The 54,902-nt window shown below is 71.7% G+C and carries 57 protein-coding genes (1 of these 57 running past the window's edge); 20 read left to right on the top strand and 37 right to left on the bottom strand.

Annotation, left to right across the window (positions count from 1 at the left end; genetic code table 11):
• The 3 genes from ACL00U_RS01640 to ACL00U_RS01630 all read right to left on the bottom strand — a co-directional run.
• A protein-coding gene (locus tag ACL00U_RS01640) for an SMP-30/gluconolactonase/LRE family protein (RefSeq protein ID WP_263137064.1) crosses the window boundary here: on the bottom strand, nt 1–875 show its 5' portion. Its footprint begins 1 nt before the window's first position; 875 of the gene's 876 nt are visible here — the first part of the coding sequence; it begins with the start codon at nt 873–875; its stop codon straddles the left edge of the window (only 2 of its three bases are visible, at nt 1–2).
• Between the two features lie 52 nt (nt 876–927).
• Nucleotides 928–1,761: a DUF1206 domain-containing protein gene (locus ACL00U_RS01635; protein WP_159555949.1), complete on the bottom strand. Its 834-nt coding sequence runs from the start codon at nt 1,759–1,761 to the stop codon at nt 928–930.
• Between the two features lie 127 nt (nt 1,762–1,888).
• A complete protein-coding gene (locus tag ACL00U_RS01630) occupies nt 1,889–3,055 on the bottom strand; it encodes an RtcB family protein (RefSeq protein ID WP_042538341.1) in 1,167 nt (388 codons plus the stop codon).
• A gap of 471 nt (nt 3,056–3,526) precedes the next feature.
• On the opposite strand from ACL00U_RS01630, the gene ACL00U_RS01625 reads away from it, so the two are divergent.
• A complete protein-coding gene (locus ACL00U_RS01625; protein ID WP_159555948.1) occupies nt 3,527–5,347 on the top strand; it encodes a glycoside hydrolase family 15 protein in 1,821 nt (606 codons plus the stop codon).
• A gap of 46 nt (nt 5,348–5,393) precedes the next feature.
• Nucleotides 5,394–5,996, top strand: coding sequence for a DUF1992 domain-containing protein (locus tag ACL00U_RS01620; RefSeq protein WP_412873740.1), 603 nt, complete (start codon nt 5,394–5,396; stop codon nt 5,994–5,996).
• A 230-nt stretch (nt 5,997–6,226) separates the two neighbouring features.
• On the opposite strand, the gene ACL00U_RS01615 is transcribed toward ACL00U_RS01620, so the two are convergent.
• Complete coding sequence (locus tag ACL00U_RS01615; RefSeq protein WP_042537774.1) at nt 6,227–6,907, bottom strand: hypothetical protein; 681 nt, start codon at nt 6,905–6,907, stop codon at nt 6,227–6,229.
• Nucleotides 6,908–7,101: 194 nt separating this feature from the next.
• Here ACL00U_RS01615 and ACL00U_RS01610 point away from each other — a divergent pair, with 194 nt between their 5' ends.
• The 6 genes from ACL00U_RS01610 to ACL00U_RS01585 all read left to right on the top strand — a co-directional run bounded on the left by ACL00U_RS01610 (nt 7,102) and on the right by ACL00U_RS01585 (nt 12,209).
• The gene (locus tag ACL00U_RS01610; protein ID WP_259551543.1) at nt 7,102–9,558 is read left to right on the top strand and encodes a phosphoketolase; all 2,457 of its coding nucleotides are present in this window, start codon (nt 7,102–7,104) and stop codon (nt 9,556–9,558) included.
• A gap of 93 nt (nt 9,559–9,651) precedes the next feature.
• Nucleotides 9,652–9,981, top strand: a complete 330-nt coding sequence (locus ACL00U_RS01605) for a hypothetical protein (RefSeq protein WP_017887492.1) — start codon at nt 9,652–9,654, stop codon at nt 9,979–9,981.
• On the top strand, nt 9,962–10,177 hold the full coding sequence (locus ACL00U_RS01600; RefSeq protein ID WP_017887493.1) for a hypothetical protein: 216 nt from the start codon (nt 9,962–9,964) through the stop codon (nt 10,175–10,177). The genes ACL00U_RS01605 and ACL00U_RS01600 overlap by 20 nt, the downstream gene beginning before the upstream one ends.
• A 33-nt stretch (nt 10,178–10,210) precedes the next feature.
• Nucleotides 10,211–10,894 (top strand): fumarylacetoacetate hydrolase family protein, encoded by a 684-nt coding sequence (locus tag ACL00U_RS01595; protein WP_017887494.1) that lies wholly within the window; start codon nt 10,211–10,213, stop codon nt 10,892–10,894.
• A 153-nt stretch (nt 10,895–11,047) separates the two neighbouring features.
• Nucleotides 11,048–12,022, top strand: a complete 975-nt coding sequence (locus ACL00U_RS01590) for a sugar phosphate isomerase/epimerase family protein (protein WP_017887495.1) — start codon at nt 11,048–11,050, stop codon at nt 12,020–12,022.
• A 10-nt stretch (nt 12,023–12,032) separates the two neighbouring features.
• Nucleotides 12,033–12,209 (top strand): hypothetical protein, encoded by a 177-nt coding sequence (locus ACL00U_RS01585; RefSeq protein WP_017887496.1) that lies wholly within the window; start codon nt 12,033–12,035, stop codon nt 12,207–12,209.
• Nucleotides 12,210–12,530: 321 nt separating this feature from the next.
• On the opposite strand, the gene ACL00U_RS01580 is transcribed toward ACL00U_RS01585, so the two are convergent.
• From ACL00U_RS01580 to ACL00U_RS01570, 3 genes are all read right to left on the bottom strand, one after another.
• Nucleotides 12,531–12,686 (bottom strand): hypothetical protein, encoded by a 156-nt coding sequence (locus tag ACL00U_RS01580; RefSeq protein WP_017887497.1) that lies wholly within the window; start codon nt 12,684–12,686, stop codon nt 12,531–12,533.
• Between the two features lie 158 nt (nt 12,687–12,844).
• Nucleotides 12,845–15,355 (bottom strand): ATP-dependent DNA ligase, encoded by a 2,511-nt coding sequence (locus tag ACL00U_RS01575; protein ID WP_259551541.1) that lies wholly within the window; start codon nt 15,353–15,355, stop codon nt 12,845–12,847.
• A complete protein-coding gene (locus ACL00U_RS01570) occupies nt 15,352–16,242 on the bottom strand; it encodes an SDR family oxidoreductase (RefSeq protein WP_259551539.1) in 891 nt (296 codons plus the stop codon). Before ACL00U_RS01570 ends, ACL00U_RS01575 begins: the two co-directional genes overlap by 4 nt.
• Nucleotides 16,243–16,377: 135 nt before the next feature.
• Here ACL00U_RS01570 and ACL00U_RS01565 point away from each other — a divergent pair, with 135 nt between their 5' ends.
• Nucleotides 16,378–17,400: a Ku protein gene (locus ACL00U_RS01565; protein WP_259551537.1), complete on the top strand. Its 1,023-nt coding sequence runs from the start codon at nt 16,378–16,380 to the stop codon at nt 17,398–17,400.
• 4 nt (nt 17,401–17,404) lie between these two features.
• On the opposite strand, the gene ACL00U_RS01560 is transcribed toward ACL00U_RS01565, so the two are convergent.
• On the bottom strand, nt 17,405–18,217 hold the full coding sequence (locus tag ACL00U_RS01560; protein WP_017887501.1) for a cupin domain-containing protein: 813 nt from the start codon (nt 18,215–18,217) through the stop codon (nt 17,405–17,407).
• A gap of 142 nt (nt 18,218–18,359) precedes the next feature.
• Between ACL00U_RS01560 and ACL00U_RS01555 the strand changes: the two genes are divergently transcribed.
• Nucleotides 18,360–19,004 (top strand): antibiotic biosynthesis monooxygenase, encoded by a 645-nt coding sequence (locus ACL00U_RS01555; RefSeq protein WP_042538329.1) that lies wholly within the window; start codon nt 18,360–18,362, stop codon nt 19,002–19,004.
• A 12-nt stretch (nt 19,005–19,016) separates the two neighbouring features.
• On the opposite strand, the gene ACL00U_RS01550 is transcribed toward ACL00U_RS01555, so the two are convergent.
• Genes ACL00U_RS01550 through ACL00U_RS01535 form a run of 4 tightly spaced genes read right to left on the bottom strand, consistent with a single transcriptional unit; the run spans nt 19,017 to nt 23,334 of the window.
• Nucleotides 19,017–19,958 carry a Ppx/GppA phosphatase family protein gene (locus ACL00U_RS01550; RefSeq protein ID WP_042538327.1) on the bottom strand — a complete coding sequence of 314 codons (942 nt, stop codon included), beginning with the start codon at nt 19,956–19,958 and terminating at the stop codon, nt 19,017–19,019.
• Between the two features lie 51 nt (nt 19,959–20,009).
• On the bottom strand, nt 20,010–20,870 hold the full coding sequence (locus ACL00U_RS01545; RefSeq protein WP_056073158.1) for a ribokinase: 861 nt from the start codon (nt 20,868–20,870) through the stop codon (nt 20,010–20,012).
• Complete coding sequence (locus ACL00U_RS01540) at nt 20,867–22,297, bottom strand: MFS transporter (protein WP_412873739.1); 1,431 nt, start codon at nt 22,295–22,297, stop codon at nt 20,867–20,869. Before ACL00U_RS01540 ends, ACL00U_RS01545 begins: the two co-directional genes overlap by 4 nt.
• 5 nt (nt 22,298–22,302) lie before the next feature.
• Nucleotides 22,303–23,334 (bottom strand): nucleoside hydrolase, encoded by a 1,032-nt coding sequence (locus tag ACL00U_RS01535; protein WP_071251777.1) that lies wholly within the window; start codon nt 23,332–23,334, stop codon nt 22,303–22,305.
• 162 nt (nt 23,335–23,496) lie between these two features.
• Here ACL00U_RS01535 and ACL00U_RS01530 point away from each other — a divergent pair, with 162 nt between their 5' ends.
• Nucleotides 23,497–24,495, top strand: a complete 999-nt coding sequence (locus tag ACL00U_RS01530; RefSeq protein ID WP_040419828.1) for a LacI family DNA-binding transcriptional regulator — start codon at nt 23,497–23,499, stop codon at nt 24,493–24,495.
• A 220-nt stretch (nt 24,496–24,715) separates the two neighbouring features.
• Here the strand turns inward: ACL00U_RS01530 and ACL00U_RS01525 are convergent, their stop codons facing one another.
• The 6 genes from ACL00U_RS01525 to ACL00U_RS01500 form a co-directional block, all read right to left on the bottom strand.
• A complete protein-coding gene (locus ACL00U_RS01525; protein WP_017887508.1) occupies nt 24,716–26,413 on the bottom strand; it encodes an MDR family MFS transporter in 1,698 nt (565 codons plus the stop codon).
• Nucleotides 26,410–27,030, bottom strand: a complete 621-nt coding sequence (locus tag ACL00U_RS01520; RefSeq protein ID WP_017887509.1) for a TetR/AcrR family transcriptional regulator — start codon at nt 27,028–27,030, stop codon at nt 26,410–26,412. Before ACL00U_RS01520 ends, ACL00U_RS01525 begins: the two co-directional genes overlap by 4 nt.
• A gap of 51 nt (nt 27,031–27,081) precedes the next feature.
• The gene (locus tag ACL00U_RS01515) at nt 27,082–27,564 is read right to left on the bottom strand and encodes a GNAT family N-acetyltransferase (protein WP_231564055.1); all 483 of its coding nucleotides are present in this window, start codon (nt 27,562–27,564) and stop codon (nt 27,082–27,084) included.
• A gap of 91 nt (nt 27,565–27,655) precedes the next feature.
• A complete protein-coding gene (locus tag ACL00U_RS01510; RefSeq protein WP_071251776.1) occupies nt 27,656–28,345 on the bottom strand; it encodes an HAD family hydrolase in 690 nt (229 codons plus the stop codon).
• A gap of 54 nt (nt 28,346–28,399) precedes the next feature.
• Nucleotides 28,400–29,041: an MBL fold metallo-hydrolase gene (locus tag ACL00U_RS01505; protein ID WP_042538315.1), complete on the bottom strand. Its 642-nt coding sequence runs from the start codon at nt 29,039–29,041 to the stop codon at nt 28,400–28,402.
• Nucleotides 29,042–29,099: 58 nt separating this feature from the next.
• Nucleotides 29,100–29,525, bottom strand: coding sequence for a MarR family winged helix-turn-helix transcriptional regulator (locus tag ACL00U_RS01500; RefSeq protein WP_042538313.1), 426 nt, complete (start codon nt 29,523–29,525; stop codon nt 29,100–29,102).
• Nucleotides 29,526–29,618: 93 nt separating this feature from the next.
• Here ACL00U_RS01500 and ACL00U_RS01495 point away from each other — a divergent pair, with 93 nt between their 5' ends.
• On the top strand, nt 29,619–30,374 hold the full coding sequence (locus tag ACL00U_RS01495) for a glycosyltransferase (protein WP_042538311.1): 756 nt from the start codon (nt 29,619–29,621) through the stop codon (nt 30,372–30,374).
• A 111-nt stretch (nt 30,375–30,485) separates the two neighbouring features.
• Complete coding sequence (locus ACL00U_RS01490; RefSeq protein ID WP_412873738.1) at nt 30,486–31,121, top strand: hypothetical protein; 636 nt, start codon at nt 30,486–30,488, stop codon at nt 31,119–31,121.
• 9 nt (nt 31,122–31,130) lie between these two features.
• Here the strand turns inward: ACL00U_RS01490 and ACL00U_RS01485 are convergent, their stop codons facing one another.
• Complete coding sequence (locus ACL00U_RS01485; protein ID WP_138802393.1) at nt 31,131–31,739, bottom strand: helix-turn-helix domain-containing protein; 609 nt, start codon at nt 31,737–31,739, stop codon at nt 31,131–31,133.
• 67 nt (nt 31,740–31,806) lie between these two features.
• On the opposite strand from ACL00U_RS01485, the gene ACL00U_RS01480 reads away from it, so the two are divergent.
• Nucleotides 31,807–32,814, top strand: a complete 1,008-nt coding sequence (locus ACL00U_RS01480; protein ID WP_412873737.1) for an NAD(P)/FAD-dependent oxidoreductase — start codon at nt 31,807–31,809, stop codon at nt 32,812–32,814.
• Between the two features lie 60 nt (nt 32,815–32,874).
• Here ACL00U_RS01480 and ACL00U_RS01475 read toward each other — a convergent pair whose 3' ends face one another.
• The 9 genes from ACL00U_RS01475 to ACL00U_RS01435 form a co-directional block, all read right to left on the bottom strand.
• A complete protein-coding gene (locus ACL00U_RS01475; RefSeq protein WP_017887518.1) occupies nt 32,875–33,540 on the bottom strand; it encodes a pentapeptide repeat-containing protein in 666 nt (221 codons plus the stop codon).
• A 47-nt stretch (nt 33,541–33,587) separates the two neighbouring features.
• Complete coding sequence (locus ACL00U_RS01470) at nt 33,588–33,998, bottom strand: DUF6314 family protein (protein ID WP_412873736.1); 411 nt, start codon at nt 33,996–33,998, stop codon at nt 33,588–33,590.
• 9 nt (nt 33,999–34,007) lie between these two features.
• Nucleotides 34,008–34,262: a hypothetical protein gene (locus ACL00U_RS01465; protein ID WP_214519622.1), complete on the bottom strand. Its 255-nt coding sequence runs from the start codon at nt 34,260–34,262 to the stop codon at nt 34,008–34,010.
• The gene (locus tag ACL00U_RS01460; RefSeq protein ID WP_214519621.1) at nt 34,259–34,615 is read right to left on the bottom strand and encodes an SHOCT domain-containing protein; all 357 of its coding nucleotides are present in this window, start codon (nt 34,613–34,615) and stop codon (nt 34,259–34,261) included. The genes ACL00U_RS01465 and ACL00U_RS01460 overlap by 4 nt, the downstream gene beginning before the upstream one ends.
• A gap of 220 nt (nt 34,616–34,835) precedes the next feature.
• Nucleotides 34,836–35,960 (bottom strand): NAD-dependent epimerase/dehydratase family protein, encoded by a 1,125-nt coding sequence (locus ACL00U_RS01455; RefSeq protein WP_412873735.1) that lies wholly within the window; start codon nt 35,958–35,960, stop codon nt 34,836–34,838.
• Nucleotides 35,960–37,153, bottom strand: coding sequence for a zinc-dependent alcohol dehydrogenase (locus ACL00U_RS01450; RefSeq protein WP_140449197.1), 1,194 nt, complete (start codon nt 37,151–37,153; stop codon nt 35,960–35,962). Before ACL00U_RS01450 ends, ACL00U_RS01455 begins: the two co-directional genes overlap by 1 nt.
• A 154-nt stretch (nt 37,154–37,307) precedes the next feature.
• A complete protein-coding gene (locus tag ACL00U_RS01445; protein ID WP_262160675.1) occupies nt 37,308–37,943 on the bottom strand; it encodes a DNA alkylation repair protein in 636 nt (211 codons plus the stop codon).
• Nucleotides 37,940–38,743 carry a sulfite exporter TauE/SafE family protein gene (locus tag ACL00U_RS01440; protein ID WP_262160677.1) on the bottom strand — a complete coding sequence of 268 codons (804 nt, stop codon included), beginning with the start codon at nt 38,741–38,743 and terminating at the stop codon, nt 37,940–37,942. The genes ACL00U_RS01445 and ACL00U_RS01440 overlap by 4 nt, the downstream gene beginning before the upstream one ends.
• 326 nt (nt 38,744–39,069) lie before the next feature.
• Nucleotides 39,070–40,266, bottom strand: coding sequence for a peptidoglycan DD-metalloendopeptidase family protein (locus tag ACL00U_RS01435; RefSeq protein WP_274007500.1), 1,197 nt, complete (start codon nt 40,264–40,266; stop codon nt 39,070–39,072).
• 158 nt (nt 40,267–40,424) lie between these two features.
• On the opposite strand from ACL00U_RS01435, the gene ACL00U_RS01430 reads away from it, so the two are divergent.
• The gene (locus ACL00U_RS01430) at nt 40,425–42,299 is read left to right on the top strand and encodes a gamma-glutamyltransferase family protein (RefSeq protein ID WP_396125801.1); all 1,875 of its coding nucleotides are present in this window, start codon (nt 40,425–40,427) and stop codon (nt 42,297–42,299) included.
• Between the two features lie 111 nt (nt 42,300–42,410).
• Here the strand turns inward: ACL00U_RS01430 and ACL00U_RS01425 are convergent, their stop codons facing one another.
• Nucleotides 42,411–43,454: an NAD(P)-dependent alcohol dehydrogenase gene (locus ACL00U_RS01425; protein WP_042541023.1), complete on the bottom strand. Its 1,044-nt coding sequence runs from the start codon at nt 43,452–43,454 to the stop codon at nt 42,411–42,413.
• Between the two features lie 22 nt (nt 43,455–43,476).
• Complete coding sequence (locus ACL00U_RS01420; RefSeq protein WP_042541025.1) at nt 43,477–44,091, bottom strand: DUF805 domain-containing protein; 615 nt, start codon at nt 44,089–44,091, stop codon at nt 43,477–43,479.
• Between the two features lie 123 nt (nt 44,092–44,214).
• Here ACL00U_RS01420 and ACL00U_RS01415 point away from each other — a divergent pair, with 123 nt between their 5' ends.
• The 3 genes from ACL00U_RS01415 to ACL00U_RS01405 all read left to right on the top strand — a co-directional run bounded on the left by ACL00U_RS01415 (nt 44,215) and on the right by ACL00U_RS01405 (nt 46,591).
• Nucleotides 44,215–44,655 (top strand): OsmC family peroxiredoxin, encoded by a 441-nt coding sequence (locus ACL00U_RS01415; RefSeq protein ID WP_042541027.1) that lies wholly within the window; start codon nt 44,215–44,217, stop codon nt 44,653–44,655.
• A 96-nt stretch (nt 44,656–44,751) separates the two neighbouring features.
• A complete protein-coding gene (locus tag ACL00U_RS01410) occupies nt 44,752–45,006 on the top strand; it encodes a hypothetical protein (RefSeq protein WP_042540548.1) in 255 nt (84 codons plus the stop codon).
• A 58-nt stretch (nt 45,007–45,064) separates the two neighbouring features.
• Nucleotides 45,065–46,591 (top strand): threonine/serine ThrE exporter family protein, encoded by a 1,527-nt coding sequence (locus ACL00U_RS01405; protein WP_262160680.1) that lies wholly within the window; start codon nt 45,065–45,067, stop codon nt 46,589–46,591.
• 89 nt (nt 46,592–46,680) lie between these two features.
• Here the strand turns inward: ACL00U_RS01405 and ACL00U_RS01400 are convergent, their stop codons facing one another.
• Together ACL00U_RS01400 and ACL00U_RS01395 are read right to left on the bottom strand one after the other, a co-directional pair.
• A complete protein-coding gene (locus tag ACL00U_RS01400; protein ID WP_027467172.1) occupies nt 46,681–46,875 on the bottom strand; it encodes a DUF2795 domain-containing protein in 195 nt (64 codons plus the stop codon).
• Between the two features lie 91 nt (nt 46,876–46,966).
• A complete protein-coding gene (locus ACL00U_RS01395; RefSeq protein ID WP_194590973.1) occupies nt 46,967–47,185 on the bottom strand; it encodes a hypothetical protein in 219 nt (72 codons plus the stop codon).
• An 85-nt stretch (nt 47,186–47,270) separates the two neighbouring features.
• Here ACL00U_RS01395 and ACL00U_RS01390 point away from each other — a divergent pair, with 85 nt between their 5' ends.
• Nucleotides 47,271–47,588 carry a hypothetical protein gene (locus ACL00U_RS01390; protein ID WP_017887536.1) on the top strand — a complete coding sequence of 106 codons (318 nt, stop codon included), beginning with the start codon at nt 47,271–47,273 and terminating at the stop codon, nt 47,586–47,588.
• A gap of 97 nt (nt 47,589–47,685) precedes the next feature.
• On the opposite strand, the gene ACL00U_RS01385 is transcribed toward ACL00U_RS01390, so the two are convergent.
• Nucleotides 47,686–48,612 carry an SDR family oxidoreductase gene (locus ACL00U_RS01385; protein WP_042540542.1) on the bottom strand — a complete coding sequence of 309 codons (927 nt, stop codon included), beginning with the start codon at nt 48,610–48,612 and terminating at the stop codon, nt 47,686–47,688.
• A gap of 198 nt (nt 48,613–48,810) precedes the next feature.
• Here ACL00U_RS01385 and ACL00U_RS01380 point away from each other — a divergent pair, with 198 nt between their 5' ends.
• Complete coding sequence (locus tag ACL00U_RS01380; RefSeq protein WP_262160683.1) at nt 48,811–49,560, top strand: hypothetical protein; 750 nt, start codon at nt 48,811–48,813, stop codon at nt 49,558–49,560.
• A gap of 30 nt (nt 49,561–49,590) precedes the next feature.
• On the opposite strand, the gene ACL00U_RS01375 is transcribed toward ACL00U_RS01380, so the two are convergent.
• From ACL00U_RS01375 to ACL00U_RS01360, 4 genes are all read right to left on the bottom strand, one after another.
• On the bottom strand, nt 49,591–50,373 hold the full coding sequence (locus ACL00U_RS01375; RefSeq protein ID WP_262160685.1) for an endonuclease/exonuclease/phosphatase family protein: 783 nt from the start codon (nt 50,371–50,373) through the stop codon (nt 49,591–49,593).
• 38 nt (nt 50,374–50,411) lie between these two features.
• On the bottom strand, nt 50,412–51,908 hold the full coding sequence (locus tag ACL00U_RS01370) for an LCP family protein (RefSeq protein ID WP_017887540.1): 1,497 nt from the start codon (nt 51,906–51,908) through the stop codon (nt 50,412–50,414).
• Between the two features lie 145 nt (nt 51,909–52,053).
• Nucleotides 52,054–52,704 carry a GntR family transcriptional regulator gene (locus ACL00U_RS01365; RefSeq protein ID WP_017887541.1) on the bottom strand — a complete coding sequence of 217 codons (651 nt, stop codon included), beginning with the start codon at nt 52,702–52,704 and terminating at the stop codon, nt 52,054–52,056.
• Between the two features lie 12 nt (nt 52,705–52,716).
• Complete coding sequence (locus ACL00U_RS01360; protein WP_412873734.1) at nt 52,717–54,831, bottom strand: MMPL family transporter; 2,115 nt, start codon at nt 54,829–54,831, stop codon at nt 52,717–52,719.
• Nucleotides 54,832–54,902 lie beyond the last annotated feature (71 nt).

Here is a 54,902-nt window from a genome sequence, read left to right as displayed (position 1 = left end):
CAGCCGCTGAAGGTGTTCGCGGGGAAGCCGTGCACCGTGGTCGGCACCGCGAAGACGGCGCCGGAGGGCGGCGCCTGCTCCAGGTCCTGCTCGGTGAGGTTCTCGCGGGCCGTGCCGACGAACATCGTCGACATGTCCGGGCCGCCGAACGCCACCGACGTCGGGTTGGCGACGGGGAGCTCCACCGTCTCCAGGTGCGAGCCGTCGGGACCGTAGCGCTCGACGCGGGAACCGCCGTAGATCGCGCTCCAGAAGCAGCCCTCGTCGTCACGGACCAGGCCGTCGTGCGCGTGGCCGACGATGAACGGCTCGAGTTCGCCGAGCTCGCCGTCCGGGCCGTACGACCCCCGGAAGACCGTCGAGGCGCTGGTGTCGGTGACGTACATGGTGCTGCCGTCCTCCGACCACTCCATGCCGTTCGTCACGCCGAAGCCGCCGCGGAGCAGCCGGACGGTGCCGTCGGCCTCGACCGAGTAGAGCGCGGCGTCGGGTTCGCCGGTGGTCACGTTCATGCTGCCGACCAGGAACCGGCCGAACGGGTCGCACTTGCCCTCGTTGAACCGGTTGCCCGAGGTGCTGTGCGTGACGCGGGCGATCTCACGCTCCACGGCCCCCTGCTCGTCCGTCACGACGACGGCGTCGCCCAGGGCCGCGACGAACCCGCCGGAGGCGCGGGGCTGGAAGCTCGCCAGCGGGGGCGGCAGCGGCACGCTCGACCGGACGGTGCCGTCGGCGCCAGCGGTGTTGAGGGTGCCGAGGGTGATGTCGGTCCACCGGAGGAGCTGCGCGGACGGGTCCCAGACGATGCTCTCGGCGAGGACCGCTCGGGCGTCGACGAAGACGGTCGCGGGGCCGGTGGTGACGTTCGTGCTCATCGACCCCGTCTACCGCTGGGCGGGTCCGCGCCCGCTCAGGCGCGGAAGCGGGTCAGAGGCGGGCGAAGCGCGCGCGGAAGAAGCTGTAGACGCCGAACGCCAGGAACCCGATGCCGATCGCGACGAGGACGAACACCCCGCCGGGCATGCTCCGGACGGCGTCGAACGCGGCGTCGAGGCCGGTGGCCTGGTCGGGGTCGCTCTGCAGCCCCGCGACGGCGATGAGCACGCCCACGATCACCACGGCGATGCCCTTGCCGACGTACCCGACGACGCCGAGGACGGTGACCACGCGGTCGAGTTGGCCCGACGGTCGCGTGATCTGCTTCCGGAACGACCGACGGCAGCCGATCACCACGAGGCCGATGCCGACCGCGACCGCGACCGCCCCGGCCAGCACCAGCACGAACACCCCGCCCGGCGTCGCGAGGGTCTTCGCCGCGGCGCTCTGCGACGAGCTGCTCGAGCTCGACCCGGCGCCGAGCGCGTACGAGGCCGACGAGTACGCGATCACGCCGTAGACCACGGCCTTCGCGACGTCCTTCAGCCGGGCGAGCCAGCCGCGGGTGGTGTCGGACCGTCCGCCGACGATCGCCTCGACGACCAGACGCACGGTGAGTGCGGCGGTGCCGACGGCGATCAGCCAGAGCAGGAACACCCCACCGGGCACGGCGGCGATCTGCTGCAGCGCACCGGACTGGTCGGTCTCACCGCCCGAGGACGCGTTCCCGATGCCGAGCAGGATCGCCAGGTACCCGATCAGCAGGTGGACGATGCCACTGCCGACGAACCCGGCGCGTGCCGTGACCTCGAACCAACGGCTGTCGGCCGCTCGCCGGACCTGTCGTCCGGTCTCCTTCGCTGCGTGCTCCGCCGTGTCGCTCATCACGGACAAGCGTGCCCGACGCGCGCCGTCCTGTCCGGGGCGCGCCGGGCCGTGCGGTCCGCCACGTGGCGGACGGGAGGCCCGTGGCGGTGCCGCCACGGGCCTCCCGTCCGTCGGTGGGCGCGTCTCAGTCGCCCTTCACGTTGACGACCTGGCGCAGGGTGTGCCGGATCGACACGAGGTCCTCGGCGTCCGCCATCACCTGGTCGATCGGCTTGTACGCGGCCGGGATCTCGTCGAGGAACGCGTCGGTGTCCCGGTACTCGATGCCGACCATCGCCTCGCGCAGCTGCTCGTGGGTGAAGGTCCGCCGGGCAGCGCTCCGCGAGAACAGCCGCCCGGCGCCGTGCGGCGACGACTCGAGCGACGGCTTGTTGCCGAGCCCCTCGACCACGTACGACGCCGTGCCCATCGACCCGGGGATCAGGCCCGGCTGACCGGCCTTCGCCTGGATCGCACCCTTGCGCGAGACCCACACGGACTTGCCCCAGTGCGTCTCACGCTGCGTGAAGTTGTGGTGGCAGTTGATCCGCTCGCGCTCGTCGACGGGCGTGCCGACGGCCTCGGACAGCTGCCGGACGACGCGGTCCATCATCTCCTCACGGTTGAGCAGGGCGAAGTGCTGGGCCCACCGCAGCTCGGCGATGTACCGGTCGAACTCCGGCGTGCCCTCGACCAGGTAGGCCAGGTCGGGGTCCGCCAGCTGGATCCACCAGCGCTCCATGGCCTTCTTGGCGACCCTGATGTGGCGCTGCGCGATCTTGTTGCCGACACCCCGCGACCCGGAGTGCAGGAAGAGCCAGACCCGGTCCTGCTCGTCGAGGGAGACCTCGATGAAGTGGTTGCCGGAGCCGAGCGTGCCGAGCTGGTTGCGCCAGCCGCCGTGCACGCCGTCGGGGTCGAACCCGGCGGTCTCGGCCATCGCCTCGAGCTCCGCGATCCGGGGTGCGGCGGTCGCCACGATCTTCCGGTTCGACGCACCGGCCGACAGCGGGATCGCGCGCTCGATCTGCTCGCGCAGACCCTGCAGGTCGGCCGGCAGGTCGCTCGCGGTGAACTGCGTGCGGACCGCGATCATGCCGCAGCCGATGTCCACGCCGACGGCCGCCGGCATGATCGCGCCGAGGGTCGGGATGACGGACCCGACGGTGGCCCCGAGGCCCAGGTGTGCGTCGGGCATGAGGGCCAGGTGCGGGAACACGAACGGCATGCGCGCGGTCGTGCGGGCCTGCTGCTCGGTGTTGTCCTCGAGCATCGAGGCCCAGCTGAGCAACCGGTCGTTGATCTTCTTCATGGTGTCGTCTCGCTTTCGTGACGGTCGAGGTGACGGTCCGAGACGGTCGCACGCCGGGCCTCCTGGTCGTCGCCGGACGTGGCGGACGGAAGGAAGCGGTGCTGACGAACGCCCCGGGCCGGGTGGGCACGAGGCGTCGTGGGACGTCGCGTGCCTACGCGGGATAGCGGAGGGACCGCTGCTGCTCGGGCAGCACGGCGGCCGCGGCGAGCTGGAGCTCGACGCGTTCCTCGTTGTGCTGCACGGCGCGCATGCGCGGTCCTTCCGGTGTGCCCGGGGCGGGCGGTCTGCCTGATCGGCAGGAGGACGACGGTAGTGCGACACGCCCGGGGTGCGCAAGTCATGTGGGCGTGTCGGCTGCGCGCCGGTGGTGCTCCGGCGGTTCTCCACAGGCGGGAGGCGCGTCGCGCGTTCTCCACGAGGGGTACGTCCGCCTGATGGTCGCCGCCGGGGCCGGGGCAGGCTGGACGCATGACCGAGCGCACGCGAGACACCCCCGACGCGACCGAGAACGAGGAACGGACGAACGGGTACGTGCCGCTCCGCTCCTACGGCGCGATCGGTGACGGGCGGACCGTCGCCCTCATCGCGCTCGACGGCCGGATCGACTGGCTGCCGATCCCGTCGATGGACTCGCCGCCGGTGTTCGCGAGCATCGTCGACGCCGAGCACGGCGGACACGTCGCCCTGCGACCCGTCGACGACCAGGCGGAGGTGTCCCGGGCCTACCTGCCGGGGACGAACGTGCTCGTGACGACGTGGACCACCCCGTCCGGCACCGCCACCGTGACCGACGCCATGGTCACCGGTGTCGCCGGACGTCTGCCGTGGGCCGAGATCGGCCGCTGCGTCCAGGGGGTCCAGGGCTCCGTCGAGATGGAGTGGGCCGTCGTGCCCGGCACGATCCTGAACACCGCGGAACCCCGACGCCTCGACACCGCGAACGGCACCGTCATCGGGATCGACGGCGTCACCATCGCGATCGTCGAGCAGGGCTTCGAACCTGTCCACGACGACGGACCCCGGTTCTCCGGCCGGTTCTCGACGGCCGAGGGCTCGAAGTCGATCCTGACGATCGTCGGCACGTACGACGAACCGATCTTCCTGCCCGAGCCGGAGCGCACGCTCGAGGGGGTCGACCGCACGATCGAGAACTGGGCGACCTGGTCGAAGGAGTTCAGCTACGACGGGCCGTGGTCGGATGCCGTCCAGCGCAGCGCCCTCGCCCTGAAGCTCCTGATCTTCTCCCCCACCGGTGCGATCGCCGCGGCACCGACGACGAGCCTGCCCGAGGACCGCACCGGCGGGAAGAACTGGGACTACCGGTTCGCCTGGGTGCGCGACCTGGCGTACACGGTGCACGCACTCACCCGCTTCGGGCTGCGCGAGGAGACCCACGCGGCCGTCTCGTGGGTGATGCGCACGATCGCCGAGCACGACGAGACGATGCCGATCTTCTACGCACTCGACGGGTCCAAGAGCGACTCGGTCGAGGAACGCGACGTCCCCGGCTGGAACGGCATCGGGCCGGTCACGATCGGCAACCGGGCGGGCGACCAGCTGCAGCTCGGCGTCTGGGGCGACGTGTTCGAGATCATGCGCCAGTACGTCCGCGCCGGCAACGTGCTCGACCGCAAGACCGCGTCGGTGCTGCAGGGGCTGGCCGACGACGCCTGCCACCGGTGGCCGGAAGCAGACTCGGGCATGTGGGAGCTGCAGGAGACGCAGCACTACACGACGAGCAAGATCGGCTGCTGGCAGGCGCTCGACGCCGCGGTCGAGCTGCACGACGCGGGGATGATCGACGGCCCCCGTGACAAGTGGATCGAGAACCGCGAGCTCATCGAGGACTGGGTCGCCGAGAACGGGTGGAACGAGGAGCTCGGCCACTACGTCATGTACCCGGGTAGCGATGCACTCGACTGCTCGATCCTGCTGCACGCGATGTCGGCGTTCGACCGCGGGCCCCGCATGGAGTCCACGATCCGGGCCATCGAGGAACAGCTGCAGCACGGCCCGCTCGTGTACCGGTACTCCGGCATCCAGGACGAGGAATCGCCCTTCGTGGCGTGCTCGTTCTGGCTCGCTGCGGCGATGGCCTGCGTCGGACGCGTCGACGACGCGAAGCACCTGATGGACGACATGGTGGCGCAGGCGAACGACGTCGGTCTGTTCAGCGAGATGCTCAGTGCCGTCGACGGGGACTTCATGGGGAACATCCCGCAGGGCCTGTCGCACCTGGCGCTCATCCAGGCGGCGCTGACCATCGAAGAAGTCTCAGAGAAGTCCTGACGGGGCTGGACGAACCGTCGGGGGCGCGGGGCATCATGGTCTGACGATGAACGACGTCGATGCACGCATGGACCGCCTCCGCCGGGCCGCGCGCTACCGGTACCAGCAGCTCGTCGACCAGGAGATCGAGCGGGGGTCGCTCGACCCCGACGAGGTGCGGTCGGAGCGCGAGGAACGCCGGCTGCTCAAGGCCGCCGACGTCGCGGCCCACGCGCGGGCGCAGATCGCCGAAGCCGAACGCCGAGGAGTCTTCGAGGGCAACCCCTACCACGGCAAACCGCTGCCCGGGATCGACGGCCAACACGATCCCGACTGGTGGATCAAGTCGAAGATCGAGCGCGAGGACATCCGGGGCATCGCGCCACCGGCCCTGGCGCTCCGGACGGAGGACGCCGAACTCGACGACGCCCTCGACGCCCTGTCGCTCGAGACCGATGTGCGCGACGTCCTGGTGGACTTCAACGCACGGGTGAAGGAGGCCCGGCGACAGCTGCTCGGCGGGCCGCCGGTGATCACGCCGATGCGCGACGTCGAAGCCGAGGTGCTCGCCTGGCGGGAGCGCCGCGAGCTGCGCATGGCGGCGGCAGCTCGAGCTGCGGAGCAGGCGCTGGCCGACGCGAAGCCGCGGCGGTGGTGGCGCCGCCGCTGAGCGGTGCCGTGGCGCGGCGGCGCGGGCCGTCGCCGGGCTTTCGCGCTGAGCGACAGTTCTCGCGAGCGTGAGCGCGTGAGGTGTCGCCCAGCCCGTGGCGAGGGCGACGACGGCCGCCGGGTACGACTGGTTCTGCCAGGCGCGGGCCCGCGGCGCGGTGCGGTTCGCGCAACGCGAATCGGCCCGGACCGCGCTGCTGCGTGGTCCGGGCCGATCGTGGTGCGGGGGTGTTACTTGATCTGTGCGGTGATGGTGGCGGTGCCGACGAGGAGGCCGCGCTTGACGGCGTCGGTGCCGAAGGTCTTGTTCAGCAGGCCGGCGGCGTCTTCGCTGATGTGGACGGTGGTGCCGGTCAGGATGGCGTTGTCGCCCTCGAGCTGGAGGGGCTTGAGGGAGCCGCCGTGCAGCTCGAACAGGAACGCGTTGTTGACAGCGACCTTGCCGTTGACCAGGACGTCGCCGTAGAGCTTGGACGAGCCGGGGTTGACGACGAAGTTCTCGAGGGTGACGGTGGTGTCGCCGCCCTTGAGGGTCAGGCCGGAGTCGTCGTGGTTGAGCAGGCCCTGGACGTAGGGGCGGTAGTTGCCGTCGGGGGACCAGTAGGTGACCGATCCGGCGGTGATCGGGAACGACACGGATCCGTCGGCGAGCTTGGCGGTGCCGGAGACGCCGGGGGTGAGCTTGAGGGAGGTGAGGGCGTCGGTGAAGCCGGAGTCGAGCTTCACGGCGGTGGAGCCACCGAGGACCTCGGGCACCGAGGCGACCGGTGCGGGGATCTTCGACGACGACGAGGACACCGTGTGGATGGCGGGGGTCGCGGCCTGGGCGGAGGAGATGCCGAACGCGGCACCGCCCAGCACGAGGGCACCGGTGGTGGCGAGGGTGATGGAGGTCTTGAGGCTCTTACGCATCGTGATCAGTCCTTTGCTCTGGAGGCGCTCCGGCCGGTGGCCGAACGTGCACTGTGCACGCGCTGAGTACCGGCCAACTGCGACCGGAGAGCGCCCTGGGCTTTTGCCCTGTGCAAGTCATTCGGCGCCGCTGCCCGAACGGTTTGGACGAGTTTCCTGAGGTGCAGCAACCCGGTGTTTCGTACCGTGTACCCATGGCTCCAGCACACATCTCCACGACCGATCGGCTCCGGGCGGTCGACGCCTGGTGGCGCGCCGCCAACTACCTGACGGTCGGGCAGATCTACCTGCTGGACAACCCGCTGCTCACCCGGCCGATCGAACCCGACGACGTCAAGCCGCGGCTGCTCGGGCACTGGGGGACCTCGCCCGCACTGAACCTCGTCTACGCGCACTGCAACGCGCTGATCGCGGAGACCGGTCGCGAGTTCCTGTACATCTGCGGCCCGGGACACGGCGGCCCTGCGATGAACGCGAACGCCTGGCTGGACGGCACGTGGAACGAGCTGTACCAGGACGTCGACCTGCAGCGGTTCTTCCGTCAGTTCTCGTTCCCCGGCGGCATCCCCTCGCACGCCGCCCCGGAGACCCCCGGGTCCATCAACGAGGGCGGCGAGCTCGGCTACTCGCTCTCCCACGCGTACGGTGCGGCACTCGACAACCCCGACCTCGTCGTCGCGTGCGTGGTCGGTGACGGTGAGGCCGAGACCGGTCCGCTCGCCGGGTCGTGGCAGGCGCACACGTTCCTCGACCCGGTCTCCGACGGAGCGGTGCTGCCGATCCTCAACCTCAACGGCTGGAAGATCGCGAACCCGACGGTCCTGGCCCGCATCCCCGACGAGGACCTCACCGCGTACTTCCGCGGGCTCGGGTACGACCCGATCGTGGTCGACTCCAGCCGCGTCGACGACGACCCGTACGCGGTCCACGCCCTGTTCGACGGCGCCCTGCGACGCGCCCTCGCCGGCATCGACGACATCCAGGCCGCCGCACGTGCCCAGGCCGCTCGTGCCGCCGCCGGCCAGCCCGCCGGCGCCGCGGCCCTGCGTCCACGGTGGCCGATGATCGTGCTGCGCACCCCGAAGGGCTGGACCGGCCCGAAGGTGGTCGACGGTGAACCGGTCGAGGGGACCTTCCGTGCACACCAGGTGCCACTGCCGGCCGTGCGCGAGGACGACGGTCACCGCGCCCAGCTCGAGGAGTGGATGCGCTCGTACCGCCCGGAGGAGCTCTTCGACCAGGACGGCCACCCGGTCGGCATCATGACGACGATCCGCCCGACCGGCGACGAGCGGATGAGCGCCACCCCGCACGGCAACGGCGGCCGGCTGCGGACCGCGCTCGACCGCCCACCCCTCGAGCCGTACGCGGTCGAGGCCGGCACCGAAGCGTCCGCCACGGGCACGCTCGGCCCCTGGCTCGCCGCCCTGATCGAGAAGAACGCCTCGACCTTCCGGCTGTTCGGTCCGGACGAGACCATCTCGAACAAGCTCGACGCCGTGTTCGACGTCACCACCCGCGTCTGGCGTGCCCAGCGTGCGCCGGGCGACGAGCACCTCTCCCCCCGCGGCAGGGTCACCGAGGTCCTGTCCGAGCACCTGCTCGAGGGCATGCTCGAGGGGTACGTGCTGTCCGGTCGGCACGGGATGCTCAACACCTACGAGGCGTTCGCCCACATCATCGACTCGATGGTCGGGCAGTACGCCAAGTGGTTGGAGTCCTCGACGGACATCGACTGGCGGGCACCGGTGTCGAACCTGTCGCTCCTGCTGTCGTCGCACGTCTGGCGGCAGGACCACAACGGCTTCTCCCACCAGGACCCCGGGTTCCTGGACGTCGTCGCGTCGAAGCAGCAGGACCTCGTGCGGATCAAGCTGCCGGCCGACGCCAACACCCTGCTCGCCGTCGCCGCCCACGCCATGGAGACCACGGACCGCATCGAGGTGATCGTCGCGGGCAAGCACCCGGAGCCGGTCTTCCTGTCCCTCGAGGACGCCGTCGCGCACGCCGACGCAGGACTCGGGGTCTGGGACTTCGCCGGCACCGAGCAGGCCGTCGGCAGGGTCGACGTCGTCCTCGCGTGCGCCGGTGACGTCCCCACCGTCGAGGCGGTCGCCGCCACGGACATCATCCGGAAGCACGCACCCGGGGTCGGTGTCCGCGTCCTCAACGTCGTCGACCTGCTGGCGATCGGCGACCCGCGCAAGCACGAGCACCCGATCCCGGACGAGCAGTACGACGCGCTCTTCCTGCCCGGCACGCCCACGGTCTTCGCGTTCCACGGGTACCCGACGCTCGTGCACCAGCTGACGTACCGCCGGAACGGGCACGACGACCTGCACGTGCACGGGTTCCTCGAGCAGGGCACGACGACCTCGCCGTTCGACATGCTCATGCGCAACGAGATGGACCGCTTCGCCCTGGCCCACGACGCCCTGACACGGGTGGACGCCGAGGCGCACGCCGACCTGCTCACGAAGCTGTCCGAGGCGCGTGACGCTGCACGGGCGTTCGCGTACACGAAGGGCGAGGACCACCCGTCGCTCGCGGGCTGGGAGTTCGCGGGATGGCCGCAGGACGAACCCGCCAGCGGTGGGACCGGCGGCGACCCGGGTGCGGGCGAGACCGAGGCGGCCGCGCCCGGCAACTGACGCACTCCTCCACAGGCCTGGAGGCCCGGAGCACCCTCCACAGGACCGGTCACGCCCGCCGCGTGGCCGGTTCCGTGCTGTCAGGGTTCCGGCATGGACATCGGCTGGATCAGCGCGCTCGTGTCGGTCACCAGCGCGTCCGTTGCACTGGGGGCGCTCGTCGCCTCGGTGCTCGACGGGCGCGCGGGACGGCGAAATGCAGAGTTCTCGGTGCACCGCGACCTGTGGTGGCAGCGTTGGTCGTGGGTCGCCGACCGGGCGACCTCGGACGACGAAGGAACGCGCGCGGCCGCCGGTGTGATGGCAGCTGCGCTGGTGAGCCGCAGTTGGACGACCGCGGACGACCGCTGGGTCGGCCGGGCGCTCGACGACCTGACCGCAGCGACGATCGAAGGAGCGAACGATGATCTCGAAGCTGAGTGACAAGGACTTCAAGCGCTGGCTCGACGGACGTGAACTGACGACGCCCGCACTGCTGGCAGACCCGCACTACGGGCCCATGATGCGGGCGAAGGGCGCCGAGGAAGAGCTCCGTCAGGCGCGGATCGAATGGCGCGAACGCCAGGAGCGCGCACGAGCGCGGAAGCTCAAGGACGAGGCGTCCTTCGGTGAGGGCTGAACCGACGCCATGCGAGCCTGCCACGCTGGGACCGTGACCGAACTCGTCATCCCGGCCCCGAGCCTCCCGACCGTGCCCACGACGACGGGCGCGCGGTTCCCCGTCCGCCGTGTGTTCTGCGTCGGCCGGAACTACGCGGCGCACGCCCGCGAGATGGGCCACGACCCGGATCGCGAGCCGCCGTTCTTCTTCACCAAGCCGGCCGACGCCGTCGTGGTCGACGACGCCGACACCCCGTACCCGCCCCTGACCCAGCAACTGGAGCACGAGGTCGAGCTCGTCGTCGCGATCGGCACCGGCGGCGCGGACATCGCCGTCGCCGGTGCCCTCGCCCACGTGTGGGGCTACGCCGTCGGCATCGACCTGACCCGCCGTGACCTGCAGGCCGAGGCGAAGCGACTCGGGCGCCCGTGGGACACCGCGAAGGGCTTCGATGCATCGGCACCGATCGGCGCGATCACCCCGGCGGACGCGGTCGATCCGACCAGCGGCGCGATCGAGCTGACGGTGGACGGGGAACTCCGGCAGGCGGGCGACCTGGCCGACCAGATCTGGTCGGTCGCCGAGACGATCGCGGCGGTCTCGCGGTCGGTGTCGCTCGCGCCCGGCGACCTGCTGATGACCGGCACCCCCGACGGCGTCGGCGTGCTCGAACGCGGCTCGGTGCTCATCGGCACGATCGCCGGTGTCGGCGAGGTCCGGACCCGGATCGTCTGAGCCACGTGTCGCCGATGTGTCGACGGGCTGGGAGCCTTCGCAGGCAGCACGGGTAATCCTTGGGCATCGTCGCGGGTGGGGCCCGCGGCGGACACGGGGCGGCGCATCGCGACGGGGCGACGCGGACACCCCGGGACTGCCGGAGGTACGACCGTGCTGGAACACGACCTGCTCGCCACGTCCTGGACGTGGGCGGGCGACGAGAGCGTCCGCGACCGCGTGCACGCGGTGGGGTCCGCCGGGTTCGCCGGCCTGTCACTGTCCCTCGACGACCTGCACGAGGTCCGTGCCACGACGGGCTTCGCCGAACTCCGCCGCATGCTCGACGGGGCCGGCATCGTCTGGGTCCAGCTCGGACCGCTCGACCGGTGGTGGACCTGCGCGAGCCGCACCCAGGACGAAGACGCCGATCGCGGGGTGGTGCTCGAGGCCGCCGCGACCCTGAGCGCCTGGCAGGTGGTGGTCCGTGCCGACACTTCGTTGCCCGGAGCCTCGCCTGCGACGATGGCCGACGACTGGGTCGCGCTCGCCGACCAGGCCGAGGCCGTCGGGGCGCAGATCGTGCTCGAGCCGGAGCCGTGGTCCAACCTGCCCACGATCGAACGGGCCGCACGCTTCGTCGCCGCTGCCGGACACCCGAACGGCGGGCTGCTCCTCGACGCCATGCACGCGCTCCGCGGCGGTTCGACCCTCGCGTCGATCCGGCAGGGCGTCGCACCGGGGGTCCTCGCAGCCGTCGAGCTGAGCGACGGACTGCTGCACACCCCGAGCGGGATGACCCTGGCCGAGGAGTCCCGGACCGCGCGGTACCTGCCCGGTGCCGGGGCGTGGGACCTGCCCGGCCTCGTCCGGACGGTGCGTGAACTCGGGTTCGACGAGCCGTGGGGCGTCGAGGTCCGGACCCCGGCGCACCGTGCAATGCCCGTCCGTGACGCGCTCCGCACCGCCGTCGCCGCCACCCGTGCGGTGCTCGACGCCGCTGACGCCTTCGGTGCCCCGGCTGCCCCGGCGATGCCCTCGACGCCCGCACCGACGTCCGCCGTCGACTTCGAGCCGCCGCAGACCGGCCGCCACGACCCGACGAACGGTGCGCGACGTCGGGACGCCGACACAGGGACGCCCGCGTAGGTTGCTGGGCATGACCGATCAGGCAGCACACGACGACGACCTGCTCCGCCGTTCTCAGGAGTCCATCGACGAGGCCAAGGCCGCCGCGGCCGAGGTCGTGGAGCCGGACGAGGACGCGCTCATCGACGAGGACGCCCCCGTGGCCGACCACGCGGAGCCCGCCGACGGACCCGCCCCCGCGGCGTGACCCGGTACTGACCCGGTACTGTCCCGAAAGCACTCCCCACACCGACGGAATCGCCGGGCGACCATCCAGGTCGCCCGGCGATTCGTTCGTCTTCGCGTGTGACGATCCGCTCACTCGGTGCGTCCCACCAGTGGACCCACCGGTTGCGCTGCTGCGCGCCCGGTGCGGGGCCGTGCGGCCGGTCTCCCTGAACCGGCTGGCCGCGTGCCCCGGCGGCGGTCCGTGCGCTCCCTGATCCAGCGTGCGGGCCGTCGGGTCCGCCGACCCGTTCCGCCACCACGGAGCCGCCGGGCCGCCGCGCGGGTCAGGCCACCGTGCTCGTCAGTCGTCGTCCTCGTCGGCGAGGAAGTCCGCGTACCGGACCTCGGTCTCCGTGGTGCTGCTGCGCGGTTCGACGATCCGCTGCGACAGGTCGTCCCCGGTGATCGCGACGCGTTCTGCGGCCGTGAACGGCGGCAGGTACTTGCTCGAGTTCATCCCCTGAGCCCCCTTCGTCTCGGCGAACGTAACAGCCCGTGGCCGGACCCCGGCGTCGTTGCCGGAATCGTCCCCCGCCCGAGCGTCGCACGGGGGACGGAATTTCGCCAGGGGCGGACCCATGCGGATGCATGCGCCGGCCGCGGCCGGCCAGCGCGTCAGGACTCCCGCACGACGTCGTCCGGGTCCTTGTCGACCCGCCATCCCCGCCACGACGGTTGCCGGAGCCGCCCGTCACCCGTCCACTCGGCGAACTCGACCTCGCCGACGCGCTCCGGCGTGACCCAGTGGGCGTCCCGCGCGTCGGGCCGTGGGACGTCGACGAACGGTGAGGTCTTCCGTGCCAGTGGTGCGAGGACATCGCCGATCTCGTCGAGGTCGCGGTCGCGGAACCCGGTGCCGACCTTGCCGATGTACTCCAGTCCGTCCGGGCCGGGTACCCCGAGCAACAGCGATCCGATCCCGCCGGCACGCCGACCGCTGCCCGGCTTCCAGCCGCCGACGACGACTTCCTGGGTGGCGTGGTGCTTGCGCTTCAGCCAGGCTTCGGACCGACGGCCCTCGGCGTACTTCGACGACCGCTTCTTCGCGACGACGCCCTCGAGGCCCTGCTCGCGCGAGGCGGCCAGCACCGCGTCGAGTTCACCCTGCACCGCCGGCGGCACGTCGATCGCACCACCCGGTTGCACGACGGTCTCGAGCGCCTGGCGCCGGGCGTCGTACCCGAGCCGAGTCAGCTCGTGCCCGTCCGCCTCGAGCACGTCGAAGAGCAGGAACCGGACCGGGGTGGTCTCCTGCGCGCTCCGGACCTCACGCGCCTTCGTCAGCCCCATCCGGTTCTGGAGCAGCTGGAACGACGGTCGGCCGCGGTCGTCGACGGCCACGATCTCACCGTCGAAGACCCCGTCCACCCCGGCCCGCTCCCCCAGTTCCTGCAGTTCCGGGTACTGCGCCGTCAGGTCGTTGTCGTTGCGGCTGCGCACGGTGACCGATCCGTCGCGGACGGTTGCGAGCGCCCGCACCCCGTCCCACTTCATCTCGAACGCCCAGTCCGCCGGGTCCAGCCGGGTCTCGCCCTTGTCCAGGGTCGCCTGCATCGTCCGGCGCTCCGACGGCGGGGTCTCGGCGTCCGCCGCCCGGGTGATCCGTCGCCGCCCGTCGGACCCGCCGGGTGCGGTGCGCGCCACCGCCGGCCCGGCACCGCTGCCGCCGTCCGCCAGCCGTTCGGGTTGTTCCTTCGTGCGGTGGATGAGCCAGTTCTTCTCGTCGCCCCCGCCCCGGCCGCGGGTGTGCAGCAGCGCGAGGCGGCGAGCGCCGCCGGTCCGACCGTGCAGGGTGACGATGACCTCCTGCCCCTCGCGCCACTTCTCGAGCTCGTAGGTGCCGTCGTCCCAGATCGTGACCGTGCCGCCGCCGTACTCGTACTTCGGGATCGTGCCCTCGAACGAGCCGTACTCGAGCGGGTGGTCCTCGGTCTGCACGGCCAGGTGGTTCTTGCCGGGATCGGTCGGTTCGCCCTTCGGCAGTGCCCAGCTCACCAGCACGCCGTCGTGCTCGAGCCGGAAGTCGTAGTGGTCACGGGTGGCGTGGTGCTCCTGGACGACGAAGGTCGGTGTGCCGTCCTTCCGCACCGTCGGGGCACCTTCCGGCACGGGTTCCGGCGTCTTCGAGGCGTCCCGCTTGGCCCGGTAGGCGGCGAGCCGGTCGCGGGCGGGCTGCTCGGCGTCGTTCGCCCGCTCGGTGCGGTCGCTGTCCCAGTGACCGTGGTCGTCGCGCCCGACGGCCAGCGAGGCGGAGGCGACCGGGTGCAGGAAGTCCCCACGGGCCTCCAGGCGTTCGAGGACCTCGTCCAACGTGAGCTGCGCGAGCCCGCGTTCCTCGAGTTCCTTCCAGGTGCGTGGTGCCGCGACCGTCGGCCGTTCGCGGCCGCGCAGCGAGTACGGGGCGATGGTCGTCTTGTTGCCGTTGTTCTGCGACCAGTCGACGAAGACCTTGCCCGTCCGCTCGGCACGGCTCATCGACGACAGCACCAGGTCCGGCAGGTCCGTCTCGAGGGCCTTGGCCAGCTCGTGGGCGACGTCGGAGACCTGCGCCGTCGTCGCCTTGCCGTCGAGGGCCGCGTACAGGTGGATGCCCTTGGAGCCGGACGTCACCGGGTACGGGTCGAGTCCCATGCCGTGCAGGATCTCGCGCGCGGCCACGGCGACCTCGACGCACTCGGGCAGCCCGACGCCGTCACCGGGGTCCAGGTCGAGCACGAGCCGGTCCGGGTGCTGCTGCGCACCGCGGGGACCGAACCGCCACTGCGGGACGTGCAGTTCGAGCGCGGCCTGCTGCGCCATCCACACCAGGGTCGGCAGGTCGTCGACGATCGGGTACTCGTTGTCGTGCTCCGAGTGGTGGATGGTGTGGTGCCGCACCCAGTCGGGGGCCGAGTCGGGCAGGTTCTTCTCGAAGAAGACCTTGCCGTCGACGCCGTTGGCCCAGCGCTTCCGGGTCACGGGGCGGTCCTTGACGTGCGGGATCATCCACGGCGCGACCCGCTCGTAGTACTCGATCACCCGACCCTTCGTGGTGCCGGTCTCGGGGTAGAGCACCTTGTCGGTGTTCGTGAGCGCGAGCCGACGGTCGCCGACCAGGACGACGGTCTTGCGCGAGGCGGGACTCACAGCGCCACCCCGGTCGCTCCCGCCACCGTCAGGGTCGTGCCGGACGTGTACGACGACTCGGGCCCCGCCAGGTACACGTAGGCGCTGCCGAGCTCGACGGGTTGGGCGGGACGGCCGAACGGGGTGTCCTGGCCGTACGCCGCGATCTCGTCGCCCGGGTAGCTGATCGGCTGCAGGGGCGTCCACACCGGGCCGGGCACCACCGTGTTCGCCCGGATGCCCTTCGGCGCGAGCTGTCGCGCGAGCCCGTTCGTGTACGTGATGATCGCGGCCTTCGTCGCGGCGTAGTCGATCATGCGGTCCTGCGGCTGGTACGCCGACACCGAACTGGTCGTGACGATCGAGCTGCCCGGCGCCATGTGCGGGACGGCAGCGCGGACGAGCCAGAACAGCGAGTACAGGTTGACCTTCATCGTCCGGTCGAAGTCCTCGGTGCTCTGCTCGGTGACGTCCTGGTGCACCTGCTGGTGGCCGGCGACCAGCACGAGCGCGTCCAGGCCACCGAGCTCGCTGACGGCGTCCTGCACCAGGACGTCGCAGAATGCCTCGTCCGTCAGGTCGCCGGGCAACAGCACGGCCTTGCGCCCGAGGTCACCGATGCCGTCGCGGACCTGTTCGAGGTCCTCGCGCTCCTCGGGCAGGGCGTTCAGGGCCACGTCGGCGCCCTCCTTCGCCATCGCGATCGCCGCGGCGCGCCCGATGCCGGAGTCCGCGCCCGTGACGAGCACCCGGTACCCGCGCATCCGCCCGGTGCCCAGGTAGCTCGTCTCCCCGTGGTCGGGAGCCGGGTCCATCGCGCTCGCCAGCCCGGACCCCTGCTGGGTCTGCGCGGGGAACGGCGGACGGGGGAACTGGTCGCGCGGGTCCTGCTTGTCGAGCTGGCTCATGGGCCCATCGTGCTCGCGCCGGCCTCGCGGCGGTCCAGCGAACCGGACATCCGTGGAACGATCCCCCGGACGGCGGACCTGTGGAGGAACCGTCGGCTCCGGGCACGCACGCGTGCGGGCGGGCATCATGTGCGCATGAGGTCGATCTGGAAGGGCTCCATCGCGTTCGGGCTCGTCAACGTGCCCATCAAGGTCTACGCGGCCACCGAGACGCACGACGTGTCCCTGCACCAGGTCCACGACGACGACAAGGGCCGCATCCGGTACAAGCGGGTGTGCGAGTACGGCCACGAGGTCGAGTACGCCGACATCCAGCGCGCCTACGACGACGGTGACAAGACCGTGGTGCTCACCGCGGACGACTTCAAGCAGCTCCCCGAGGAGCAGTCGCACGAGGTCGAGGTGCTCGAGTTCGTCCCCGTCGAGCAGGTCGACCCGATGATGTTCGAGAAGACCTACTACCTGGAGCCCGACTCACGTTCCCCGAAGGCGTACGTGTTGCTGCGCGAGACCCTGGCGAAGACCGATCGCCTGGCGATCGTGCAGTTCACCCTGCGCCAGAAGACGCGGCTCGGGGTCCTCCGGGTGCATGACGACGTCATCCTGCTGCAGGGGTTGCTCTGGGGCGACGAGGTCCGCGCGGCCGACTTCACGGCGCTCGACACGTCGGTCAAGGTCAGCGCCAACGAGCTGAAGATGTCGTCCTCGCTCGTCGAGAGCATGTCCACCGACTTCGACCCCGACCGCTACACCGACTCCTACCAGGAGGAACTGCAGCAGCTGATCGACGCCAAGCTCGAGGCGGGCGACGACATCGACACCGAGAAGACCTTCGGCGCGCAGGACGACGAGGACGACGACGAGGGCGGTGACGTGCTCGACCTGATGGCCGCCCTGCGTGCGTCCGTCGACAAGAAGCGGACAGGAGGCTCGGGGTCGCGTTCGTCGTCGACGTCACGGTCGTCGTCCGGTTCCGGCTCGGGCACGTCCGGCTCCGGCACGTCCAGCTCCGGCAGGAAGTCGCCGGCGAAGAAGGCGCCCGCCAAGAAGGCCGCGGAGAGCACGACGGAGAAGGCCACCGCGAAGTCGGCGCCGAAGAAGACACCGGCGAATAAGGCCCCGGCCAAGAAGCCCGCCGCCAAGAAGCAGGCGAGCTGACGGCTCAGGCCGCGGTCGACCCGCCGCCCGCCAGGCGCTCGAGCGTGGTGAACACCTCGGCGTACTGCTGGCGGAGCGCTGCCCACCCGGCGCCGGTGTCGATCGACTCCGGGTCCTCGACGGGCACCGCGTACCCGTACTGCGCCCGCGGGACCGGGTCACCCGGCAACCGGAGCTCCTGTGTGAACGCGCCGCTCGCCGCCTCGAAGGTCAGGGTGTGCGATGCGATGTTCCGTCCCCAGTCCGCGGACGGCCACGACATGAACGCGACGTGCCGCATCCCCTCGGCGGGGTCCGTCGCCGAGACGTAGCAGCCGTGGTGGTCCTCCCCCGGGGACAGGATCGTGTACGTGCCGTTGTCCCGGTAGACGAGCAGGGCCTCGGCGAAGGGCTTCGGCGCGTACATCGCGGTGTAGCGCAGGGCGTGGACGAACTGCGGCCGCCCCAGCGGGACCGTCACGAGCGCGCTGCGGGCGGGCCCCTCGTTGGCTGGCGCCTCGCCCGGGGTCGACGCCGCTGCACCTGCCGGCAGGTGGGCGACGTAGAGCAGCTCGGCGTCCTCCGTGCCGGTGCTGCGGCCGTCGTGCACGATGCGCGGCTCCTCGACCAGGGCCTGCCCCGGCCCGACGACCCGAGTGGCCTCTTCGGTGACGTGCGTCAGCGCACCGCGCACCACGAGACCCGTCTGGCGTGCGTCGTGCTGGTGCCAGCCGGTCGACGCACCCACCGGGAGCGTCAGCCGCCGCACCTCGTACGTGCCGCCGTCGGGCCCGTCGACGGTGGCGATGAGGGTGGTGGTGGGCTCGGGGTGGGGCATCGGGGTCCTCTCGGTGGTGCGTTCGCCAGATGATCGTCTTGCACCCACCTGGGACGGTGGTCGAAGGACGACGCGGATCCGTTCAGCCGGCGCGCGAGGCACGTGTCACGAGCCGGAAACACGGGTCCGGGACACTGGTCGGATGACTCCACAAGAGCCTGGGAGCCTGCAGTCGTCATCCGAGACCGCAGGCCCGCCCGTCACCGTCTCCGTCACCCGCCTGGTCGAACCCGACCGCATCCCCGAGGTCACCCGCTGGGTGCAGTCCGGGGTGAACCTGGCGAACCGCTACCCCGGCTTCCTCGGCTCGGGGTGGGTGCGTTCCACCGCGCAGTCCCGCGAGTGGCACATGCTCTACCGGTTCGCCGACCACGACTCCCTGGCGACGTGGGAGAACTCCGACGACCGGCTGCGCTGGCTCGACCTCGGCCGTGACCTGGTGGTGGAGTCCCGCGTCGAGAAGCGCACCGGCATCGAGGGGTGGTTCGACGTCCCGCAGCACGCCCCGGCCTCGAGCGCTCCCCCGCGGTGGAAACAGTCCGTGAGCATCTGGCTCGGCTTCTTCCCGGTGAACCTCGCGTTCACGTACCTGATGGCCTGGCTCGTCCCCGCGTTCGCGCACGTCGCGATCCTGCCCCGGGTGCTCATCACGACCGTCGTGCTCACGCCGATCATGACGTTCTGGGTGCTGCCGTTCGTGACGAAGCTGATCCGTCCGTGGCTGCTCGCACCGCCGAAGCAACCGCAACAGCAACAGCAGCAGCCGGTCCGGCAGCCGCGCGGCTAGATCGACGGGTCGCTACGGGGTCCCGAGCACCGACAGCTGATCGAGCCGCTCGAGGATGACGCCCTCGCGCAGTGCCCACGGGCAGATCTCGAGCGCCGGCAGGTCGAAGATGTCCAGGCACGCCTCGGCGACGAGCGCGCCGGGCACCACCTGGTGTGCGCGGCTCGGTGAGACACCGGGCAGCGCCGCGAGCTCGTCGACCGACATCGTCAGCAGCTCCGGCAGGCGCTGCCGCAGCACGGCGCCGTCGAGGGCACGGGGCACGAGGGGCCCGGCAGCGGACGGCGCGGCACCGCAGATGCGGGCGATCGACCGGAAGGTCTTCGAGGTCGCCACGGCCCGGTCCGGACGCCCCGAGCGGAGCAGCCGTCCGGCGTCCCGGGCGATCTCCACACGGATCTCGTGCCGGATGCGGCGGACGTCGTCCTCGGTCGGGGTGCCGGCCGCGAAGTAGGAGCGCGCCAGGCGTGCGGCGCCGATCGGCATCGACCACGCGACGTCCGGTGCCTCGTCGGCACCGCCGGCGATCTCGAGCGAGCCACCGCCGATGTCGAAGACCGCCAGGCGACCGGCGGACCAGCCGAACCAGCGGCGCACGGCCAGGAACGTCAGCCGGGCCTCGTCCGAGCCGGACAGGACGGCCAGCTCGACCCCGGTGGAGGCCTCGACGTGGGCGAGCACGGCCTCGGAGTTGCCGGCGTCGCGCACCGCCGAGGTGGCGAACGCGAGCATGTCCTCGCAGCCGCGTTCCTCGGCGACGCGGACGGCGTCGGCGACGAAGGTGGTCAGGGCGTCGATCCCCTGCTGGGTCACCGCGCCCGAGTCGTCGAGGTGCTCGGCCAGCCGCAGCGGCTGCTTGAACGAGGATGCCGGCAGCGGCGCAGCGCCGCCGTGGGCGTCCACGACGAGCAGGTGGCCGGTGTTGGACCCGATGTCGAGGACTCCCACGCGCATGGACCCAACGCTAGTGGGCCGCGCAGTCACCCCACGGCCGGGAGGCGCGGGTCACGCCCGCAGGAACGCCTCCAGCTCGGCGGTGGTCGGGTACGAGGCCTGCGCGCCCGGCTTGGTCGCGGCGTACGCCCCGACCCCCACCGCGAACCGAGCGGCGTCGACGAGGGTGTCCCCGGTGGCCAGGCGCAGCGCCACCGCACCCATGAAGGCGTCACCGCAGCCCGTGGTGTCCACCGGCTCGACCCGCACGGCGTCAATCGACACCGGCTCGGCACCGCGATCGTGCACGACGCAGCCGGCACCACCGCGGGTGACGATCGACCGCGCGACGCCGTGGTCCCCGAGCGCGGCGGCCTCGTGCTCGTTCACGAGCAGCACGTCGGTCAGCTCGAGCAGTTCGGCCGGCACCGCGCCGAAGGGCGACAGGTTCGTGAGCACCGTGACCCCGGCGGCGTGCGCAGCCCGGGCGGCGGCGAGGACGACGTCGATCGACACCTCGAGGCAGAGCCCCAGCACCGCGGCGTCGGTGAAGGCGTCGGTCGGCACGTCCTCCGGCGTCAGCGTGCCGTTCGCCCCGGCGGAGATCACGATGGTGTTCTCGCCTGCGGCGTCGACCGTGATGACGGCGGTGCCGGTCGCCGTTCCCTGACGGACGGCGACGTGCGTCGTGTCGACACCCGCAGCCGCGACGGAGTCGCGGAGCAGCGCACCGTTCCCGTCGTCGCCGACCGCACCGATCATGCGCACCGTGCCCCCGAGCCTCCCGGCAGCCACCGCCTGGTTGGCGGACTTGCCGCCGGGCAGGATCGCGAGGTCCGAGCCCTGCAGGGTCTCACCGGGCTGGGGGAAGCGCTCGGTGCGGACCACCAGGTCCGCGTTGAGCGACCCGACGACGACGATGCTCTCGGTCAACGGACGGTCTCCTTCTGCGGGGCGACGGACGTGGTCTCGGCACCCTCCGGACGGGGGATGAGGAACGAGATCGCGAGCGCGACGGTCGTGATCGCGGCCCCGAGCAGCATGCCACCGGAGTACCCGGCGGTGCCCGCGGAACCGCCGACGCCGAGCGCGATCTGCAGCGCGGGCAGGACGGCGAAGCTGACGCCGGCGCCGAGGTTGAACGCACCGGCGTTCAGGCCGGGCAGGAAGCCGGGGTTCGACTCCGGCGACAGCACGATGCCCAGGCCGTTGAGGATGATGTTCGCGATGCCGGCGTAGGTGATGCCGATCAGCACGGTCGCGGTGACCAGCACGGGCAGCGAGTGCACGCCGACGAGCGCCATCAGCACGGTCGAGACGATGCTGCCGATCAGGCCGAAGCGCAGGACAGCGCGGTACCCGATGGTCGGGGCGAGGCGCCCGGCGAAGGGTCCGACGATCCAGCCGACCAGCGCGTACGGGGTGAGGAACACGAGCGAGGCCAGGTCGGGCTCCATGCCGAAGCCGGCGTCGCCGTTCTGCGCGAGCGACGTGACCAGGCCGTTGACGACCGCGAACACGCCCGTCATCGTCAGGAACGTCGTCGCCAGGAGCGCCCAGGTCGCACGGCGTTTGAGGAACCGGGTCTCGACCAGGGGTTCCCGCACCCGCGACTCGACGGCCCAGAACACCGCGAAGGCGACGAGCGCGACGACGACGCCACCGACCACGAGCACGGGGTTCGCCGCACCGAGCTTGCCCGCCTCGTTGAACGCCGTCAGGAGCGCGCCGACGCTCACCACCAGTGGGACGACACCGATCCAGTCCATCCGGGTGCCGGCGGAGGGCTTCGACTCGACGCCCCAGACGGCGACCAGGAACAGGGCGAGGACGGTGACGACGGCGATGACCCAGAAGATCCCGCGGAACCCGAAGTTGGTCGCGATCCACCCGCCGGCCAGGGCGTCGACGCCCGCGATGCCGCCGTTCACCGCGGTCAGCAGCCCGAGCGCGGCGCCGTAGCGCTTCGGGTCGCTGATCTCGTTGCGCAGGACGAGCAGGCAGATGGGGACGACCGGACCCGTGACGCCCTGGATGATCCGGCCGGCGAACAGCATCGGCACGTTCACCGCGAGCGCGGCGACGATGCTGCCGACGAGCATCACGGCGAGCATGCCGAGCAGCACGCGCTTGCGACCGACGATGTCGGAGAGCCGCGGCAGGAACAGCGAGAACAGCGCCGCGAGCGTGAAGTACAGGGTCTGCGACAGGCCGATGGTGGCGTCGTCGGTGTGGAGCTCGCGCGCCATCGTGACGAGCGCGGGGCTGAGCATGCTCGCGTTCAGCTGGAACGCGATGCACGCGGCGAGGAGCGCGGCGGTGAGGGCGCCGATCGACTTCTTCGTCGAGGTGGAGGTCATGGGGTTCAGTGCTCCGGGGTCGTGGTGATGCCGGCTTCGACGGCGTCGGCGGCGGCACGAGGGGTCCAGCCGGTGTCGGCCGTCTCGCCGATGCGCTCGAGCGCGTCGACGACCAGGTCCCAGAACCGGCCGTGGTCGAGCTCCATCGCGGCGCTCGTGCGGCAGTCCTCGGGCGCCGGGGCGCGGAAGTCGGCGACGGTCATCCCGAGGGTCAGGGCGCCCTGGGTCTCGACGTGGATCGGGACCTTCACGGCACGGACGATCGTCGGGTCGATCACGTAGGCGACGGCGCAGGGGTCGTGCACCGGCGGGGCGTCGAAGCCCTGGGCGTCCTTGTAGGTCTGCCCGAAGAAGTCGAGCAGCTCACCGACGAACGCGGCGGGGGCGGTGCCGACACCGGCGATGCGCGCGGCGACCTCGGGGGTGGCCAGGGCCTGGTGCGTCAGGTCGAGACCGACCATCACGACGTCCCAGCCGGCCTCGAACACGATGGCCGCGGCCTCGGGGTCGATGACGATGTTGAACTCGGCGACCGGGCTCCAGTTGCCGACGTGCACGCCGCCGCCCATGAGCACGACCTGCTTGACGCGCTCGACGATGCGGGGCTCCTTGCGGGCGGCGAGGGCGATGTTCGTCAGGCCGCCGGTCGGCACGAGAGTGACCGTGCCGGGCTCGTGCGCCATCACGGTGTCGATGATCAGGTCGACGGCGTGGCGCTCGTCGAGGTCGAACGACGGCTCGGGGAGCATCGGGCCGTCCAGGCCGCTCTCGCCGTGGATGTCCGGGGCGACCTCGATCTGACGCAGCAGCGGGCGGGCGGCACCGGCGGCGAACGGCACCCCGGTGATGCCGGCGATCCGCGCGACGGCCAGGGCGTTGCGGGTGACCTTCGGCAGGGTCTGGTTGCCGACGACGGTGGTCACGGCGAGCAGGTCGATCGCCGGGCTGCCGTGGGCGAGCAGGAGCGCCACGGCGTCGTCGTGGCCGGGGTCGCAGTCGAGGATGATCTTCGCGGCGGGCTGGGTCGCATCGGGCACGCTGGGCGCTCCACTTCTTCGGGGAATCGAGGTGAGTGCTCGACGTGGTGGGGATCCACGGGCCGGCAGAACGCTGGCGACGCGGCGCGTCAAGCGTTTGACATCGAAACACGTCAAACGCTTGACGTCAAGTTCGAGCACCGCGCTCGCTAGCATCGACGGGTGCCCTCCCCCGCCGCCCCGAGCCGTCGTGTGACCGCTGCGATGGTGGCCGAGCGTGCGGGCACGAGCATCGCCACGGTCTCCCTCGTCGTGAACGGCAAGGACCGCGGGCGGGTCTCGGCTCCCATCGCCGCGCGGGTCCGCGACGCCGTGGACGACCTCGGCTACGTCGTCGACCACGCCGCGAGTTCCCTGGCGCGCGGCAGCGGTGACCTCGTCGTGTTCATCGCCCCCGACCTGTCGAACCCGTTCTTCGCCGAGGTCATCCGTGGGGTCCGCGACACCCTGGGCGACCGGTTCCAGCTCGTGCTCTCCGTCACCGAACGGGGCGCGCAGCCCGTCGCGGCCGACGTCCGGCGCTTCGAACGGCTCCGGCCCGCCGGCATCCTGGTCGATGCCCCCGCCGCCGACGAGCCGATGTCGGCGAGCGTCCCCGTGGTGCTGCTCGACGCCCCCGGTGGCCCCGAGGCCGTCAACTACGACCTCTCCACCGGCGTGCACGAGCTCGTCGCACACCTGCACGACCAGGGGCACCGGCACGTGGGCTACCTCGACGGCACCTCGCGGGCGGCGACGTTCGGCGTGCGCCGCGACCTGTTCGAGCAGGCCTGCGCAGACGCCGGCATCACCGTCTCCGAGGTCACCGCCCGTGCCGACCTGACCGTCGAGGCCGCGGCCTCGGCCACCGAGCACGTCATCGAGGCCTGGCAGGACGACGACGTCACCGCCGTCGTCGCGGCCGCGGACACCCTGGCCTACGGGGTCCTGCGGGTCGCTGGCGCGCTCGGCATCGCCGTCCCCGGCGCACTCGCGGTCGCGGGCTTCGACGACCTGCCGTCGTCGTCGGTCACCGCGCCGGCGTTGACGAGCGTGGCACTGCCCGGCGCTGACCTCGGTCGGGCTGCGGCACTGCGACTCCTCGCGACGCTCGACGGCACGGCCGCCGAGCCCGCGGCCCTGCCGACACGGCTCGTCCCGCGCGCGAGCACCGGCGCGTAGCGCCGGGCGACCGCGACCTCACGCGCTCAGCGACGGCGCACGCGCGCTGGAACGCGTGAGGTGTCGCTCGGCACGAAACGCCGGCTGCGGCAGTGAGCGCGACCGGACGACCGACGGGAGGCGCGGCACCAGCTGGCGCCGCGCCTCCCGTCAGCACGCCGTCGTCTCCACAACGCGCCCCGCGATCCGCTGGACGCCGCCGAATCCGGCGGCGTCTCGCTCAATCCGAGGCGTCCCGGCGGGACGCCGGCGTCTCACCACCCGACGAGACGGACTCCGACCCCGCCGTCCGGGCCGCGCGCTGGGCCCGCTCGAGCTCGTCGGCCTCGTCACCGCCGACGGCCTCGCCACGGGCGACCATGCCGGCCGTGTCGGACAGTGTGATCTGCGGCAGGAACAGCGCGAGCAGGAACGCCACCGCGATGAACGGCAGCAGGTACCAGAACACCGGTGCGAGCGAGTCGGCGTAGGCGTTCACGACGCCGTCCTGCACCGCCGGCGGCAGCCCTGCGACGGTCGACGGGTCGATGCTGCCCGCCGACGACGCCGCATCGGTCGCCGAGCCACCGGCACCGCGGAACACGTCGGTCAGCGACGTCGTGAGCCGCGCGGTGAAGAGCGCGCCGAAGACGGCGGTGCCGAGGGAGGCACCGACCTCGCGGAAGTAGTTGTTCGTCGACGTGGCGGTCCCGACCTGCTCGGCAGGAACGGCGTTCTGCGCGACGAGGACGACCACCTGCATGATCAGGCCGAGCCCCGCACCGAAGACGAACAGGTAGGCGCAGATGAGCCAGATCGGGGTGTCCGCCGCCAGCTGGGTCATCGCGAGCATCGCGATGGCCACCAGCACCGTGCCGACGATCGGGAACATCCGGTAGCGGCCGGTCTTGGTGATCAGGACACCCGATGCGATCGAGGTGCCGATCAGGCCGGCCATCATCGGCAGCATCAGCAGGCCGGAGACCGCGGCCGAGGTGCCCGAGGCCATCTGCAGGAACGTCGGGACGAACCCGATCGCCGCGAACATGCCGATTCCGAGCACCAGGCCGATGCCGGTCGCCAGCAGGAAGGTGCGGTTGCGGAAGAACGACAGCGGCAGCACCGGGTCCTGCGCGCGGGACTCGACGAACACCAGGAGTGCTGCCGAGACGACGAGACCGGCGAACCAGGCCCAGGTCTCGGGGGCGTCCCAGCCGTGGTCCTTGCTGCCGCCGAACTCCGAGAAGAACACCAGGCACGTGGTCGCCGCGGACATGAAGAGCACCCCGAGCACGTCGATGCGCTTCGTGGCCTTCTTGTTCGGCAGGGTCAGCGCGAACCACGCCACGAAGAACGCCGCGATGCCGACCGGGATGTTGATGTAGAACGCCCAGTTCCAGGTGAGGTGGTCCACGAAGAAGCCACCGAGCAGCGGGCCGCCGATGGCGGACAGACCGAAGATCGCCCCGAGCGGGCCGAGGTACTTGCCGCGCTGCGACGCCGGCACGATGTCCGCGATGATCGCCTGCGACAGGATCATCAGGCCACCGCCACCGAGGCCCTGCATGGCACGGAACGCCACGAGCTGCGTGAAGTCCGTGGCGAACGCGCACCCGGCCGACGCGATGGTGAACAGCGCGATCGCGATGAGGAACAGGTTGCGACGGCCGAGGACGTCGCCGAACTTGCCGTAGACGGGCATCACGATCGTCGAGGCCAGCAGGTACCCGGTCGTCAGCCAGGCCTGGTGCGCGACGCCGCCGAGCTCCCCGACGATGGTCGGCATCGCGGTGGAGACGATGGTCTGGTCGAGGCTGGAGAGCAGCATCCCCGCGATCAGGGCGGAGAAGATGATCCAGATGCGACGCTGCGTCAGGAGCAGCGGTCCGTCGGAGCCTGGGCGGGCACGCTTGGTGGTGCCCGGCGCGGTGGCGCTCATGTGGTGTGTTCCCGTTCGGTCGTGGTGACCGCCCTGAGCAGGCGGAGGTTCTCGGTGAGCAGCGCGTCGAACGTCGGCCCCGTGGCCTCGTCGAACGCGTCGTCGAAGTACTCGGTCGCGGTGACCTTGAGGAGCGCCGCCGCGGTCTCGGTGACCAGACGCGGTCGGCGGTCGGCGGGGTCGTCCCACCCGAACCGCCGTCCGAGCGCCACGGTGACCCGGGCGAGCTGCACGTCGGTCGCCGACAGGAACCGTGCGACGAGCGCCGGCTCCCGCTCGAACACCCGGCGGACCAGGGCTTCGTCGGCGCGGGCGATGCCGACCCGGTGGAACTGGTCGATGGCCAGCGCCACGATCGAGTCGAGGGGGTCGAGTCCCGCGGGGACGATGCCGCCCGCGGCGTAGGCGTCGATCGCCTCGACGTCAGCGTTGAGCTCGATGCCGAGCACGGCGTCGTCCTTCGACCCGAAGTGGTTGAAGAACGTGCGGCGCGACACCCCGACGGTCTCGCAGAGCTGCTCGATCGTGAAGCCGTGCAGCCCGTGCTCGACCGTCGCCCGACGCGCCTCGCCGATCATGCGTCGGCGGAGCGCTCGGGTGCGTTCGGTGGTGCTCACCGAGCAAGAATTGCACTCTCGTGGTGAAAGTGCAATGTGGACCGGGTCGAGTTACAGGGTCTTCTCGAAGCAGAACGACCACGGCATCGTCGCGGCGTAGGGCTCGTAGACGTCGATCTGGTCCCAGCCGGTCTTGCGGTAGAGCGCCACGGCGTCGGGCTGCTTGTCACCGGTCTGCAGGATGAGCCGCGGGGCGCCGAGTTCGCGACCGACGCGCTCGCACTCGTCGAGCAGTGCGGTGGCCGCACCCTTGCCGCGCGCGGACGCCAGCACGATGAGGCGCTTCAGCTCGACCTCGTCCCCCAGACGCCGGACGGCGATGTGCCCGACCGGTTCGCCGGACTCGTCGACGGCCAGGATCGACGTGACGACCGTCGACGGATCGACGCTCAGCGCACGGCTGCGCTCGGCGGTGACCGCCGGGTCCTCGCCGGCGTTCGCCGACCCGTAGCGCTCGTGCATCTCGTCGTCCATGCGGGCGCGGAGCACCACGCTGCGGGGGTCGTCCCAGGACACGCGTTCGATCGTGATCACGAGCGTCGATCCTGGCACGGGCGACCGACGTCGCAGAAACCGAGGACGGCCGTCGAGCACGACCGGCGCCACCCGTCAGGCGCGCCGCCCGTCAGGCGCGCCGACCGAGTGCCGCGAGCGGACCCTCGCCGGCGCGGAACGCCGCGAGCACGGCCGCAGCGTCGTCGTACACCTCGGCCGCTCCGGCATCGCGGAGTTCGTCACCGCCGATGCCACCGGTCATCACGCCGACGCACGTCACCCCCACCTTGCCGGCGGACTCGACGTCCCACATGGCATCCCCGACCATCACAGCGTCGTCAGCGGAGACCCCGACCTTGTCGAGCGCCACCCGGATGATGCCGGGGTCCGGCTTCGCCTGCTCGACGTCCTCGGAGCTGGTCTCGGCGGTGACCCACTCGCCCGCGTCGAGCAGGTCGCGCAGGCGGGCGAGTTCGTGCTCGGGGGCGCTGGTCGCCAGGACGACGGCGTGCCCGGCCTCGGCGACGGCCTGCAGGAGCTCGCGCGCACCCGGCAGCAGCCGGAGCCGCGGCATCTGCTCGGCGTAGTAGGCGGTGTGGAACTGCTTCGCGGTGTCGCGGGTCTCCTGGGACGCGTCCGGCAGCAGCGTCTCGAGCAGCTTCGCCGAGTCCATGCCGATGGCGCGGTGGATGCGCCAGGCGTCGACGGACTCCCCCGCCGCCAGGAACGCTCGCCACCACGCGTCGATGTGCGCGTAGTTCGAGTCGGCGAGGGTGCCGTCGATGTCGAAGAGGACTGCTGTCGTGGGTGCGTCGGCCATCCCTCCATGCTGCTCGGGAGGCCCGGATCGCCTCCCAGGGGCAACCCGCGTCCGTCAGAGGGTGATCGTCTCCCCCGCGGGCAGGATCAGGACCGGGACCGGCCCGAGACCGTCTGGCCCGAGGAAGCGCGCGGCGGACTGCTGACCGAGCTCGCTCAGCATCGCCTCGTGGATCTGCACCGCCCGCTCGGGTGCCACGGCGCGGACGTAGTCGACGGCCTGGGCGGTGTTCGTCCAGGGGCCGCTCGTCGGCAGCAGCAGGGTCGGCACCGGGACGCCGGGCTCGAGGTACGCGTCGCCCGGGTGGAAGACCGCGTCGTCCACCAGGTAGCCGACGTTCGCGGTGGACGGGATGTCGGGGTGGATGACCGCGTGCTGCTCACCGAAGACCCGGACGGAGAACGATCCGACGGTGATCGTGTCACCGGCGTGCACCGCTGCGACGCGTCCGTGGTGTTCGCCGAGCTGCTCGACGACGGTCTCCGGGCCGCGCACGACGAGGTCGGGGTCCGCGGCGAGTCCCGCGCGGAGCGCGTCGATGTCGAAGTGGTCGGGGTGGTCGTGCGTGACGAGGACGCCCGCGGCACCGCGGACGAGGTCGACGGCCTCGGGCGTGAAGACCCCGGGGTCGATGACGAGGGTGACGCCGTCCTGCTCGAGGACGACGGTGGCGTGGTTGTACTTCGTCAACTCCATGCCGTCGACCGTACAGCGGTGTTGTAGAAGTCCTGCTGTGCCGGAGGTGCGGGCGCGTTCAGTCCGCCCGGCGCGCGACCCGCTCGAACAGCTCGGGCAGGCGGCTGAGCAGGGCGCGCTCCTCGGCGTCGGTCTCCTGACGGAGCGCCTCGGCCAGCCAGTCCGTCCGGGCGTCCGTGTCGTGCTGCAGCGCGGCCCGGCCGGCGTCGGTGATCCGGATCACCGTTGCCCGCCGGTCGGTGTCCGACGCGGTCCGGTCGACGAACCCGAGCCCGGCCAGTTCGCCGACCGTGCGGGACTGCCCCTGGTGCTTCACGCCACGGCGTCGCGCGAGTTCCGCGATGGTCATGGGGCCCTCACGCTGCAGGAACCCGAGGGTGGTGGCGTGCGTGGCCGGCAGCGCGTCCGCCTCGCGTCGTGCGGCGCGCACGAGGCGTCCGATGGACTGCCGCAGTTCGGCGGCGAGCGCGTCGATCGGGTCCATGCCCGGAACGCTACCGCGCGGTGATCGGCGGGCCGGGACAGTGGGGGACGCGGTCCGACAATCCGCACAGCTGACAGCCGGTTGGATCGATGGATGCCCCGTGTCTCGGTCGTGATCCCCGTGCGGGACGACGCCGTGCACCTGCGCCGGTGCCTCACCGCCCTCGCGGTCCAGACCCGGCCCGCCGACGAGGTGGTCGTGGTCGACAACGGCAGCACCGACGACAGCGCGGCGGTCGCCCGGGGCGCCGGTGCGGTCGTCCTCACGGAACCGGTGCGAGGGATCGCCCGGGCGTCGGCGCGCGGCTACGACCGTGCATCAGGGGACGTCATCGTGCGGCTCGACGCCGACTCCGTCCCACCGCCGTCCTGGATCGCCGACGCGGTCCGGTTGGTGGCCGACCCCGAGGTCGTCGCGGTGACCGGGCCGGGCCGGCCTCGTGGCGGTGGCCCCGTGGTGCGACGGCTGTGGGACGCCGTGTACATGGGCCCGTACTTCGTCCTGATGTGGAGCGCGCTCGGGCGCCCGCCGCTGTTCGGGTCCGCCATGGCGATGCGCCGGTCGACCTGGGCCGCGGTCGCCCGCAGGGTGCACCGCGGCGACGCCGAGGTGCACGACGACGTCGACCTGAGCATGCAGCTCGACCCGGCCTGGCGGGTGGTGGCCGACCCCGTGCTCACGGTGCAGGTGTCCGCGCGACCGTTGGCGGGCCTCCCGTCCGTCTGGGTCCGGACGCGACGTGCCTTCCACACGTTCCGCGTGAACGGCCGACGGGCGAACCCGGTGCGCCGGTGGGCGCGACGGCTGCGTGCACGGTCGCGGTCGCCGCAGTGGTGGCGCAGCCGCTGACCGACGGGGTCGGGGGACAACGAATCGGTGACGGTCTCAGCCACCGCGGCCCCCGGTCGGTACGTTCGTGAGCGACGGTCATCACCTGACGCGACCGGACGAAGGGGAACCATGCGCCACACGATCGTGCTCACTGCCCTGGTGGCTGCGGGTCTCGCCCTGACCGGCTGCGCCCAGGCCGGACCGGCCGGACCGGCGAGCGCCACCGCGACCTCCGCAGCCGACCCGACGACGGCGCCGAGTCCCGGCCCCACGAGTTCCGAGGACGCGGACGCGGACGTCGACGTCGACACGGCCACGGTCCCGGCCAGCTGCACCGACCTGATCACACCCGGCAAGTGGGACAAGGCGTTCGCTTCGGCACCCCTCAACGACCCGTCGGTCGTCGGCGACCCGATCGCGATCCCGAAGAGCTCGTTCACCCCGGCACTGCAGGGCGACGGCAAGCGCCTGTACTGCGTGTGGCGGGAGCCGCAGGCCGACACCTCGTACCTGTCCATCGCGGTCGACGCCGTCGACCCCGCGGCCGCCCGCGACGCGCTGGAGCAGCTCGCCACGAAGGGCTACGACTGCGACGACGAGTCCGACGGGTTCCTGTGCCAGAAGGTCTCGAAGAACTCGCAGTACCCGGTCACCGACGGCGACACGTACTTCGCGCGGGGCGACATCGGCATCCACATCCAGCAGTCGAACATCGAGACGACCGATCTGCTCGACGACGTCGTGGGGCACGTCTTCACGGACTGACCCAACCGGTCACCGGGCCGGACGAGACCGCACGTGGGCTCGTTCGCCCTGCGGCCCGTACAGGCACAGCACCTCGGTGACGGAGTCGGTCACGTTGCCCATCCAGTGCGGGGTGTGGGTGTCGAACTCGGCGACCTCGCCGGGCCCGAGGTCGAGGTCGTGCTCCCCCAGCACGAGCCGGAGCCGTCCGGACAGCACGTAGAGCCACTCGTAGCCCTCGTGCGTCTTGAGCGACGGTTCGCCACCGGGGGTGTTCGGCGGGAACAGCTGCTTGAACGAGCGCACCCCGCCGGTGCGCTTCGTCAGCGGCACGACGACGCGGCCTCCGTGCACCTCGGGCTTCATGTGCACGCGAGGGTCGCCCGTCTGCGGTGCGCCGACCAGGTCGTCGAGGGGCACCTGGTAGGCCCGGGCGAGGGGCAGCAGCAGTTCCAGCGTGGGCTTCCGCTGGCCGGACTCGAGCCGCGACAGGGTGCTCACCGATATCCCCGTCTGCGCGGACAGTGCCGCGAGCGTGACGTCGCGGTGGGCGCGCAGCGCGCGGAGTCGGGGGCCGACCCCGTCGACGACGTCGGCCGTCGTGCGCGGGACGACCGGTCCCGAGGTGCTGTGTGCCATGCGGGCCATGTTGCCACATCAGCAAACTTCGTTGCCGTTCTCTCGTGACCGGCCGCATGATCAGCGCATGCCCGAACACTTCGACGTCATCGTCATCGGCGGCTCGGCCGCCGGCCTGTCCGCCGCCCTCATCCTCGGCCGCTCGCGGCGCTCGGTGCTCGTCGTCGACTCCGGCGAGCCCCGCAACGCCCCGGCCGCGGGAGCCCACAACTACCTCGGCCGCGAGGGCGTCGCACCCACTGAGCTGCTCCGCATCGGTCGCGACGAGGTCGCCGCCTACGGCGTCCGGGTGACGGCCGGGAGGATCGTGGCCACGTCCGCCACGACCGGTGACGGTCACGACCCGGTCGGCTTCTCGGTCACGCTGGACTCCGGCGCGGTCGTCACGGCGCGCAGGCTGGTCGTCGCCTCCGGCGCCGTGGACGTCCTGCCGGAGGTCCCGGGCCTGGCCGAGCAGTGGGGGCGCGGGGTCGTGCACTGCCCGTTCTGCCACGGGTGGGAGATCCGCGACCAGCGGATCGGGGTCCTGGTCACGACGCCGAACGGCGCACACCACGCGCTCATGTTCCGGGCGCTGAGCGAGCGGGTGACCGTGTTCCTGACCGATCCGGCACTGATGGACGACACCGCCCTGGCCGGTTTGGCCGCCCGCGGCATCTCGGTCGTCGAGGGCCCCGTCGCCGCCGTCGTGTCCGAGGGTGACCGGCTGACCGGCATCCGGCTCGGCGACGGTTCGTCGGTCGAACTCGATGCCCTGGCCACGGCGAGCCGGCCCGAGGCACGGGTGGGCTTCCTGTCCGGGCTGGGCCTCACCGCCACCGACCAGTTCATGGGTGACTTCCGGTTCGGGACGGCCCTGACCGTGGACGCCACCGGGCAGACGGCGGTTCGGGGTGTCTACGCGGCCGGCAACGTGACGGCCCCGATGGCGACGGTCATCGCGTCGGCGGCTGCCGGCACCCAGACAGGCGCGGCGGTGCACGGCGACCTGGTGCAGGCCGACCTGGCGGAGGCGCTGGCCGGGGTCGGTGCGGGCGTCGGTGCGGGCGTCGGTGCGGCCGATGTTTCGCGCTGAGCGACAGTCCGTGGGGCCTGGCGGGCGTGCAGTGTCGGTGAGCGCGAAACCCGGGCTCGGTCAGTCGACGCGGTAGCCGGCCTGTGCAGCCAGCAGCGGCGCGAGCGTGTAGAGCTGGTCGGCGCCGATCGTGGCCCCGCGGAACCCCTCGAGCCGTTCGACCCGGTCCAGGTCGGCTCCGCGCAGGTCGACGTGGTCGATGCGGGTGTTCGACCCCTCGGCAGCACGGATGCTGCTGCCGTCGAACGACACCCGCAGCAGCTTCGCGTCGGCGATGTCGAGCTCGTCGATGACGCAGTCGCGGAACACCACGTCGGTGATCGTCGAGCCACGCAGGTTCACGAACCCGAACTTCATGCCGACGAACTCGACGCCGTTCAGCCCGGAGTCGTACAACTCCGCCGAGCCGACCCGACCGCCGGAAACCCGGACCTCGCGCCACGTACTGCTCGACGCCCGCAGGATCGGGGCGTCCAGCGAGTCGATGATCGAGTCACGGACGCGGAGCCCACGGAAGTCGGCATCGTCCCCCCGGAGCGTGTCGATCACGCACTCCTCGATCTCCAGGTCGGGCAGCCGCTCGCCGGTCAGGTCGAGGACGTCGATGCGCTTGCCCTCGATGCGGTCGCCCGTCAGGACGTCACCGGGAGCTGGCGCCCAGTCCTCCAGGTTCATCGGTTCGGTCAGGGTGATGCGCGGGGCGTCGGTGCCGGAGGAACGTGCCATGCACCCAGTCTGTCGGTGACCGCCGACCCCGCGGGCCCCGACCGGGATCAGGACCGGGGTCGGGTGAGGACGCTGTCCAGCCGGTAGTCCTTCGCGGGGCCGCGCGCTTCCCACCGCACGCTCCAGCGGTCCTGGTCGCCGTCGAAGGCCCCGGTGTAGTCGTCCGGAGCGCAGGCGTGGGCGACGCTCGTGCCCCAGACCCAGTCGTGGAAGACCCGACCGTCGGAGAAGTGCACGGTCCAGCCGCCGTCCGGGTCGCGCCGCAGGACGAGGGTGCGCGAGACCGGGGTCGTCCGGCCGTCGAACGTCATCACGCCGGACTCGTCCCAGCGCACCTCGTCGTCACCGACCAGGGTCAGGGTGGTGGTCCCGGTGACGATCCCCGCGGCACCGGCGCGGTGGTCGTGCACGGTGCGGTGGAGTTCCCACACCCCGAGCAGGTCCGTCGGCAGCAGCACCCGCCCAGGCTAACCGCGCAGGGCCTCCGCCCGCGCGGCTCGGCGCTCGTCCTCGCTGATGACCCCGCGGGCGTGCAGCTCGTCGAGTTCGAGGAGCCGCTGTTCCGGCGAGGTCCGGCGCGCACCGTGCGGGCGCCGACTGCGGACGACCGCGATGCACACGGCGGCGATGACCGCCACGACGACGAGCGCCATCAGCAGGGTCCAGACGAGGTCGTAGACCGGCGGGATGAGGGGGTTGTGGAGTTCTTCCGAGGCGATCATCGTCCGCGCAGGGCTTCCGCTCGGGCGCTGCGGTGTTCCTCGTCGGAGATCACGCCGCGGGCGTGCAGGTCGTCGAGTTCGGCGAGGCGCTGTTCGAGCGGCTTGTCCGGTGCGAACGTGCGGCTCTGCATCGCCTGGTACGCGATGTCCTCCTGCATGGTGAGCGGGTTCTGACCGCGGTCGGCCATCCGCTTGCCCCGGTAGAGCGCCAGGACGGCGATCGTCAGGGTCGTGAGGATCGCCAGGGCGACGACGACCCCGAAGGCGATGCCGAACCAGCCGCCGAACAGGTCGGGCATCCCCGAGCCACCCGGCCCGTCGATCTCACCGAACGCTGAACCACTGAGCACCATCGCGCTCCCCCTTCTCACAACGACGAGCGAAGCGTAGCGCGAGACGGGGAACACGAGCGGCCGTTCCTTCCCAGAACGCCCGCGATGGAAGGTGGAAACGGGCGTACCTGGTCGGAACTCCCGACCCGGTACGCCCGGAAGCACCCGGTACGCCCGATCCGACCCGGCAGCGCGAGCCGCACCCAGGGCGACCACCCCACCCCAGCCAGCCCGACCTCGCTCAGCCGCGCAGCGGCCCCGATCCCGGCACGTTCGCACCGTCCGCGAAGCCGGCCACGAGTGCACGCAACGCTTCTTCGGAGGTGTGTCGCGCCTCCCATCCGAGCACCAACCGGGCACGGTCGGTCCGCATGATCGGCACACCGGCCGCGATGTCGATCCACCCGGCGTCCGTCGGCTGCAACCGCAGCCGCCACGTCAGCGTCACGATCCCGCGCAGCAGCCCCAGCGGGATCCGTACGGCGCCGAGCATGCCGAAGGCCCGAGCCAGTCTCGGCGGGTTGAGCACGGGCGTCGCCGCGATGTTGAACGCCCCACCCGCCCGTCGGTCGACCGCGCGCCAGTAGGCGTCGGCGACGTCGTCGGCGTGCACGGCCTGGAACACGAACGGGTAGGGCAGCGGCAGCACGAGCCAGCGGATCCACCGCACGATCGACATCGGCACGAGGTGTCCGAGGAACAGCCCGCGGATCTCGGCGGCGGCGTCCCGCTGGAAGATCAACCCCGGGCGCAGCCGGGTGACGGTCACGGCGGGGTGGTCGGCCTCGAACGCGTCCATCGCAGCCTCGTTGGCGGCCTTGTGGATCGAGTACGTCGCCGTCGGGATGCCGTCCGTCGGCCAGCTCTCGTCCACGGGAGTCCGCTTGCCGTCGACGTCCACCCCGCGGTAGGCACCCACCGAGGACGCCACCACCACCTGGGGCACCTCGGCACGTGCGACGGCAGCCAGGACGTTCGCCGTGCCCGTCACGTTCGTGCGGTACTGCACCGGGATGTCGTGCGTCGGTTGCAGCGCCCACGCCAGGTGGATGACGGCGTCAGCACCCTGGAACACGGCGGCGAGCTGGTCCACGGCGTCCGCGGCACCGACGTCGACGGCGTGCCAGACGGCGGCGTCGTACGGCTCCGCACGCAGGTCCGGCAGCCGCCGGGCGACGCCGACGATCTGGACGCCGGTGGCGTCACGGCCGGTGGCGTCACGTCCACCGCCGTCACGGCCAGCGGCGTCAGGCCCGACCGCGTCACGGCCACCGGCGTCTCCGTCGCCGTCGGCGCGCACCGCCGCGAGCCGACGGAGCACCGCCGTCCCGACGTTGCCGGTCGCGCCGACGACGACGATCCGCATCAGGCTGCGGCCATCGCGGGGTCGAGGACGACCTTGACGCAGTCGTCCTGCTTCTTCTGGAAGACCTCGTACATGTGCGGCGCGTCCTCGAGCGAGACACGGTGCGACGTCAGGTCGAGCGTGCCGAGCGGGTCCGACGGGTCCGAGACGAGCGGCATGATGTCGTCGATCCAGTGCTTCACGTTGCACTGGCCCTCGCGGATGGTGATCTGCTTGTCGAAGAGCGTCATCATCGGCATCGGGTCGGCCATGCCGCCGTAGACACCGCTCAGCGAGACGGTGCCGCCGCGACGGACCAGGTCGATCGCCGCGTGCACGGCCGCCAGGCGGTCGACACCGGCGGTCTCGATCGCCTTCTGCGCGAGCTTGTCCGGCAGCAGGCCGGCGGCGCGCTGCGCGAAGCCCGCCATCGGGTTGCCGTGGGCCTCCATACCGACGGCGTCGACGACACCGTCGGGGCCGCGGCCGTCGGTCAGGTCGACGAGCTCGGGGACCATGTCCTTCGTCAGGTCGAACACCTCGGCGCCGTGCTTCGCCCCCAGGTCACGGCGGACCTGCTCGGGGTCGACGGCGAGCACGCGGTAACCGAGGTGCTTGCCGATGCGGGCGGCGAACTGGCCGACCGGGCCGAGGCCGAGCACGGCGAGCGTGCCGCCCTCGGGCACCTGGGCGTACTGCACGGCCTGCCACGCGGTGGGCAGGATGTCGCTCAGGAACAGCCAGCGGTCGTCGGGGGTGCCGTCGTCCGGCACGACGATGGGGCCGTAGTCGGCGTGCGGCACGCGCAGGTACTCGGCCTGGCCGCCGGGGACCTGGCCGTACATCTTCGTGTATCCGAACAGCGAGGCCCCGGTGCCGTACTCGGTCACCTGGGTGGTCTCGCACTGGGACTGCAGGCCGTGCTGGCACATCCAGCAGTGGCCGCAGGAGATGTTGAAGGGGATGACGACGCGGTCGCCGACCTTCAGGTTGGTGACGCCGGACCCGACTTCCTCCACGACGCCCATCGGCTCGTGGCCGAGGACGTCGCCGCGGTCGATGTACGGGCCGAGCACGCGGTACAGGTGCAGGTCGGAGCCGCAGATCGCCGAGGAGGTGATCCGCACGATCGCGTCGGTTGGCTCCTGGATGGTCGGGTCGGGGACGGTCTCGACGGACACCTTCTCGGTGCCCTGGTAGGTCAGTGCGCGCACGTTGCGTTCCTCTCGTGGTCGCTTCGAGCCGGCCTGGAGGCACGACTCGCGTTCCCCTCCTCGGTACGCGTCCGACCCGTGGACGCTCCCAGCCCCGGGTCCCCCTTGCGCGGGTCGGCGCGCGGACGTCGGCGCGCCGCTCGGCGAACGCCGGTCAGCCCCGCAGCCGGTCCCGCTCCGTCGGTGGCAGGTGCTCGGTCGCCGTCCGGCGGGCCGCCGGGCTGAGGAACCGGCCGCTCTGCTCCAGGAACGCCACCAGCGCCGCCTCGGACGCCCGCTTCCCCGTCTCGCGCAGCACCAACCCGAGCGCCGACTGCACCGTCTCGCTGCGCTCCCGCACCAGGCGTCCGGCGATCCCGAGCGGCACCTCGGCGTCGCCCTGCTTCACGAACGCCAGGGTCGCGACGACCGCGATCCGCCGGACCATCGCCACGTCGGACTTCGCCAGCGCGAACAGCGGACCGGTCGAACCGCCCAGCAAGGGGGCGCCGACCAGTTCCTCGGCAGCCAGGTCGACGAGCACCGGGTCCTCGAACCGCTCGGCCTTCGCCGCCGACAGGTACTCGTCCGTCAACTCCGTGTCGGGGTACGCCCGCATCGCCTGCACGAGCAGCAGGACCGCGACGAGCTTCGCGCCGTCGTCCTCGCTCCAGAGCAGCGCCGAGCGTTCCCCCTCGTCGAGGTCGTGGAACTGCCGGGCGACCCTGCGGGCCGCGGCGACGTCGCCGGTGGTCCGGGCGAACGCCGCCAGCACTGCCTCCGCGTCGCGCCCTGCCTGGAGGCCCGTCACGCGGCCGCCCCGTCGCTCGCGTCGTTCTGTGGTGCCCTCCGACGTCCGCGGCTGAGCACGATGACCGCGACGACCACCAGGAACGCCGCGAACAACCAGGTGCCGACCTGTGGATCGACCAGGCGTGCCAGTACCGCGCCGCCCGGTGAACAGACGGCGGCGGTGATGCCGACCGTCAGCCCGACGCGCAGGTCGACCGCGCGGCGCCGCAGGTTCGCGACCGTCCCGGACACCGACGTCGGCACCATCGTGAGCAGCGACGTGCCCTTCGCCAGCAGGTCACCGGCGCCGAGCACGACCTCGAGGCCCGGCACGATGACGACCCCGCCGCCGACCCCGACCAGCCCGGACAGCACACCCGACAGCAGCCCGAGCAACAGCAGGACGATCGCCTCGACGACCCCGAAGTGCACCTCGCCACCGCGGGTCGGCACCGTGGTGAACAGCGAGACGAGCACGACGGCGATGAACCCGACGAATATCCACGGCAGCACGCGGAGCGGCAGGGCACGGAGCAGTCGTGCGCCGATCGGGGCGCCGATGACGCTGCCGATCGCCAGGGTCAGGGCCGCGAACCAGTGCACCTCGCCCTGCACGGCGTACGCGATCGCCCCGACGACGGCCGCGGGGGCGATCGCCACGAGCGAGGTGGCCGAGGCCCGTCGTTGGTCCATCTGTGCGAAGGCCATCAGCGCCGGCACGACGATGACCCCACCGCCGACGCCGAACAGTCCGGACAGCACCCCCGCAAGGACCCCGATCGCCACCAACACGATCCCGGTTCCGCCGCGCTTCCTCATCCCGCCCAGGCTATCCGCGCCGCGGGCTACGACGCAGCCAGCGCCCGCTCGTCCTCGTGCACGAGCTGGTGCACGCGCTGGTAGGAGACGCCGAGGACGACAGCGATGTCCCGCAGGGTCAGGCCGTCATCCTGATCGACCTCGGCGACGAAGCCGATCCGGGACAGCGGGCTCCTCGCACCGTGCGAGGCCCTTCATCGAGTGAGCAGAAAAGGTCGAGTGCCCTCGAGCCACCCGACCTTTTCTGCTCACTCGATGCGCGGGGCGAGGACGCGTGCGACACACGCGACGTGCGAACGACGAACGACTCCCCGCCCCGCCCCGCGTCAGCGGAAGTGCATGTTCTTCAGCGGGTCGACGAGCACGCCGTTCCGCCGCGTCTCGACGTGCACGTGCGGCCCCGTCGACTGCCCGGTGTTGCCGGACTTCGCGATCTCGGTGCCGAGCTTCACGATCTGCCCCTGCTTCACCTCGATCTTGCTGAGGTGCGCCGTCAGGACCGTCGTCATGCCGTACGTCACGACGATGTAGTTGCCGTAGGCCCCGTCGTTCGCGACCGTCCGCGTCACGGTGCCCGTCCCCGAGCCGTACACGGGAGTGCCGACCGGCACGGGGGCGTCGGTGCCCTGGTGGTAGCGCGGGACGTGCCCGGCGCCGCGGTCGTCGCCGTACCGCCCGGTGATCTTCGTGCCGTTGACGGGCCAGGCCAGGCCGGTGACCGGTCGGCTCGACCAGACACGGGTGTCCTTCGCCCCGTAGAGCACCACGTTGCCGTCGACCTGCACGAGCAGGTTGCCCGACCCGGCGGTGCTGGTGCGGGAGCTCCAGATCGCGACCTTCTTGCGCGACGCGTCACGGGTCCAGATGACGAAGTTGCCCTTGGTCTGCAGCTCGGCCCAGGCGCCCGGGTGGCCGCCGGTCCGCGACTGCCAGACGACCCGTCCGCTGACCTTCTGCACCAGGTTGCCGTCGGTGCGCATGTTGAGGATCCGCGTGTTCGAGGTGTCGGAGCGCAGGACCGTCCCGCCGAGGATCCTGTTGCCCGACGCGACGCGGTCCTGGAACCCGGTCCAGCCCACGACGACGGCCTTGCCGGCAAGCAGGGCCATCGTGCCGTCGGCGCGGACCTTGAACGCCGTGGAGCTCGCGGTGCCCGACGACGTCCAGCGCACCAGGCGCTTGCCGTTCCGGGTGATGTCGAGGGCGCGGTCCTTGCGCACGACGGCGATCGCCCCGGAGTTGCCGGCGGTGTTCGACGCCCACAGCACGCGGTTGCCGATGCCGTACTCGACCAGGTTGCCGTCGCCCTGCATGATGAGCTTGAACTGGCCGTTCGGCGACGTGACCTGGTCGCCGGGCAGGATCTTCGTGCCAGCGGGGACCGAGCCGACCCAGACGGCAGAGGCCGCTGCCGGCTCGGCCGTCGCGACGACTGCCCCGGCCGCCAGGGCCAGTGCCATCACGGCGCCGGCGATGCGTGGGAGTCGGCGCGCACGAGCGACGGTCGACGGAGTGGTGGTCATGGATCCCCTGCCTCGGGCCGACCACACGAGCGCGCGGCCGTTCGGCGCTCGCCCTGCACGAGTCGCCGAACGATGTTCGCTTTTCTGCACGGGGTGCACAACCCCGCGGACGGGGGGTCTCCAGCACCGGACCGGTCACCGCGGGACAGGATGGGGGCATGCCGACGCCGAATCCCGCCTTCGTCCAGCCCCCTGCGCAGACCACTCGACCTGACCTGCGGGGCACGTTCGGGATGGCGGCCTCGACGCACTGGATCGCGACGGCGACCGCCCAGTCCGTGCTCGAACGTGGTGGCAACGCGTTCGACGCGGCCGTCGCCGGGGCCTTCGTCCTGCACGTCGTGGAGCCGCATCTCAACGGCCCGGGCGGTGACCTGACGGCGGTCTTCGCGACGGCCACGAACCCCGAGCCGACGGTGCTGGTCGGGCAGGGTCCGGCTCCCGAGGGTGCGACACCGGAGCACTACCGCGCCGAGGGGCTCGACCTGGTCCCCGGCTCCGGCGCGCTGGCCGCGGCCGTCCCCGGCGCGGTCGACGCCTGGCTCCTGCTGCTCCGTGACCACGGCACCTGGGAGCTGGCGGACGTCCTCGCGCCGGCCGTCGGGTACGCCCGCGACGGCCACCCGGTCACACCGGCGGTGGTCCGGACGATCACGACCGTGCGGGACCTGTTCGAGGAGCACTGGCCCACCTCCGCCACGCAGTGGCTGCCGGGAGGCGCGGTGCCGGTCCCCGGGGACCTGGTGCGCAACGAGGCACTCGCCACCGTGCTCGCCCGACTGGTCGACGCCGGTTCGGGCGCCGGCAGCCGGACCGGCCGCATCGACGCGGCCCGGTCCGAGTGGGCGGAGGGGTTCGTCGCCGAGGCGATCGACCGGTTCGTCCGCGAACCGCACCGGCACGCATCGGGCACCGACCATGCCGGCGTCATCCGCGCGTCCGACCTGGCCGCGTTCCGGGCCTCGTACGAACCCGCGACCACCGTGGCGTTCCGGGGCTGCACGATCGCCAAGACCGGCGCGTGGGGCCAGGGCCCGGCACTGCTCCAGACCCTGCGGCTGCTCGAACCGCTCGACGACGCCCTGCTCGACCCTTCCACCGAGCTCGGTGCGCACACGATCGTCGAGGCGCAGAAGCTCGCGCTCGCCGACCGCGAGGCCTTCTACGGCGACGGCGAGGTCCCGCTCGACGTCCTGCTCTCCGACGCCTACGCCGACGAACGCCGCGCCCTCATCGGCGAGCGTGCGTCGGCCGAACTCCGGCCCGGCACGATCGCCGGGGTCGGACACGCCATGCCGCCGATCCGCACGTCCTCCGGCTCCGCCGCGGCGGCGGGCGTGGGCGAACCGACCGTGCAGGTCGCCCGCGACCGTGACGGCGACGTCCCCCCGGCTGCTCCGGTCGAGGACCGCGGTGAGCCGTTCGTGACCCCCGACGGCGAGACCCGCGGCGACACGTGCCACATCGACGTCGTGGACCGCTGGGGCAACATCGTCAGCGCGACCCCGTCCGGCGGCTGGCTGCAGTCCTCACCGACGATCCCGGAGCTCGGGTTCTGCCTCGGCACCCGCCTGCAGATGACGTGGCTCGAACCGGACACGGCCTCGACCCTGCGCCCCGGCGAGCGCCCCCGCACCACGCTGACGCCGACCCTGGTGCTCCGCGACGGGCAGCCGGTTGCGGCGCTCGGCTCCCCCGGCGGTGACCAGCAGGACCAGTGGCAGCTGCTGTTCCTGCTGCGCTGGATCGTCGGCGGGTACTCCCCGCAGCAGGCCATCGACGCCCCGGCCCTGCACACCACGTCGTTCCCGGGGTCGTTCTGGCCGCGCACCTGGGAGCCCGCGGGCCTGGTGGTCGAGGACCGCCTGGGCGACGAGGTGATCGCCGCGCTCGAGGCCCGCGGACACGTCGTCACGCGTGGTGGCGACTGGAGCCTCGGCCGGTTGACGTGCGTCACGCGCGACCCGGACACCGGTGTCCTCGGCGCCGCCGCGAACCCCCGCGGCAACCAGGGGTACGCCGCGGGACGCTGACCGGCGCTCGTTCCTTCCCAGAGCACCCGCGCTGGAAAGAGGGATCGGGCGTCCCTGGTCGAAACTTCTGACCAGGGACGCCCGATTCCACCTGGGACGCCCGAGCCCGGCTCAGAGCGTCGGGACGACGACCGCGCGGCCCGAGAGCTCGCCGGCCTCGAGCTTCCGGTACGCCTCGAGCGCGTCGGACAGCGCGTACCGCTCGACGTCGGGCACGATCTGCCCGGCGCGGTACATCGCGACGACCTCGTGCAGGTCCTCGATGGTGCCCCAGTAAGTGTTCGTGATCGTCGACTCGTACGGCGTCGCGAAGAAGTTCCACTCGGTGGTGCCGCCCGCGATCCCGACGACGGTGAACCGGCCGCCGACCGCCATCGAGGCCTGCGCGACCCCGATCGTGGGAGTGGCTCCGACGAAGTCGAACGCCGCATCGACACCGCGTCCGCCGGTGATCTCGCGGATGCGCTCCGCCTGGTCCCGGCCACCGGGGACGGTGATCGCGCCGCGGGCGGCCGCGCGGTCCATCGCGTCCTGCTTCATGTCGGTCGCGATGACCGTGGCGCCGGTGAGCGCCGTCAGGATCTGCACGGCGATCTGCCCGAGGCCACCGAGCCCGACGACGAGTGCGAAGCGACCGCCCCCGGCCAGGTTCGGCAGGGAGTTCTTGATCGCGTGGTACGGCGTGAGGGCGGCGTCGCTCAGCGGTGCGGCGGCGACCGGGTCGGCGTCGCCGAGCGGCACGAGGTTCCGCGCGGGGACGCTGACGTACTCCGCCATGCCGCCGTCGCGACCGAGGCCGATGCCCATGTACGGGTTCGTCGCGGCGTTCTCGCAGTAGGTGTCCTGGCCCTTCGAGCAGTACGAGCAGTGCCCGCAGCCGACCGGTCCGTAGACCAGGTAGGCGTCACCCTCGGCGAAGCCCGTCACCCCGTCACCGACGGCCTCGACCCAGCCGGAGTTCTCGTGGCCGAGCACGAAGGCGGGGGCCTGGGCTCCCGGCTGCCCCTGCTGGAACTCGCGGTACACGGCGACGTCGGAGTGGCAGGCACCGGCGCCGGCGACCTTGAGCAGGACCTCACCGGGTCCGGGTGCGGGCTTCGGGACCTCGGTCAGGGACGGGAAGGTCTGGTACTGCTCGAACACGACGGCGCGCATGGGTGTCTCCTTTGATCGCCCTTCACGCTACACCTGTCGTCGTGGACGACATGTGTCGTCCAGTTGCCGCGAGATCGCGTCCGCCGCCGAACAGACCGCGGTCGAACCGTGCTCCGCCCGGACGGGGCCGGCTCGCGGCCATACCCATCACCACGAGCCAGCCGATCGGTCCGGTGAACACGAGGAGCAGGATCCACAGCCCGGTGTGGTCCCGGTCGTGCAGCCGCCGCACGAGCAGCGACCACCGGGGCACGATGGTCAGGATCGTCGGGACGAGCAGCACCAGGTCCCACCCGTCCGGCCAGACCTCCCGGTTGCCGGCCCCCCAACCGAACGACCCGTCCCGCCCGCGGTCGACCAGGTCGAACGAGACCTGCGGTGAGGGGACGGCTCCGAACGGGTCGACGTACAGCTCCCACCGCCCTCCGGTCCCGTGCACACCGACGACCCAGAGCGCGACCCCGGCCAGCGCGAGCTCGAGCGCGATCACCCACCAGAACTCCGAACGGCTCGCCCGTCCGTGGAACCGCCACCCTTGCGTCCAGAACCGCAGCCAGGCGACCACCGGGTTCGTCACGTCGGCCGGACCCTGTTCGAGCACGGACCTGCGGAAGTTCACGGCCTCACTGTCCCCCATGCGCCCGATCGTAGGGCAGACCTGCGTCTTCACCGTGAGCCGGTTGCGAGAACGAGCGTTCTCGGATTGACTCGGGAGCGGTGGTCCCACTCGGGACCACTCCCCCACACGAAAGGAGCGGGCATGCCCACTCGCACCGCACGCACCGCCTGGAACGGCGGCCTCGAGGACGGTTCCGGCCAGGTCGAACTCTCGAGCTCGAAGGTCGGCACGTACGACGTCTCGTTCCCGAAGCGCACCGCCGAGGACGCCGGCGGCACCACGAGCCCCGAGGAGCTCATCGCCGCCGCCCACTCGGCCTGCTACGCCATGCAGTTCTCCGCCGTCCTCGGCGAGGCCGGCGGCACGGTCGAGGCCCTCGACGTCAAGGCCGACGTCTCGCTCGGCCCGGACCCGGACGGCGGCTTCCGCCTCACCGGCATCGTCCTGACCGTCAGCGGCGAGGTCTCCGGCATCGACGAGGCCGCCTTCCTCAAGGCCGCCGAGGACGCCAAGGCGACCTGCCCCGTCAGCAAGGCACTGACCGGCGTCGAGATCACGCTGCACGCGACCTTCGAGCAGTAGGCGCGCGAAGCAGGAACCGTCACGACGTGACGGACGGGAGGCCCGGTGCCAGCTGGCACCGGGCCTCCCGTCCGTCGCCCACCTACGCTGGGTGCCGTGCCCCGATTCCTCGCCACCCCGACCCTCGTCGCCCTCTGGCTCGGCCTGCTGGCCGTCGTGGTCGGGGTCGTGTTCGTGTTGACGGCGCCGTCGGCCTCGGCGGAATGGTTCGCGTACGCGCCCCTGGCCCACGTCACGTTCGTCCCGAGCGTGCGCCCGTGGCAGCTGACGGTCGGACCGGTCCTCGTGCTGGTGGGCGCGGTCGTCGCGGCGTTCGCCCTCGGCAGACTCAGCGCGCGCCGCCGGAGCTGATCCGGACGCGTCCAGCGGACGTCCGGACTCAGCTGCCGTCGACTGGCACCATGGCGGGATGGCCGAGCAGCACCCCCCGGGCCCGCACAAGCCGGGCCGCCCGCCCCGGCCACGCCGGCGCAGTCTCGCGCAGCACGACCTGCGCGACGCACGGGCCCGGCTGCGCGGCACGATCTACGAGCACGTCGAGCCCGACGCCAAGGGGCGCGACCAGTACACGGCGACGCAGATCGTCGACTTCTGCCTCGACCTGGCCGAGGTCATGCTCGCCTCCGGTGCCGACACCCGCAGCGTCGAGACGGCCGTCGTCGCGGTCTCGACGAAGTGGAACCTCGCCCCGCTCGACCTGGACTTCTCCGGCAGCTCGGTGACCATCCAGTACGCCCCGGCCGACGTCCCGCCGCTCGTCAAGGTCCGGACGGTCAGCTCCGACGGCTCCGACCTCGACCGGTTGGCGCGGGCGAACCAGATCGTCGACGACCTGGTCCACGACGAGCGCGACATGACCTCGGCGGTGAGCGCCCTCGTCGCGGTGCTGCGGATGCCGCCACGCTGGCCCACGTGGCTCGCCGACGTGGGGCTGTCGATCCTGGGCACCTCGATCGCGATGCAGGCCGGCGGCGGGTGGCGAGCGGGCATCGGAGCGTTCGTGCTGATGTTCGGGATCATCCTGTCGGGGCGCTGGCTGACCGGCCGCGGCTACCCGCAGTTCTTCGTGTCCGGGGCGCAGGGGGCGGTGGCGTCCGTGATCGGCACCCTCGCGATCGGCGCGGGTGTGCTGCACCCGGCCGGCGCCGCGACCATGGTGGCGGCGCTGGTGGTCCTGCTCCTGCCGCACGTCGCGCTCGTGACCTGGGCCCAGGACGCGATCTCCGGGTTCCGGGCGATGGCGGTCGCCCGCGCGTTCTACATCGGGCTGGTCATCGCGGCGATCGTGGTGGGGGTGCCCGCCGGGATCGCGATGACGAAGTGGCTGCACCTCGAGGTCGACCCGTCCGGCATCGTCACGCAGACGCTGCCGTTGTGGGCCTCGCTCTCGCTCACCGTGGTGTCGGCCGGGGCGAACTGCTTCGTGCAGCAGGCCAGCGCGCGGGTGATCCCCGTCACCGTGGTGTTCTCGGTCGCCGCGGGTGCGTCGCTGTGGGGGCTGCGGCAGCTCGGCCTGCCGCTACTCGGTGCGACGTTCCTGGCGGCGGTCCTGCTCGGCGTGCTGTCGACCTACGCGGCGGTCCGGATGCGGACGGCCGTGGCGGCGATCGCGGTGCCGGCGTTCTGCGGAGCGCTCCTGCCCGGTGTCGCCGTGTCCGACGCCCTGCTGAACTTCATGTCCGGTTCGTCGAGCGCGGCCCTCGACTTCGTGGCGGCGGTGTCCGTGGCGCTGGGGATCGGCGCGGGCCTGGTGCTCGGTGGGCTCTTCGCGACACCGGGTGCCCGGCGAGCACTCCGACGCACCCGTCGGGTCGTCGTGCACTCCGTCCACAACGACACCAGGGCACTGCGGGTCATCCGGGACACCGGGTACGACCCCGGCGACGGGTCGGTGCCGCGCGGGTCGCGGAGCGGTGGTGCCGGCGGCGCGTCGTGAGCGCGGCGGGGTGTGCTCGGTGAGCAGAAGACGTCGGGTGCGGTCATCGCACCCGACGTCTTCTGCTCACTGAACGGGCTCGGTCGACGTCAGCCGGCGTCCGAGACCGCGCTCGACACCGCGGTCGGGGCGTCGTACTCGCCGTCCGGGATCGCGCGGAGCGCCTCGAGGACGTCGTCCGGAGCGCCCTCCTGCTCGGCGGTGGAGACCACGTCGTCCTTCGAGGCCGGGTAGTCGATGCCGCTCAGGTACTTCTGGACCTGGATGGGGTTCGGTGCTGCCATGTCGGTTCCTTCCGTCGGGTTACGACACCCGGGGTACCCGCGGTGCGCTGCACGACGACGCAAGGAACGCGCTCCGTGGACGAACCGCCGGTCAGAGTTCCCAGCTGCCCGAGCCGTCGTCGTCCCACATCGCCAGACGGCGGGCAGCCTGCGGCTCGTACCGATCCATCCAGCCGCGCTCGAACCGGGCGACGGCGCGGTCGAACGCCGCCACGAGGTCGAGCTCGGCACGCAGCAAGGCCTGCAGCTGCAGCCCCTCGTACAGCGCGATGAGATGCTCGGCGCCGCCGAACGCACAACGCCGGGGCACCAGCACCCCGGTACGGGTGGCGGCACAAGGGGGGACAGACCCGGACGTCGAGCCGGTTCGCGGCCGTCCGTGCGACCATGCGGGCATGACCCCGAACGACCCCACAGCCCAGGGACTCGCCACCATGGCCTCCGCCGGGTTCGAGTTCGGCGGCGATCCCGACCAGGTGGCGCACGACGTCCGGGCCATGTGGGAGCAGCTCGGCCGGCCCGTCGGCGCCTTCGAGGCAGCGGCTCGGGCCATCGCGGTGCTCCCCCAGCGCCCCGAGGTACCGATCGCCGACCAGGCCCGGCGCCGCGCCTTCGAGCAGGCGATCGGCATCAACCCCGTCGAGGTCGAGCTGGCCGCCGCGATGTCCGCGCGCGAGCTCCTCGAGCGGATGGCGCGCTCCGTCACCTGCTGACGCGACCAGACGCCGTCGACCCGACCACACGGAGGACGGGAGGCGCGGTGCCCACCGGCACCGCGCCTCCCGTCAGGGTCCTGTCAGAACAGGTGCCCTACGGCGTCGGCATCCCGCCGTCGACGTGCAGCGTCTCGCCCACGACGTACGACGACTCACCGCTCGCCAGGAACACGTACGCCGGCGCGAGCTCTGCCGGCTGGCCCCAGCGACCCAGGTAGGTCTGCTCGCCCGCGCTCGGCAGCGCCTCGGGCGGCTGGCCGCCGGCCGGCTGCAGCGGCGTCCAGATCGGGCCGGGAGCGACCGCGTTCACGCGGATCCCCTTCGGCGCGAGCTGCGCGGCCAGGCCCTTGGCCATGTTGTTCACGGTCGCCTTCGTGGCCGCGTAGTGCACCAGGTGCGGCGACGGAGCGTACGCCTGGATCGACGTCGTGTTGATGATCGTGGAGCCGGGCTGCAGGTGCGGCACGGCTGCCTTCGTGATCCGGAACGTCGCGTAGGCGTTCGTCTTGAAGGTCTCGTCGAACTCCTCGTCGGAGATCTTGGTGATGTCGTCGACGTTCTGCTGCTTGCCGGCGTTGTTCACCAGGATGTCGAGGCCGCCGAGCTGCTCGACGGCGTCGGCCACGAGCTGCTCGCAGACCTGGAGCGAGGTGATGTCGCCCGGCAGCGCGACGGCCTTGCGGCCGGCTGCCTCGATCAGGCTGACGATGCGGTCGGCGTCCTCCTGCTCCTCGGGCAGGTACGAGATCGCGACGTCCGCACCCTCACGGGCGTAGGCGATGGCGACGGCGGCACCGATGCCGGAGTCGCCACCGGTGACGAGCGCCTTGCGGCCGGTCAGACGACCCGAGCCCCGGTAGGTGTCCTCACCGTGGTCGGCGGGGACGTTCTGCGCCATCTCCGCGTCGGTGCCGGCACCCTCGAGGTACTGCTCGTCGGGCTTCTTGTCGGCGTACATCTTCGTGGGGTCCTGCATCACGTACTGGTCAGGCCCGGTCTGGTCGTTCTGCTGGTCCGTCATGCCGCCGACGGTACGCAGGGGGTCGCTGCGGGCCGTCCAGGAGGCTGTCCCCCGGTGCGCGGAGCGGCCTGCGCCCGCCGTCCGCTCCGGTCCGGGGCCGCAGGTGCGTGATCCTCGTTTGTCACGGTCCGGTGACGGGCCGGCCCCGATTCGGTAACACCTGTCGTTCTGCCCCGACCGAGGTCGTACCGTCGAACGGTGACTCCTCGGACCCTGCTGGCGCTCGGCGCCGCCGTGCTGGCCTTCTCGGCCGGTGCGCTCGCGTTCGACGGCACCACCGGGCTCGGCGTCGACGTGGCCGTCGCTGCCGAGACCTCGCACGACGCCGCTCCGGTCCACGTGACGAACGCGGACCTCCGCCGTGTGGACTCGATCGAGCTCGACGCCGAGGCCCTGGTGCTCCGGGACGGCGACGACACCGTCGTCGAGTCCTCGATGCGCGACTCCGGCCTGACCGTGAGCGTGCTGAACCGGCTGCTCGGCACCCCGTCGCGGACGCAGACGGCCGAGGGCGACGGCGGGGCGTGCTTCCCCGCGGGCACCACGTACACCTGGGGCGGCGCCGTCCGCGTGGCAGCCCTGACGACCGACGCCGCGGCCGGCAACGCCGTCGAGATCCGGGTGTTGCGCGACGCGGTCCGCAGCACCTTCGGCAGGCAGATCGAGCTGACCGGCCCGGACGGCGTCCGGGTGGGCGACGACATCGGGGACGAGATCGCCGACGCGCCCCGCTCCGAGCGCGTCTCCTTCGGAACGGACGACTCGCGTGCCTGGCAGCTCCTGCTCCGCGAAGGGTGGGCGGACCGGCACCACGACGACGGTGACGACCACGAGTCGGGCAAGCGCACCGACGATGCCGGGACCAACGGGGTCTCCGCGCTGACGAACGAGACGACGGTCACGGTGCTCGGTTCACCGATGCCCGTCCACGCGCAGCGCAGCTGCTGACAGCGAGCAGAGCGCAGCTGCTGAACCGGTTCAGACCCGCAGGGTCGTGATCACCGGGAAGTGGTCGCTGGCGAACCAGGTCTCGGGGCCGTCGTGGTCGATCACCACGCGGTCCACGGCGTTGATGCCCCGGGTGAGCACCCAGTCGATCCGCTCGGCCGAGTCGACCGGCGGCTGCCAGTCGTTGAACGTGGCGGTGCGGTCGGACAGGTCACCCGCAGCCAGCCAGGCGTCTTCGAACCCGGCTTCGGCGAACACCCGCGATGCCGTGCCGGTGCCCGCGGGTTCGTTGCAGTCCCCGGCGAACACGACCGGCCCGGTGGTGCCGGCCAACCGTTCGGCGATGAGCGCGGCGCTCCGGCCCCGGACCTCGTCACCGTGCGGTCCGGGCTCGTGGTCCAGGTGTGTGGTGAGCAGGGTGAACGCGGGACCCTCGGCGTCGAGGAACCGGGCGTGGTTCGCGATCCGCGGGTACAGGCTGCCCCAGGTGTTCGAGACGGGCTCGTCCGGGGTGTCCGACAGCCAGAACGACCCCTCGTCGGACGGGCGGAAGCGGTCGCGGCGGTAGAAGACGGCCGCGTGCTCGCCGGCGTCGCCGCCCTCGCGCCCCTGCCCGACGTCGGCGTGGTCCGGCAGACCGGCACGCAGGTCGTCCATCTGGTGGGCGAAGGCCTCTTGCACGCACAGCACGTCGGGGTCGTGTCGACGGATGACGTCGAGCACGACCGGTAGTCGGGCCGGCCAGTCGTGCGCGGGGTCCGGGTTCTTGATGTTGTAGGTCATCAGGACGATCGGGCGTGCGGCGCTGGTCACTCCACGAACCTACCGACCGGTCCCCCGGCGGGTTCCCATCAGTTGATGCAGGTGCCCTCGGTGCCGTAGTTGTGCACGTCGGTCGACTTGGGCGTCGGTTCCTTCGCGGGCTTCTTCGTCGGCTTCGAGCCCGAGCCGCCGGTCGCCGGCGTCGAGGCCCCGGCGCTCGGCTCGGTCGCGACCGGCTTCGCGGTCTTGCCGTCGGTGCCGAGCACCAGGGTGACACCGGTCACGCTGGCGGTGCGGACGGCGACGGCGCCGGGGACCGCGGACACGACGGCCTTCGCCTGCGCCTCCTGGCCGGCGGGGTACTGCACCTGCGTCGTCTTCGTCGTCGCGGACGAGCCGGCCGGCGGGACTTGGAAACCGCGGGCGGTCAGGACCTGGCCGGCCGCGGTCGCAGCACCCTCGACCCCGCTGCCGTTCAGCACGGTGACCGAGGTGTTCGCGGGCTGCGCGCGGCGGGCCTTCGTGTACGCCTCGGGCTGCCCCACCAGACCCTGCACGAACGCGGGCAGTCCGACGGTGTCGACCTCGACGATGGACAGCGGCGAACCGTTCACGTAGATGGTCGGGGTGCCGAGGGTCGGGATCGTGGCCGACTGGATGTTGCCGGGCCGCAGGTTGCGCATCTGCGAGGCGAGGTCGATCAGGTCGGTGTCGGTCTGGATCGATCCACCGACGGCCTTGAGGATGTTGCCCATCTTCACGGGGTTGAGCAGCGTACCGGCAGACGTGACCTTCCGTGCCTCCTGCGACAGGAAGTACTGCTGGCGCACGTTGCGGTCCAGGTCGCCGTTCGGCAGGCCGTGGCGCTGGCGCACGAAGGACAGCGCCTCCTTCGCGTTCAGCGAGGACTTGCCCGCGGGCAGGTTGACGCCGGAGTAGGGGTCGTTCGTCGCCTGGTTCAGGCAGACCTCGACCGGTCCGAGCTCCTTGACCACCTGGTAGAAGCCGAGCAGCGAGACGCGGACGTAGTGGTCGATCTGCAGGCCGCTCAGGTTCTCGATGGTCTTGATGAGCATCTTCGCACCGCCGGTGTCCCCACCGCCGTTGAGCGTGCCGTAGTAGAAGGCGCTGTTGAGCTTGCCCTTGCCGACGTCGGGGATGTCGACGTACGAGTCACGGGGGAACGAGATCATCGTCGCCTGGCTGCCGTCGGCGCTGATGTGCAGCACGATCATCGTGTCGGTGTTCGTCGCACCGCCGTCGTCCTGGGTGCTGAGTTCGGCGAGCTGCTCCGGGGTGGCGTTGTCCGGACGGTGGTCGTCGCCGACGAGCAGGATGTTCTGCGCCTTGCCGTCGACGTCGTCCTTGGTGTCCTTCTTGCCGGTGATCGCGTTGACGATCGTGACGCCGTCGGACAGCTGGTTGTACGCGTAGCCCGCGTACCCGACGCCCAGCAGGAGGGCCATCGTGAGCACCCCCGCGACGGCCGGGAACACCACGCCCGCCCGACGCTTCTGGCGCCCGTGGCGCGGCGTCGCGGCACCGCGGCGCGCGGGCTCGGTCGTCTGCTCGGGTTCGTTGCTCACCGGGAAACCATAACCGGCGAGTGGACGGACGACATGGGATGCGCCTGGAAGGTCACCCCGTAGTGGCCGTCACCACCTGAGTGACGGAACGGTGTCCGCGGTGCTGCCACGGGCCTCCTGTCCGTCGCCGGTCGCGCTCGTGACGCTAGTCGCGCGACGGGAGCAGGTGGATCGCCTCCATGGCGAGCTCGGCGGCGATCGGGTCCTTCGCGACGACGGCGTCCTTGAGCTTCGTCAGCTCGGGCAGGATCACGTCGGCCGGCAGGAGCTCGGCGAGCTCCGGCACGCGGAGCTTGAAGGAGAGCCCGTCCGTGGTCGACGCGCAGAGCTGCACGAGCGACGGGTTGCCGCACGCGTCAGCCCACATCGCGTAGATGCCGGCACCGTCGCGCGCGACCTTGTCCTGCTCGTCGGCGCTCACCCGCGCGTGCACGTCGTCGAGCATCTTCACGATCTTCTTGCGCTGCGCGTCCGTGAACCGGGGCACCGCGAGCCGCACGACGCCGCCGTAGATCACGCCGAGGGTGCGGTACGCGTCGAGGAGTTCTTCCTTCGTCGGTGCCGCGACCCGGGTGTAGCGGTTCGGCGCCATCTCGATGAGGCCGGCACGGGCGAGTTCGGCGAGGGCTTCGCGGATCGGCGTGCGGGACACCCCGAGCCACGCGATGAGGTCGTCGTCGTTGAGCCGTTCCCCGGGTTCGAGCGTGCCGTCCATGATGGCGTCGCGGATCTTGTCCTGCACCGTGTCACGGAGGAGCTTGCGCTCTGCGGCGGGCTGCGTCGAGGGAACTGGCATGGGCCTAGCGTGTCACATGTCAGGGCGCGTGCGCGAGAGGCGCGAGGGCCACCAGGCCCGGTGCCCGAGGTCGTACGCCAGTGCCGGCACGAGCAGCGACCGGACCACGATCGTGTCGAGCAGCACGCCGAAAGCGACGACGAACGCGATCTGCACGAGGAACAGGATCGGGATGACGCCGAGGGCCGCGAACGTGGCGGCCAGCACGACGCCGGCGGACGTGATCACCCCGCCGGTCACCCCCAGGCCGCGCAGGACGCCCTCGCGCGGACCGTGGCGCAGTGCTTCTTCGCGCACCCGGGTCATGAGGAAGATGTTGTAGTCGACGCCCAGGGCCACCAGGAACACGAACGAGTACAGCGGCACGCTCGGGTCGGCGCCCGGGAAGTGGAACACGTGGTCGAAGACGAGGGCACCGACACCGAGGGCCGCCGCGAACGAGACGATCACGCTGCCGATCAGGACGAGCGGTGCGACGACGCTGCGGAGCAGGAGCATCAGGATCAGCAGGATCACGACGAGCACCACGGGGATGATGAGCGTGCGGTCGCGGATGCCGGTGTCGTTCGTGTCGACCGCCGTCGCGGTGACGCCACCGACGATCGCGCCCGGGTCGACACGTTCGACGGCGGTGCGGAGGTCGCGGACGGTCTGCTCGGCGGCGTCGGAGTCTGCGGCGTCCGACAGGGTCGCCTCGAGCAGGACGTCGCCGCGGGAGACGGTCGGCGCGGCGCTGCCTGCGGTGTCCCCGGTCACCGGGACGGTGCCGGCGGGGCTGTCCTTCGCCGCGGCCACGACACCGTCGACCCCGTCGACCGCCGTGATCGCGTCGACGAGCTGGTCGAGGTCCCGCTCGGCGCCGATCACCTGCGCGGGGCTGCCGGAGCCGCCGGGGAAGTGGTCGGCCAGCACGTCCTGCCCGTCGCGTGCCTGGGACGACCCGATGATCAGGTCGCTCTGCGGCACACCGTCGGCCTTGAGCCCGAACAGGCCGGCGCCCATCGCGAGCAGTCCGACCGTGCAGACGATCCACACCACCCGCGAACGACGGGCGACGAGCCGGCCGACGCGTGCCCAGACACCACGGGCGTCGGGGCCGGTGAGCACGGGGTGGGCGCTGCCGTGCACGGGACGGAGGGGCCAGAACGCCGCACGGCGGAACGCGAGCAGCAGCGCGGGCAGGAGTGTCAGGGCGGCGAGCAGGCTGAACGCGATGCCGATGGCGGCGACGGGGCCGAGCGCCTTGTTCGAGTTGAGGTCGGACAGCAGCAGGCAGAGCACCCCGACGATCACCGTGCCGCCCGAGGCCAGGATCGGCTCGAGGCTCCCGCGCAGCGCGGCCTTCGTCGCGTCCCAGCCGGTGCGGTGGTCACGCAGGGCCTCACGGAAGCGCGCGGTGTACAGGAGCGCGTAGTCGGTCGCGGCACCGATCACCAGGATCGACAGGATCCCCTGCACCTGCCCGTTGACCGTCACGATGTCGGCCTTGGCGAGCCACCAGACCACGAGGATCGAGGCACAGAGGGCGAACGTGGCGGTCCCGAGCACCAGGACCGGGAGCAGGGGGGATCGGTAGACGATGATCAGGATCACGAAGACCGCGGCGAGCGCCACCCCGAGCAGCAGCCCGTCGATGCCGGCGAAGGCCTCGGTCAGGTCGGCGGTGAACCCGGCCGGACCGGTGACGTACCCGCGCACACCGGACGGCAGGGCATCGCCCACGTCGGCCCGGACGGCCTCGACCGCGGCGCCGGTCGCGGCGTCCTGGGTGAGCGTCGCGACGATCTCGACCGCATCGCCGTCCTTGCTCGGGATCACCGGGCTGACGGCCTCGACGTCCGCGCGGTCGGACAGCGTCGTGGTGAGCGCCTTCGCGTCGGCGAGGTCGGTCGAGGTCAGTCCCCCGTCACGCTCGAGGACGATGATCGCGGGTGCCCCGGACTCGTCGCGGAACTCCGAGGACCGCTCCTGCACCTTCGTGGCGTCGGCAGAGGCGGGCAGGAACGAGGTCTGGTCGTTGGTGGAGACCTCGGAGATCTTGCCGAAGAACGGACCGCCGACCGAGGCGATGCCGAGCCAGACCACGATGACGAGCGCGGGGAGGACGATGCGGAGGAAGCGGGACACGTCGGCGAGCGTACACCGATCGTCAGCATGCTGATTACTTGACGATCGCGCGCACCGCTCACCGTAGAATC

Origin of the sequence: Curtobacterium poinsettiae (assembly GCF_047226435.1) — a bacterium.
GTDB classification, from domain to species: domain Bacteria; phylum Actinomycetota; class Actinomycetes; order Actinomycetales; family Microbacteriaceae; genus Curtobacterium; species Curtobacterium poinsettiae.
Note: the sequence above shows the minus strand (reverse complement) of the source record. Positions and strands in the feature narration are given on the sequence as shown.

What these genes read in the sequence shown, in the direction of transcription:
- ACL00U_RS01495 (WP_042538311.1), top strand. Translation starts at nt 29,619, where the DNA reads ATGCCCCGTGTCTCGGTCGTGATCCCCGTGCGGGACGACGCCGTGCAC.
- ACL00U_RS01510 (WP_071251776.1), bottom strand. Translation starts at nt 28,345, where the DNA reads ATGGCCGACGCACCCACGACAGCAGTCCTCTTCGACATCGACGGCACC.
- ACL00U_RS01505 (WP_042538315.1), bottom strand. Translation starts at nt 29,041, where the DNA reads ATGGAGTTGACGAAGTACAACCACGCCACCGTCGTCCTCGAGCAGGAC.
- ACL00U_RS01620 (WP_412873740.1), top strand. Translation starts at nt 5,394, where the DNA reads ATGAACGACGTCGATGCACGCATGGACCGCCTCCGCCGGGCCGCGCGC.
- ACL00U_RS01565 (WP_259551537.1), top strand. Translation starts at nt 16,378, where the DNA reads ATGAGGTCGATCTGGAAGGGCTCCATCGCGTTCGGGCTCGTCAACGTG.
- ACL00U_RS01615 (WP_042537774.1), bottom strand. Translation starts at nt 6,907, where the DNA reads ATGCGTAAGAGCCTCAAGACCTCCATCACCCTCGCCACCACCGGTGCC.
- ACL00U_RS01585 (WP_017887496.1), top strand. Translation starts at nt 12,033, where the DNA reads ATGACCGATCAGGCAGCACACGACGACGACCTGCTCCGCCGTTCTCAG.
- ACL00U_RS01480 (WP_412873737.1), top strand. Translation starts at nt 31,807, where the DNA reads ATGCCCGAACACTTCGACGTCATCGTCATCGGCGGCTCGGCCGCCGGC.
- ACL00U_RS01400 (WP_027467172.1), bottom strand. Translation starts at nt 46,875, where the DNA reads ATGGCAGCACCGAACCCCATCCAGGTCCAGAAGTACCTGAGCGGCATC.
- ACL00U_RS01455 (WP_412873735.1), bottom strand. Translation starts at nt 35,960, where the DNA reads ATGCGGATCGTCGTCGTCGGCGCGACCGGCAACGTCGGGACGGCGGTG.
- ACL00U_RS01430 (WP_396125801.1), top strand. Translation starts at nt 40,425, where the DNA reads ATGCCGACGCCGAATCCCGCCTTCGTCCAGCCCCCTGCGCAGACCACT.
- ACL00U_RS01435 (WP_274007500.1), bottom strand. Translation starts at nt 40,266, where the DNA reads ATGACCACCACTCCGTCGACCGTCGCTCGTGCGCGCCGACTCCCACGC.
- ACL00U_RS01570 (WP_259551539.1), bottom strand. Translation starts at nt 16,242, where the DNA reads ATGAGCCAGCTCGACAAGCAGGACCCGCGCGACCAGTTCCCCCGTCCG.
- ACL00U_RS01610 (WP_259551543.1), top strand. Translation starts at nt 7,102, where the DNA reads ATGGCTCCAGCACACATCTCCACGACCGATCGGCTCCGGGCGGTCGAC.
- ACL00U_RS01420 (WP_042541025.1), bottom strand. Translation starts at nt 44,091, where the DNA reads ATGGGGGACAGTGAGGCCGTGAACTTCCGCAGGTCCGTGCTCGAACAG.
- ACL00U_RS01490 (WP_412873738.1), top strand. Translation starts at nt 30,486, where the DNA reads ATGCGCCACACGATCGTGCTCACTGCCCTGGTGGCTGCGGGTCTCGCC.
- ACL00U_RS01580 (WP_017887497.1), bottom strand. Translation starts at nt 12,686, where the DNA reads ATGAACTCGAGCAAGTACCTGCCGCCGTTCACGGCCGCAGAACGCGTC.
- ACL00U_RS01485 (WP_138802393.1), bottom strand. Translation starts at nt 31,739, where the DNA reads ATGGCACACAGCACCTCGGGACCGGTCGTCCCGCGCACGACGGCCGAC.
- ACL00U_RS01365 (WP_017887541.1), bottom strand. Translation starts at nt 52,704, where the DNA reads ATGCCAGTTCCCTCGACGCAGCCCGCCGCAGAGCGCAAGCTCCTCCGT.
- ACL00U_RS01600 (WP_017887493.1), top strand. Translation starts at nt 9,962, where the DNA reads ATGATCTCGAAGCTGAGTGACAAGGACTTCAAGCGCTGGCTCGACGGA.
- ACL00U_RS01415 (WP_042541027.1), top strand. Translation starts at nt 44,215, where the DNA reads ATGCCCACTCGCACCGCACGCACCGCCTGGAACGGCGGCCTCGAGGAC.
- ACL00U_RS01635 (WP_159555949.1), bottom strand. Translation starts at nt 1,761, where the DNA reads ATGAGCGACACGGCGGAGCACGCAGCGAAGGAGACCGGACGACAGGTC.
- ACL00U_RS01465 (WP_214519622.1), bottom strand. Translation starts at nt 34,262, where the DNA reads ATGATCGCCTCGGAAGAACTCCACAACCCCCTCATCCCGCCGGTCTAC.
- ACL00U_RS01560 (WP_017887501.1), bottom strand. Translation starts at nt 18,217, where the DNA reads ATGCCCCACCCCGAGCCCACCACCACCCTCATCGCCACCGTCGACGGG.
- ACL00U_RS01625 (WP_159555948.1), top strand. Translation starts at nt 3,527, where the DNA reads ATGACCGAGCGCACGCGAGACACCCCCGACGCGACCGAGAACGAGGAA.
- ACL00U_RS01460 (WP_214519621.1), bottom strand. Translation starts at nt 34,615, where the DNA reads ATGGTGCTCAGTGGTTCAGCGTTCGGTGAGATCGACGGGCCGGGTGGC.
- ACL00U_RS01475 (WP_017887518.1), bottom strand. Translation starts at nt 33,540, where the DNA reads ATGGCACGTTCCTCCGGCACCGACGCCCCGCGCATCACCCTGACCGAA.
- ACL00U_RS01440 (WP_262160677.1), bottom strand. Translation starts at nt 38,743, where the DNA reads ATGAGGAAGCGCGGCGGAACCGGGATCGTGTTGGTGGCGATCGGGGTC.
- ACL00U_RS01405 (WP_262160680.1), top strand. Translation starts at nt 45,065, where the DNA reads ATGGCCGAGCAGCACCCCCCGGGCCCGCACAAGCCGGGCCGCCCGCCC.
- ACL00U_RS01630 (WP_042538341.1), bottom strand. Translation starts at nt 3,055, where the DNA reads ATGAAGAAGATCAACGACCGGTTGCTCAGCTGGGCCTCGATGCTCGAG.
- ACL00U_RS01385 (WP_042540542.1), bottom strand. Translation starts at nt 48,612, where the DNA reads ATGACGGACCAGCAGAACGACCAGACCGGGCCTGACCAGTACGTGATG.
- ACL00U_RS01555 (WP_042538329.1), top strand. Translation starts at nt 18,360, where the DNA reads ATGACTCCACAAGAGCCTGGGAGCCTGCAGTCGTCATCCGAGACCGCA.
- ACL00U_RS01500 (WP_042538313.1), bottom strand. Translation starts at nt 29,525, where the DNA reads ATGGACCCGATCGACGCGCTCGCCGCCGAACTGCGGCAGTCCATCGGA.
- ACL00U_RS01605 (WP_017887492.1), top strand. Translation starts at nt 9,652, where the DNA reads ATGGACATCGGCTGGATCAGCGCGCTCGTGTCGGTCACCAGCGCGTCC.
- ACL00U_RS01390 (WP_017887536.1), top strand. Translation starts at nt 47,271, where the DNA reads ATGACCCCGAACGACCCCACAGCCCAGGGACTCGCCACCATGGCCTCC.
- ACL00U_RS01525 (WP_017887508.1), bottom strand. Translation starts at nt 26,413, where the DNA reads ATGAGCGCCACCGCGCCGGGCACCACCAAGCGTGCCCGCCCAGGCTCC.
- ACL00U_RS01540 (WP_412873739.1), bottom strand. Translation starts at nt 22,297, where the DNA reads ATGACCTCCACCTCGACGAAGAAGTCGATCGGCGCCCTCACCGCCGCG.
- ACL00U_RS01550 (WP_042538327.1), bottom strand. Translation starts at nt 19,958, where the DNA reads ATGCGCGTGGGAGTCCTCGACATCGGGTCCAACACCGGCCACCTGCTC.
- ACL00U_RS01425 (WP_042541023.1), bottom strand. Translation starts at nt 43,454, where the DNA reads ATGCGCGCCGTCGTGTTCGAGCAGTACCAGACCTTCCCGTCCCTGACC.